Annotated in this window: 48 protein-coding genes and 1 pseudogene (2 of these 49 running past the window's edge); 30 read left to right on the top strand and 19 right to left on the bottom strand. The window is 70.6% G+C overall.

Annotated features, from left to right (window positions below; all coding sequences use genetic code 11):
* A protein-coding gene (locus tag ACIGXO_RS00740; RefSeq protein WP_399778614.1) for a patatin-like phospholipase family protein crosses the window boundary here: on the top strand, positions 1–507 show its 3' portion. The gene continues 393 nt to the left of window position 1, outside the view; only the last 507 of its 900 coding nucleotides appear in the window; its start codon lies beyond the left edge, outside the window; the stop codon is at positions 505–507.
* A 121-nt stretch (positions 508–628) separates the two neighbouring features.
* Positions 629–1492 (top strand): spermidine synthase, encoded by an 864-nt coding sequence (locus tag ACIGXO_RS00735; RefSeq protein WP_399779899.1) that lies wholly within the window; start codon positions 629–631, stop codon positions 1490–1492.
* On the opposite strand, the gene ACIGXO_RS00730 is transcribed toward ACIGXO_RS00735, so the two are convergent.
* Together ACIGXO_RS00730 and ACIGXO_RS00725 are read right to left on the bottom strand one after the other, a co-directional pair.
* Entirely contained in the window at positions 1479–2834 is a 1356-nt protein-coding gene (locus tag ACIGXO_RS00730) for an MFS transporter (protein ID WP_399778612.1), read from the bottom strand. The two genes, ACIGXO_RS00735 and ACIGXO_RS00730, sit on opposite strands and share 14 nt — an antisense overlap.
* A 65-nt stretch (positions 2835–2899) precedes the next feature.
* Positions 2900–3955: a hypothetical protein gene (locus tag ACIGXO_RS00725; RefSeq protein WP_399778610.1), complete on the bottom strand. Its 1056-nt coding sequence runs from the start codon at positions 3953–3955 to the stop codon at positions 2900–2902.
* Positions 3956–4218: 263 nt separating this feature from the next.
* On the opposite strand from ACIGXO_RS00725, the gene ACIGXO_RS00720 reads away from it, so the two are divergent.
* From ACIGXO_RS00720 to ACIGXO_RS00705, 4 genes are all read left to right on the top strand, one after another.
* Positions 4219–4671 carry a DUF4442 domain-containing protein gene (locus ACIGXO_RS00720; RefSeq protein ID WP_399778609.1) on the top strand — a complete coding sequence of 151 codons (453 nt, stop codon included), beginning with the start codon at positions 4219–4221 and terminating at the stop codon, positions 4669–4671.
* Between the two features lie 579 nt (positions 4672–5250).
* Positions 5251–6108 (top strand): hypothetical protein, encoded by an 858-nt coding sequence (locus tag ACIGXO_RS00715; RefSeq protein WP_399778607.1) that lies wholly within the window; start codon positions 5251–5253, stop codon positions 6106–6108.
* A gap of 343 nt (positions 6109–6451) precedes the next feature.
* Positions 6452–7108 (top strand): DedA family protein, encoded by a 657-nt coding sequence (locus tag ACIGXO_RS00710; protein ID WP_399779896.1) that lies wholly within the window; start codon positions 6452–6454, stop codon positions 7106–7108.
* A gap of 87 nt (positions 7109–7195) precedes the next feature.
* A complete protein-coding gene (locus ACIGXO_RS00705) occupies positions 7196–7765 on the top strand; it encodes a gamma carbonic anhydrase family protein (RefSeq protein WP_399778605.1) in 570 nt (189 codons plus the stop codon).
* A gap of 66 nt (positions 7766–7831) precedes the next feature.
* Here ACIGXO_RS00705 and ACIGXO_RS00700 read toward each other — a convergent pair whose 3' ends face one another.
* Positions 7832–8251, bottom strand: coding sequence for a PPOX class F420-dependent oxidoreductase (locus tag ACIGXO_RS00700; protein WP_399778603.1), 420 nt, complete (start codon positions 8249–8251; stop codon positions 7832–7834).
* A gap of 214 nt (positions 8252–8465) precedes the next feature.
* On the opposite strand from ACIGXO_RS00700, the gene ACIGXO_RS00695 reads away from it, so the two are divergent.
* Complete coding sequence (locus ACIGXO_RS00695; RefSeq protein ID WP_399778601.1) at positions 8466–9314, top strand: acyltransferase; 849 nt, start codon at positions 8466–8468, stop codon at positions 9312–9314.
* On the opposite strand, the gene ACIGXO_RS00690 is transcribed toward ACIGXO_RS00695, so the two are convergent.
* Positions 9270–10139, bottom strand: a complete 870-nt coding sequence (locus ACIGXO_RS00690; RefSeq protein WP_399778599.1) for an EamA family transporter — start codon at positions 10137–10139, stop codon at positions 9270–9272. The genes ACIGXO_RS00695 and ACIGXO_RS00690 overlap by 45 nt on opposite strands.
* Before the next feature lie 156 nt (positions 10140–10295).
* Between ACIGXO_RS00690 and ACIGXO_RS00685 the strand changes: the two genes are divergently transcribed.
* Positions 10296–10868, top strand: coding sequence for a helix-turn-helix domain-containing protein (locus ACIGXO_RS00685; RefSeq protein WP_399778598.1), 573 nt, complete (start codon positions 10296–10298; stop codon positions 10866–10868).
* A 178-nt stretch (positions 10869–11046) separates the two neighbouring features.
* On the top strand, positions 11047–11601 hold the full coding sequence (locus ACIGXO_RS00680) for a YbaK/EbsC family protein (protein ID WP_399779893.1): 555 nt from the start codon (positions 11047–11049) through the stop codon (positions 11599–11601).
* Between the two features lie 38 nt (positions 11602–11639).
* On the opposite strand, the gene ACIGXO_RS00675 is transcribed toward ACIGXO_RS00680, so the two are convergent.
* Positions 11640–12878 carry a 4-hydroxybenzoate 3-monooxygenase gene (locus ACIGXO_RS00675; protein WP_399778596.1) on the bottom strand — a complete coding sequence of 413 codons (1239 nt, stop codon included), beginning with the start codon at positions 12876–12878 and terminating at the stop codon, positions 11640–11642.
* Positions 12879–12968: 90 nt separating this feature from the next.
* The gene (locus tag ACIGXO_RS00670; protein ID WP_399778595.1) at positions 12969–13514 is read right to left on the bottom strand and encodes a GNAT family N-acetyltransferase; all 546 of its coding nucleotides are present in this window, start codon (positions 13512–13514) and stop codon (positions 12969–12971) included.
* A gap of 168 nt (positions 13515–13682) precedes the next feature.
* On the opposite strand from ACIGXO_RS00670, the gene ACIGXO_RS00665 reads away from it, so the two are divergent.
* The 3 genes from ACIGXO_RS00665 (at position 13683) to ACIGXO_RS00655 (ending at position 15563) form a co-directional block, all read left to right on the top strand.
* Complete coding sequence (locus tag ACIGXO_RS00665) at positions 13683–13907, top strand: hypothetical protein (protein ID WP_399778593.1); 225 nt, start codon at positions 13683–13685, stop codon at positions 13905–13907.
* A gap of 66 nt (positions 13908–13973) precedes the next feature.
* Positions 13974–14180, top strand: a complete 207-nt coding sequence (locus ACIGXO_RS00660; protein ID WP_030255866.1) for a hypothetical protein — start codon at positions 13974–13976, stop codon at positions 14178–14180.
* Positions 14181–14288: 108 nt separating this feature from the next.
* A complete protein-coding gene (locus tag ACIGXO_RS00655; protein WP_399778591.1) occupies positions 14289–15563 on the top strand; it encodes a lipase family protein in 1275 nt (424 codons plus the stop codon).
* Positions 15564–15594: 31 nt separating this feature from the next.
* Here ACIGXO_RS00655 and ACIGXO_RS00650 read toward each other — a convergent pair whose 3' ends face one another.
* Both ACIGXO_RS00650 and ACIGXO_RS00645 read right to left on the bottom strand, forming a co-directional pair.
* Positions 15595–17790 carry a glycoside hydrolase family 15 protein gene (locus tag ACIGXO_RS00650; protein ID WP_399778589.1) on the bottom strand — a complete coding sequence of 732 codons (2196 nt, stop codon included), beginning with the start codon at positions 17788–17790 and terminating at the stop codon, positions 15595–15597.
* 57 nt (positions 17791–17847) lie between these two features.
* Positions 17848–20469, bottom strand: coding sequence for an MGH1-like glycoside hydrolase domain-containing protein (locus ACIGXO_RS00645; RefSeq protein WP_399778587.1), 2622 nt, complete (start codon positions 20467–20469; stop codon positions 17848–17850).
* 564 nt (positions 20470–21033) lie between these two features.
* On the opposite strand from ACIGXO_RS00645, the gene ACIGXO_RS00640 reads away from it, so the two are divergent.
* The 6 genes from ACIGXO_RS00640 to ACIGXO_RS00615 all read left to right on the top strand — a co-directional run bounded on the left by ACIGXO_RS00640 (position 21034) and on the right by ACIGXO_RS00615 (position 26297).
* The gene (locus ACIGXO_RS00640) at positions 21034–22050 is read left to right on the top strand and encodes a LacI family DNA-binding transcriptional regulator (RefSeq protein ID WP_399778585.1); all 1017 of its coding nucleotides are present in this window, start codon (positions 21034–21036) and stop codon (positions 22048–22050) included.
* 201 nt (positions 22051–22251) lie between these two features.
* On the top strand, positions 22252–22386 hold the full coding sequence (locus tag ACIGXO_RS00635) for a hypothetical protein (RefSeq protein ID WP_399778583.1): 135 nt from the start codon (positions 22252–22254) through the stop codon (positions 22384–22386).
* Positions 22383–23507, top strand: a complete 1125-nt coding sequence (locus tag ACIGXO_RS00630) for a methyltransferase domain-containing protein (protein WP_399778580.1) — start codon at positions 22383–22385, stop codon at positions 23505–23507. Before ACIGXO_RS00635 ends, ACIGXO_RS00630 begins: the two co-directional genes overlap by 4 nt.
* A 520-nt stretch (positions 23508–24027) precedes the next feature.
* Positions 24028–24696, top strand: a complete 669-nt coding sequence (locus ACIGXO_RS00625; protein WP_399778578.1) for a potassium channel family protein — start codon at positions 24028–24030, stop codon at positions 24694–24696.
* A 415-nt stretch (positions 24697–25111) separates the two neighbouring features.
* Positions 25112–25516: a DUF6153 family protein gene (locus tag ACIGXO_RS00620; RefSeq protein ID WP_399778576.1), complete on the top strand. Its 405-nt coding sequence runs from the start codon at positions 25112–25114 to the stop codon at positions 25514–25516.
* 133 nt (positions 25517–25649) lie between these two features.
* Positions 25650–26297, top strand: a complete 648-nt coding sequence (locus ACIGXO_RS00615; RefSeq protein ID WP_399778574.1) for a DUF305 domain-containing protein — start codon at positions 25650–25652, stop codon at positions 26295–26297.
* A 287-nt stretch (positions 26298–26584) separates the two neighbouring features.
* Here the strand turns inward: ACIGXO_RS00615 and ACIGXO_RS00610 are convergent, their stop codons facing one another.
* Together ACIGXO_RS00610 and ACIGXO_RS00605 are read right to left on the bottom strand one after the other, a co-directional pair.
* Positions 26585–27241, bottom strand: a complete 657-nt coding sequence (locus ACIGXO_RS00610) for a CBS domain-containing protein (RefSeq protein WP_399778572.1) — start codon at positions 27239–27241, stop codon at positions 26585–26587.
* A gap of 47 nt (positions 27242–27288) precedes the next feature.
* A complete protein-coding gene (locus ACIGXO_RS00605; protein ID WP_399778570.1) occupies positions 27289–30018 on the bottom strand; it encodes a GNAT family N-acetyltransferase in 2730 nt (909 codons plus the stop codon).
* A gap of 304 nt (positions 30019–30322) precedes the next feature.
* On the opposite strand from ACIGXO_RS00605, the gene ACIGXO_RS00600 reads away from it, so the two are divergent.
* The 3 genes from ACIGXO_RS00600 to ACIGXO_RS00590 all read left to right on the top strand — a co-directional run bounded on the left by ACIGXO_RS00600 (position 30323) and on the right by ACIGXO_RS00590 (position 32266).
* Positions 30323–30841: a flavodoxin domain-containing protein gene (locus ACIGXO_RS00600; RefSeq protein WP_399778568.1), complete on the top strand. Its 519-nt coding sequence runs from the start codon at positions 30323–30325 to the stop codon at positions 30839–30841.
* Positions 30842–30977: 136 nt separating this feature from the next.
* A complete protein-coding gene (locus tag ACIGXO_RS00595; RefSeq protein WP_399778567.1) occupies positions 30978–31439 on the top strand; it encodes a Crp/Fnr family transcriptional regulator in 462 nt (153 codons plus the stop codon).
* Positions 31440–31564: 125 nt separating this feature from the next.
* Complete coding sequence (locus tag ACIGXO_RS00590; protein ID WP_399778565.1) at positions 31565–32266, top strand: response regulator; 702 nt, start codon at positions 31565–31567, stop codon at positions 32264–32266.
* Positions 32267–32359: 93 nt separating this feature from the next.
* On the opposite strand, the gene ACIGXO_RS00585 is transcribed toward ACIGXO_RS00590, so the two are convergent.
* The 3 genes from ACIGXO_RS00585 to ACIGXO_RS00575 form a co-directional block, all read right to left on the bottom strand.
* Entirely contained in the window at positions 32360–34099 is a 1740-nt protein-coding gene (locus ACIGXO_RS00585; protein ID WP_399778564.1) for a GAF domain-containing protein, read from the bottom strand.
* 167 nt (positions 34100–34266) lie between these two features.
* Positions 34267–35133, bottom strand: a complete 867-nt coding sequence (locus ACIGXO_RS00580) for a universal stress protein (protein WP_399778562.1) — start codon at positions 35131–35133, stop codon at positions 34267–34269.
* 32 nt (positions 35134–35165) lie between these two features.
* Entirely contained in the window at positions 35166–35840 is a 675-nt protein-coding gene (locus ACIGXO_RS00575) for a CBS domain-containing protein (RefSeq protein ID WP_399778560.1), read from the bottom strand.
* 331 nt (positions 35841–36171) lie between these two features.
* Between ACIGXO_RS00575 and ACIGXO_RS00570 the strand changes: the two genes are divergently transcribed.
* The 3 genes from ACIGXO_RS00570 (at position 36172) to ACIGXO_RS00560 (ending at position 38621) form a co-directional block, all read left to right on the top strand.
* Positions 36172–36912: a helix-turn-helix domain-containing protein gene (locus ACIGXO_RS00570; protein ID WP_399778558.1), complete on the top strand. Its 741-nt coding sequence runs from the start codon at positions 36172–36174 to the stop codon at positions 36910–36912.
* A gap of 62 nt (positions 36913–36974) precedes the next feature.
* A complete protein-coding gene (locus ACIGXO_RS00565) occupies positions 36975–37586 on the top strand; it encodes a hypothetical protein (protein ID WP_399778556.1) in 612 nt (203 codons plus the stop codon).
* Between the two features lie 159 nt (positions 37587–37745).
* On the top strand, positions 37746–38621 hold the full coding sequence (locus ACIGXO_RS00560) for a universal stress protein (protein ID WP_399779891.1): 876 nt from the start codon (positions 37746–37748) through the stop codon (positions 38619–38621).
* 123 nt (positions 38622–38744) lie between these two features.
* On the opposite strand, the gene fdhF is transcribed toward ACIGXO_RS00560, so the two are convergent.
* Both fdhF and ACIGXO_RS00550 read right to left on the bottom strand, forming a co-directional pair.
* Positions 38745–41444 (bottom strand): formate dehydrogenase subunit alpha, encoded by a 2700-nt coding sequence (fdhF, locus tag ACIGXO_RS00555; RefSeq protein WP_399778554.1) that lies wholly within the window; start codon positions 41442–41444, stop codon positions 38745–38747.
* Positions 41441–43126 (bottom strand): NAD(P)H-dependent oxidoreductase subunit E, encoded by a 1686-nt coding sequence (locus ACIGXO_RS00550; protein ID WP_399778552.1) that lies wholly within the window; start codon positions 43124–43126, stop codon positions 41441–41443. Before ACIGXO_RS00550 ends, fdhF begins: the two co-directional genes overlap by 4 nt.
* Positions 43127–43448: 322 nt before the next feature.
* Between ACIGXO_RS00550 and ACIGXO_RS00545 the strand changes: the two genes are divergently transcribed.
* A complete protein-coding gene (locus ACIGXO_RS00545; protein ID WP_399779888.1) occupies positions 43449–43676 on the top strand; it encodes a hypothetical protein in 228 nt (75 codons plus the stop codon).
* Between the two features lie 45 nt (positions 43677–43721).
* Here ACIGXO_RS00545 and ACIGXO_RS00540 read toward each other — a convergent pair whose 3' ends face one another.
* The 3 genes from ACIGXO_RS00540 to ACIGXO_RS00530 form a co-directional block, all read right to left on the bottom strand.
* Positions 43722–44954 (bottom strand): nitrate/nitrite transporter, encoded by a 1233-nt coding sequence (locus ACIGXO_RS00540; protein WP_399779886.1) that lies wholly within the window; start codon positions 44952–44954, stop codon positions 43722–43724.
* 166 nt (positions 44955–45120) lie between these two features.
* Positions 45121–45924 carry a polyphosphate kinase 2 gene (ppk2, locus tag ACIGXO_RS00535; protein ID WP_399778550.1) on the bottom strand — a complete coding sequence of 268 codons (804 nt, stop codon included), beginning with the start codon at positions 45922–45924 and terminating at the stop codon, positions 45121–45123.
* 154 nt (positions 45925–46078) lie between these two features.
* Positions 46079–48205, bottom strand: coding sequence for a hypothetical protein (locus tag ACIGXO_RS00530; RefSeq protein ID WP_399778548.1), 2127 nt, complete (start codon positions 48203–48205; stop codon positions 46079–46081).
* A 522-nt stretch (positions 48206–48727) separates the two neighbouring features.
* On the opposite strand from ACIGXO_RS00530, the gene pflB reads away from it, so the two are divergent.
* Together pflB and pflA are read left to right on the top strand one after the other, a co-directional pair.
* Positions 48728–50989, top strand: a complete 2262-nt coding sequence (gene pflB, locus ACIGXO_RS00525; protein WP_399778546.1) for a formate C-acetyltransferase — start codon at positions 48728–48730, stop codon at positions 50987–50989.
* On the top strand, positions 50986–51732 hold the full coding sequence (pflA, locus tag ACIGXO_RS00520) for a pyruvate formate-lyase-activating protein (RefSeq protein ID WP_399778544.1): 747 nt from the start codon (positions 50986–50988) through the stop codon (positions 51730–51732). Before pflB ends, pflA begins: the two co-directional genes overlap by 4 nt.
* 56 nt (positions 51733–51788) lie before the next feature.
* Here pflA and ppdK read toward each other — a convergent pair whose 3' ends face one another.
* The gene (gene ppdK, locus ACIGXO_RS00515) at positions 51789–54482 is read right to left on the bottom strand and encodes a pyruvate, phosphate dikinase (RefSeq protein ID WP_399778543.1); all 2694 of its coding nucleotides are present in this window, start codon (positions 54480–54482) and stop codon (positions 51789–51791) included.
* Positions 54483–54945: 463 nt separating this feature from the next.
* Between ppdK and ACIGXO_RS00510 the strand changes: the two are divergent.
* The 3 genes and pseudogenes from ACIGXO_RS00510 to ACIGXO_RS00500 form a co-directional block, all read left to right on the top strand.
* A pseudogene (locus ACIGXO_RS00510) lies at positions 54946–55092 on the top strand (type I glyceraldehyde-3-phosphate dehydrogenase); the annotation flags it as partial.
* Between the two features lie 110 nt (positions 55093–55202).
* Positions 55203–56192 (top strand): Acg family FMN-binding oxidoreductase, encoded by a 990-nt coding sequence (locus tag ACIGXO_RS00505; RefSeq protein WP_399778541.1) that lies wholly within the window; start codon positions 55203–55205, stop codon positions 56190–56192.
* A 454-nt stretch (positions 56193–56646) separates the two neighbouring features.
* On the top strand, positions 56647–57083 hold the 5' portion of the coding sequence (locus tag ACIGXO_RS00500; protein WP_399778539.1) for an HAD family hydrolase. 385 nt of this gene lie beyond the right edge of the window; only the first 437 of its 822 coding nucleotides appear in the window; its start codon is at positions 56647–56649; its stop codon lies off the right edge, out of view.

Here is a 57083-nt window from a genome sequence, read left to right as displayed (position 1 = left end):
GAGAACACCCAGCGGGCGGTGATCGCCGGACGGCTGCTCTCGCAGGAGTGGCCTGCCCGGCGGCTGATGATCACGGCGGTGGACGCGCTCTCGGGGGAGCGCAGCGCGTTCGACGGCGGGAGCGGGGTGAAGCTCGCCGACGCGGTCGCCGCGAGCTGTGCGGTGCCCGGCGTCTGGCCGCCGGTGACGATCGGCGACCGCCGGTGGATCGACGGCGGCGTCCACTCGTGCGCGAACGCGGACCTCGCCGCCGGGTACGGGCGCGTCGTCGTGATCGCGCCCATGGCGTCGGGCGGCGGCCCCGTTGCGACACCGCGCTCGCAGGCCGCGCGGCTCGCGGCGGAAGGAGCGGAGGTACTGGTCATCACGCCCGACCGTGCCGCGCGGGCGGCCTTCGGCCGCAACGTCCTGGACCCGTCCAAGCGCGCGGCCGCGGCCCGCGCCGGCCGCATCCAGGCGACGGCCCACGCGGCGGAGGCGGCCCGGGTGTGGACGGATGGCGGGTGAGGGATGCCCGCCGGTCCGCGTCCGCGTCGGAGGGCGGCGAGCGGTACGCAACACCGCCTGAGCACCGCACAATAGGACGGTGACAGACCGATCCGATGATGTCCCCACCCCGACCTCTCTCCTGTCGGAGACGCCCGCGCCCGAGGCCCTCGTGCCCGTCACCCAGGAAGTGGACTGCGGCACGGCCAAGTTGCTGCCCGATGTGGACCGGCCGCGCGCCGTGCTGCTCACCGTCGACGGCGCTCCCCAGTCGTACGTGGACCTCGACGAGCCCACGTACCTGGAGTTCGAGTACGCCCGCCGGATCGCCCACGTCCTGGACGCGGCGGGCGAGCCCGGCCGCCCGCTCGACGCGCTGCATCTAGGGGGCGGCGCGCTCGCTCTGCCGCGCTACCTCGCCGCGACCCGCCCCGGCTCCCGGCAACACGTGATCGAGGCCGACCGCGGCCTGCTCGACCTCGTACGCCGGTACCTCCCGCTGCCCGCGGACAACGGGATATCGGTGCACGCCGCCGACGCCCGTACCGCGCTGGAAGCGGCGCCGGCGGCCTCCGTGGACGTCGTGGTGGCGGACGTCTTCGGCGGATCGCGGGTGCCGGCGCACCTGACCTCGGCGGAGTACGCGCGGGCCGCCGGCCGCGTGCTGCGCCCGGGCGGCTGTTACGTGGCGAACCTCGCCGACAGCGCACCCTTCACCTTCCTGCGCGGCCAGCTCGCCAACTTCACCGCGGTCTTCGCGCAGCTCTGCCTGATCGCGGAGCCGTCGGTGCTGCGCGGGCGCCGGTTCGGCAACGCGGTCCTGGTCGCCTCGCAGGAGGAGCTGCCGCTGGCCGACATCGCGCGGCGGGTGACGGCCGACGCCTTCCCCGCCCGGGTCGAGCACGGCCACCGGCTGCGGCAGCTCATCGGCGACGCGCGGCCGGTACGGGACGCGGAGGCGGTCGCGTCACCGGAGCCGCCCGCGGGCGCGTTCAGCGTGGGGTGATCTCGTCGGCCGAAGCGGTGCCCGCGCCCTCGGGCGCCTCGGCCGAAGCGGTGGGTGCACCCTCGGGCGCCTCGGCCGAAGCCTCGTCAGCGGTTCCCGCCGGGGACTCAAGGACCGTCGTCGCCACCGGCTCCGTACGCCGCCGCAGCCACCGCACATCCCGTACGCACAGCACCGCGGCCGTCAGCAGCCCGATCAGGGCCGAGCAGCCCCAGAGCGCGGCGGTACGGCCCACCAGATCCTGCACCGGGCCCGCCAGTGCGGTCGCCAGCGGCACCATCGCGAGGGAACCGAGCCAGTCGTACGACGAGACCCGGGAGAACTTCTCCTCCGGTATCTCCTGGTGCAGCGCCATCATCCACGTCACCGCGAACACCTCGACGGCGATACCCGCACCGAACATCACCCCGGTCAGCGCACCGGCCGGCACCGGCACCGCCAGCGCGGCGGACGGCAGGGCGAGCGGGAAGACGCACAGCGCACCCACCCGCAGCAGGTAGCGCGGCTTGTACCGGGTCATCAGCAGCGCGCCGCAGACCGTACCGGCACCGAACGCCGCCAGCGCGAGCCCCCACGGGCCCGGACCGCCGAGATGGTCCTGCGCGACCAGCGGTCCGTACACCGCCTCGGCGGCCGCGACCACCGCGTTGACGACGGCGAACTGCAGGACGATCGCCCACAGCCAGGGCCGCGAGACCACCTCCCGCCAGCCGTCCCGGAGATCGGCGACCAGGCCGTGCCCCGGCTCGCGCGGCGGCACGCCCCGTACGTCGAGGAACGCCCGCAGCAGCCCGGCGAGCGCGAAGGCGGCGGCGTCGACGGCCAGTACCCAGCCGGGCCCGACCGCCGCGATCAGCGCGCCGCCCAGTGCGGCGCCGCCGATGTTCGCGCCGTTCATGCCCATACGGAAGAACGCGAAGGCGCGTCCCGAATGCTCGCCGGAGACGCTGGCGAGGACCATGCCCTCGGCGGCGGGCGCGAAGAACGCCTGGCCGGTGCCGCCCAGCGCGGACAGCAGCGCCATCTGCCACAGCCGTGGTTCGCCGGTGAGCACCAGCAGCGCGAAGGCGCCCTGGGAGACGCAGTTCAGGGCGTTGGCGGCGACCATGACGCGGTGCCGCGGCAGCCGGTCGGCGATCGCTCCTCCGACCAGGAGGAAGATCACCAGGGGGATCGTACGGGCGGCGGCGACCAGGCCGACGTCGGTCGCCGAACCGCCGGCTGCCAGCACGGCGAACGCCGCCGCGATCAGGGCCCCGGAACTTCCGAGACCCGTGACCACGGCGGCGGCCGTCAGCAGCGTGTAATTGCGCCCCGCCCAGGCGGGGCGCGCCATCTTCATCACAGCAGCATCGCGTTCTTGTCCCGCGTTCTTGCCCGCAGGCGTGGTGTCGTTGTCCGAGGGGGTTATTCGAGCGGCCGGAGGGAGCTCATGATCTTCTTGACCGTGGCCTCGTCGATCTCGCCCTTGACGTCCTTGGCGGCGTAGAGGATCCAGGTCGCGTACTCACCGGTGGTGTCGGTGTACGTGACCGCGTATGCCTTGCCGTCCGAGTCGCACTTGTTGTCCTTCTTCACGCCGGTCACGGTCGCCGTTGACAGCTTTCCGGTGATGCCGTGATCGCTCTTGAAGGACTTCGCCTTGGTGCCCTTGAACGTACCGGTCTTCTTCTGATCGTAACCGGCCCAGACCCAGTTCAGGGCCTCGTTCTGGGCGGCCTCGGCCTGGCTCTTCGCGCCCTGCGCGCCCTTGACGCCGGTGCCGGCCAGCGACGCGGTGGACTCGTTGCCGTCCTTGTCCTTGATGGTGCACCAGTCCTCCTTGAGGTAGGCCGGTGCGGTCATCGAGATCAGGGTCTTGGGGAAACCGGACTTGTCCTTCTCGTCCTGGAACCCCGTGTAGGTGTCCGCCGAGGTGGTCGTCCAGTCCTTGGTGGGGACGTCGAATGCCACGTGACGCTTGGAGTTGACCACCGTCTGCCAGCCCTTGATCACTGGCCGATCGGGAGCGTTCGGGTCGCCACCGGGGCCCGCGCCCCCGCTCTCCCCGCCCGCCGACTCCGTCGGCTCGGCCGTCGCGGACTGCGAGTGGGTGGGCTTCGGGTCCTCCTTGGCGACGACCTTTTTGTCACCCTTGTCGTCCTGGAGGACGAAGACGCCGGTGACCACGGCGGCCGCCACGACCGCGACCGCCGCGACGATGGCGATCGCCATGGTGGTCTTCTTCTCGTTGCCGCCACCGCCGCCCTTGGGTGACTGCGGCCCGAACGGCCCCTGGGGCCCGCCCGGCCCCTGCCACTGCGGCTGCGGAGGCTGCATGGGCTGCTGGCCCTGGTACGGATTGGGCTGCTGATAACCCGCCTGCTGATACGGATTCGGCTGCTGCTGGTAACCCGGCTGCTGATACGGGTTCTGATCCTGCGGGTTCTGCTCGCCCCCGGGCGGCTGCTGTCCTGGCCACATGGGCGCTAACGATAAAGGTCCGAGGTGGGAGGTGTCACAGCTGCCCCAGGGAGCGTGACAGAACCCTGACGTTGGCTGATGCCGCGCGCGGGTGTTTCGGGAGTGTTTGGCATGTACTCGGCGGGGTGTCGGCGTGGGCTTCGCGGGGCGTCGGCCTGCGCTTGGTAGATCGTCGGCCTGTACTTCGCGGGGCGCCGGCCGGTGCGTCGCGGAGCGTAAGCCGGGGGTGGTCAGCTGAGCTACTCGGCGGTAACATCCCGCTCATGACAGTTGAGAACCCCTCGATGGGCGAAATGCTGGCCGCCGCGGTTCCGATGGTGCGGACCCTGAATCTGGAGTTCGTCGAGGTCACCTCGGAGCGTGCGGTGCTGCGGCTCCCGGACCAGCCGGACTTCCACAACCACATCGGCGGCCCCCACGCGGGCGCCATGTTCACCCTGGCCGAGTCCGCCAGCGGCGCCATCGTCCTCAAGGCGTTCGGCGATCAGCTCTCTCGCGCGGTGCCGCTCGCGGTGCGGGCGGAGATCGGCTACAAGAAGGTGGCCAAGGGCCCGATAACGGCCACGGCGACCCTGGGCCGCCCGGCTGCCGAGGTCGTCGCCGAGCTCGATGAGGGCGGGCGCCCGGAGTTCCCGGTCAGTATCGCCATCCACCGCGAGGACGGGGCCGTCACGGGCGAGATGACGGTGGTGTGGACGTTGCGACTGAACGGCTGAGGGCACGTTCGAGGGGTCTCTGAGACCTGATGCCGGGCCGGGCCGCCGCTGCGGCCGCGGCCCTCTTCTTCGACGGCGACCGGCCACCGGACCGCTGCTAGTTTGGGGGAGAGGGTTGCGGACGGGGGTCCGTCATGAACGCGCGAGCAGTCAAAGCCGCCCACGCCGTCGCAGCGGCGGCGTTCATCGTGTGCGTCGGTGTCACCGCATGTGCCCACCCCTCGGAGGAGGACCCCGCCAACGTTCCGTCGGGGAAGAACCCGTCTTCGTCCCAGCAACGGGACGGCTTACCGCCTGCGTCGGAGGCGGAAAAGGACTCCGGCGGGCCGACGCAGAGCAGTGGGGGAGGGCCGGCGCGCCAGGGCGGTGATTCGATCCCTGGTGTGGCGTCTCCCGGCACGGATACGGGGAAGCCGGAAAAGACGGACGTGGGGGTCCACCCGCCCCCCGAGTCCCCATCGTGCCCTGTGCCCACGGCCACGGACAGCACATGTCCCACATCACCCACCCGGACCAGCCCGCCCACCGTCCGGCAACCAGGGGGCAGCCCGCCGGCTGCGAGCCACCCGTGAGCCGGCGATGGATCCCGCACCTGCGTCCGCTCCGGCAAGCCGGTCCAGCAGCCGGTTCGAAATCATCAACACGATTGTCGGAACCGGCTCCGTCATCGCCGGATTGATGTTCTACGCAGGCGTCATGTACAGCAGCGCCTACTACTCCTACTTCCATCTTCACGTGTTCGCGCTCGACTTCGGCTTTCCGCAGATGATGATCCGGAGCGTGCGGCTGGTCACGCTGCCGGTGCTCATCGCGCTCGCACTGCTCGCTCTGGCGCCGCATACGCCGGAGTTACTGATTTCCTTACGGGTGCCGCGCCGTATCACCGACTGGACCTGCCGTACCGGGCGAGCGGCCGCCCGCAGGTATGCACTGGTCACAGCCGCCGGCGTGGCACTCATGCTGATGTGGCAGCACATACAGCCCTACGGCTGGGCAGCCCCCGTCCTGGTAGCCGCTGGATTACTCCTGGGGCAAAGCGACGCGGCCCATCCCGCCGGCCCGGTGCGCGGTTTGTGGAGCAGGGCGCTGCCCACTGCCGCCGCCGGGCTCTTTCTGGTCTGGGCCGTTGCTCTGGTCGCCGGTGAACTGGGCAGACAGGATGCTCGCAAGGCCGCCGACCACTTGGTCCGTCGTACGGCCGTCGTAGTGCTGAGCACCGAGCGCCTCAGTATCACCGGTCCCGGTCTGGTGGCCGAAGAGCTGAAGGGCATGCGCTACCGCTACCGCTACACGGGCCTGCGCCTACTGCTCGAAAGAGACCGTCGTTACTACCTTCTGCCTGTCGGCTGGCAAAAACGTACCGACCCCCTCTACGTGATCGAGGACGACGGCAATACCTTGATCCAGCTCATGCCCGGCACCCAGCCTTCTGCGTGACGCACGCTGTTCCGCGTACGTGGCCGCGCTGGACGAGGGCAAGCACTTCGAGTTCCCGGCCGAGCAGCCAGCAGCTGGCTGCTTATCGATAAATCGATAAGTACGGGAGAATCGTGCCGGAGAATCCGTCGGCGGTCGTGGGCAACTGATGTGCTCCACGTTGCGTCCCACCCTCTGATGACGAACAGTGGCTCAGGCCGCTGATCAGCGATTGCCGGCTGCCGTGCGTCATGCGCGGCAGCCGCCTTCGTGAGCAGCAGATCGAGTACCCTTCCCTGACGTGCGGCGTCGCGCGTCAGGGGGCGGCCCGTGAGGGGCCCGATATGAGGTGGAGGAAGCCGCGTTGCACGTCCAGGAGTGGCTCGAGTCCGTACCGGCGGTGAGTGTCTACCTCTTGGTGGGGGTGGTCATCGGGCTGGAGAGCCTGGGCATTCCGCTGCCGGGCGAGATCGTTCTCGTCAGCGCGTCGCTGCTGGCGGCGACGCAGGACCACATCAACCCGGTCGTGCTGGGGGTGTGCGCGTCGGTCGGCGCGATCGTCGGCGACTCCATCGGGTACGTCATCGGCCGCAAGGGCGGCCAGCCACTGCTGGACTGGGCCGGGCGGAAGTTCCCGCGCCACTTCGGGCCCGAGCACGTCGCGATGGCCGAGGCGAAGTTCGACAAGTGGGGCATGTGGGCGGTCTTCTTCGGACGGTTCATCGCCCTGCTGCGGATCTTCGCCGGGCCGCTGTCGGGCGTACTGCGGATGCCGTACTGGAAGTTCCTCATCGCCAACATCCTGGGCGGCATCGTCTGGGCAGGCGGCACCACCGCGCTGATCTACAGCGTCGGCATCGTTGCGGAGCCCTGGCTGAAGCGCTTCTCCTGGCTGGGCCTGGTCGCCGCGGTCCTCTTCGGTCTCGGCTCGCTGGTCGTCATGAAGCGGCGGGCGGCCAAGGCCACCGCCACCGCTGACCAGCAGGACCACCAGCCGGCCGCTGCCGCGGCAACGGACTGACCGCCGTCGCGGCGAGGCCCCGGCGTACGTCGCCTACGGTGCTCTCGGCGCAACACGCACCTGATGAGACGCGACGAGGAGACAGCGATGGCGGAGCAGGCATTGATTTCCGGGGTCGGCGGGCCGGAGCCGAGGATCGATCCCGAGGCGTTCACCGCTCCCACCTCCGTCGTGCTCGGCGAGGTCACCATGGCTGCCGGTTCGAGCGTCTGGTACCAGAGCGTCCTGCGGGCCGACGGCGGTTCCATCGCCATCGGCGCCGAGAGCAACATCCAGGACAACTGCACCGTTCACGTCGACCCGGGCTTCCCGGTCTCGGTCGGCGAGCGCGTGTCGGTCGGCCACAACGCGGTACTGCACGGCTGCACCATCGAGGACGACGTGCTGGTCGGCATGGGCGCCACGGTACTGAACGGCGCCCGCATCGGTGCCGGTTCCCTCGTCGCCGCGCAGGCCCTGGTCCCGCAGGGGATGCAGGTGCCGCCCGGTTCACTGGTCGCCGGAGTACCGGCCAAGGTCAAGCGCGAGCTGACCGACGAAGAGCGCGAGTCCATCAAGCTGAACGCCGCCGTCTACGTCGACCTGGCCGCCCGCCACCGCCGGACCGTGCGGCCCGGCAACGGTCCGGCCGAGCCGGCACGGCCCGACGAGGCGTAGCGATAGCGGTGCCCGACGAGGCGTAGCGGAAGCGGCCGCGGCAACGGTCGTCGTAGCCGCCGCGGATCAGCCCGGCTGGCTGCTGTCCTTCAGGGTGCCCCAGCCGTGCCAGCGGTCGATCTCGATCCAGGCGCTGACCCGCTTGCGGTCCCGCTGCGGGTACTCCTTGCCCAGGTACTGCTGGGCCAGCCGGTCGATGTCGGCCAGGCCCTCGTCGTCACGGAGTTCCACGACGCGCCCGATGATGCTGACGTGCGTGTACCAGTTCTCCTCGTCGAGCACGGTGAGCGTCACCCGCGGGTCCTTGCGCACATGGCTCAGCCGCTTACGGCCTTCGTCCATGTTGACCAGCACCCGTCCGTCGTCCCAGAGGTACCAGGTGGCCGTGGACACCGGCTGGCCGTCGGACCGGAGCGTGGTGATGACGGCCGGATTCGCCTTCCTCAGCATGGCGACGGCGGCCTCGGGAAGCGGCGGATTCGACATGGGCTCTCCTCCTCGTTGCGCTTGCGTTCACGTCCACGGTCCAGGCACGCACGGGCGGTCCCTGCCATGAGACGCACCTGCACCGTGCCACATTCCGCTCGCCGCATCCCGTACCCACGGCCGGTGCGGGGAACGAATCAAGCCGCGGCCCGTGGGGTGAAGATCACAGGGCGGGGCGGGGTGCGTTCGCCTTACTCGTGAGTACGGTGAGCGGGTGCGTGCGAAGAAGAACGTGTTCTCATCTGTCGGGGCCTGGCGGCGCCGGGCCGCGTCGTGGGTCGTGCACCGGGGCACGCGTTGGGTCCAGGAGGCCGGCGCGGTGACGGCGGAGCGGCCCGGGCCGTACCGTTTCCGCCGTATCGGGGGCGGCACTCGGCTCGCCTATCCCCAGGGCACGGTGTTCGGTGAGCAGTGGATCGAGCTGGGCGAGTACTGCATCATCGGCGAGCAGGTCACGCTGACCGCCGGGATGATGCCGGGGCTCGATCTCGGCCCCGAGTCCGTGCTGCGGCTCGGCAACGGCGTCGTACTGGGCCGGGGCAGCCACGTCGTCGCCTCGCAGACCGTCACCCTCGGCGACGAGGTCTACTGCGGCCCGTACGTCTACATCACCAGTGACAACCACTCGTACGACGATCCGGCGCAGCCCGTGGGCAAGCAGTGGCCGCGGACCGCGCCCGTCGAGATCGGCAGCGGGTCCTGGCTGGGCGCGGGCGCCGTGATCCTGCCGGGCGCGCGGCTGGGCCGGAACGTCGTGGTCGCGGCGGGCGCGGTCGTGCGCGGCGAGGTGCCCGACCATGCCGTGGTCGCCGGGGCGCCCGCCAAGGTCGTCCGTACCTGGGACCCGGCGGCGGGCTGGCAGCCCCCGTTGCGTACGCCGCCGCCGGTGCCGATCCCCGAAGGCGTCACCCCGGATCAGCTGTTGGCGCTGGCGGAGTCGGAGGCGGCGACCCCCACGACTCCCACGACCCTCACGACGCCCACGACCCCCGCGGCCGTCTCCGCCGCCTCGGTCGGCTCAGCCGGTGGAAGCCAGCAGCGCCGTCCCCGCGAGGGCCAGTGAGGCGCCCGCCGTCTGGATGGCGCGCAGCCGCTCCTTGAGTACGCCCATCGCGGCGACCGCGGTGACGACGGGGTAGAGCGAGGCGAGTACGGCGGCGACGGTGACCGGGCCGCTCTGCGTGGCGATCGCGTACGTACCGTTGGCCGCGACGTCGGCGATACCGACGAACGCCAGTGCCGGGAGCGCTGCCCGGATGACGGGCATGCCGCCTTCGGGCAGCGCGGGGGTGCCGCGCCGGGTCGCCACGTACAGGGCGGCGCCGCCGACCGCGACGTTGCAGACACGCTGTACGAACAGGGCGAGGAAGAGCCCGGTCACGGTCGTGGACGCCTCGGAGATGAACGCCATCACCGCGCCAAAACCGAACGCCGCTATCAGCGTGAGGACGATGGCCTCGCGCGTGACCGCGCCACCGCCGCGCTGCGGTCCGCCGGCCAGCACCACGCCGACGACGGCCACCGCCATGCCCGCGATCTGCACCAGGCCCGGGCGCTCGCCGCCTATGAAGCCCACGCCGAGCGGTACGAGGACGGTGCCGAGCGAGGCGAGCGGCGAGACCACGCCCATCGGGCCGAGCGCGAGCGCGCGGTAGAAGCACAGCATCGCCGCCGGGCCGATGACACCGGCCGCGACGGCGCACCACAGCTGCGGCGTCGCCGCGTGCCAGGCGCCGGTGGCGACGACGATCGCGCCGAGCACCGCCGCGGCGATCACCTGCGAGACGACCACCACGGTCAGCGCCTGCATGCGTCGGGTGAGCAGGCCGCCGCCGAAGTCGGCGGCTCCCCACAGAAAACTGCTGGCCAGGGCGAATACCGCGGTCATGGTGTCAGTCCTCGCAAGTACAGTGTGTTGAACGATGTAGTGCAGGACAGCGTAGTTCAGAATGATGCACCGCGTCATCCAATATATTTGACCTTTCTCTGCCTCCCTATATTTGACCTCTCGACGCTTCTCTAGCGGACTGGACGGAACGGAACGGTGACGGACCTCGATCAGCTCACGCAGTCGCTGGCGCGCAATCTCAAGCACTGGCGCACTGACAGGGGCTACACGCTCGATGCCCTGGCCGCCCGGGCGGGCGTGAGCCGCGGCATGATCATCCAGATCGAGCAGGCGCGGACGAACCCGAGCGTGGGGACGACCGTGAAGATCGCCGACGCCCTCGGCATCAGCATCACCACGCTCCTGGAGTACGACCAGGGGCCGCAGGTGCGGATCGTCGCGCCCGGCGACGCGGTACGGATGTGGTCGACCGAGTCCGGCAGTTACACCTCGCTGCTCGTCGGTACGGAGGCGCCCGGCCCGTTCGAGATGTGGGACTGGCGGCTGATGCCGGGCGAGCACAGCGAGTCGGATCCGCATCCGGCCGGGACGACGGAGCTGCTCCATGTGCGTCGCGGGGAGCTGATCCTCGTCGTGGACGGGGACGAACATGCGATACCGGCGGGCGCTTCGGCCACCTTCGAGGCGTCGGCCGCGCACGAGTACCGCAATGACGGCGAGGAGGTCGTGGAGATGACGATGGCGGTGGTGGTGCCCTCCGGCCGCTGAGTCCGACTGCGGAGGTCGGCCGTTGAGGTCAGCCGTCGCGTCCGGAAAGTGAGCCCGGCCGCTGCGTCCGGAAGGTGAGACAGGAGCCGCGACAGGAGTCATTTGCACCCATGATCCTGTTAGCTTGACGGGCATGCCGACATCAATGCCTTCGTCTTCTTCTTCATCGGCCACGCCCATGGACGCGTTCGAGGAGGTCCGGCCCGCCGTCGAGTGCCTGGACCTGCTGCCCGAGCCCGTCGCCGCCGCGATCCGCGACTGGCAGGGGCCGGTGGACGTCAAGCAGCTGCTGCACGTCGACACCGACCCGGCCATCGCCGACACCGCGCTGCTCGTCGAGCACTACGGCTCCTGGCTGCTCGACCAGTCCGCGAACTGCGTCGTGGTGGCGGGCAAGCGCGGCGACACCGTCACCCTCGCCGGCTGTCTCGTGCTCTCCACCACCCGCGTGGACGTCAATGGCGTCGTACGCCGCGAACTGGGCGCCCGCAAGGCGTCGTTCGCCCCGATGGACACCGCGGTCGGCCGCAGCGGCATGGAGTACGGCGGCATCACGCCCATCGGGCTGCCCGCCGACTGGCCGCTCCTGGTGGACGCGGCCGTCGCCGAAGCGCCGTACCTCCTGATCGGCAGCGGCGCCCGGCGCGGCAAGCTCATCGTCCCGGGCGAGGCGCTCGCGAGCCTGCCGGGGGCCCGGGTGCTGGAGGGACTGGGGCGCCCGGCAGGCTCTTAGCGCCTGGATTCATGCCCGGCCGCGGGAGGGCGGTCGTGTCAGAGCGCCGCGATGTCCGTCGCCGAGCCGAGGTACGTCTCGCCGAAGGCCGCCGCCGCGGCGTCCGACGCGAGGAGCCGGCGCAGCCGGGCCGCCGCCGTGCCCGCGCGGAAGCGGTCGCCGGACGAAGGCCCGTGCATCACCTCGGACAGCCACTGCGAGAACTCCTGGTACTGCCAGACCTTCGCCAGGCAGGCGTCCGAGTAGCAGCCGAGCGCGCTCTCGTCCCCCTTCGCGCAGGCCGCGACGAGCGCGCCGGCGAGCAGCAGCGCGTCGTGGATCGCCAGGTTCATGCCCTTCGCCGCGATCGGCGCGACCAGGTGGGCCGACTCGCCGGCGAGGTACACGCGGCCGTAACCCATCGGCTCGACCACGTAGTTGTGCATGTCCAGGACCGTCTTCTCGATGATCCGGCCCTCGGCGAGCGGCTGCGCGCCGGTCGCGGCGAGGCGGGTGCGCAGCTCGCTCCAGATCCGTTCGTGCGGCCAGTTCGCGGAGTCGTCGCCCGGCGGGCACTCCAGGTAGTACCGGGTGACCTCGGGCGTGCGCGCCATGTGGGCGCTGAAGCCGCGCTCGTGGAGGCCGAAGACGACGCCCTCGGCGGACGGCGGGGCCTCGGCGAGCAGCGCGAGCCAGCCGATGCCGTAGTCCAGGCGGGAGATGCGGAGTTCGTCGGCGGGTATCGCGGCGCGCGCCACGCTCCGCGCGCCGTCGCAGCCGGCTATGTACGCGCAGTCGATGCGGTGCCGTTCGCCCGTCTCCGGATCGGTGTACGAGACGGAGGGCCGGTCGGTGTCGATGCCGGCCGGCCGGACGTCCCGTACGCCGAAGCGGATGTCGCCGCGCGCCGCGTCCGCGTAGGCGGCGACCAGGTCCGTCACCAACAGTGGCTGCGGATAGACGAAATGGCTCTGCCCGGAGAACTTGCCCGGTTCCACCACGTGCCGCTCGCCGTCCCACCGGAACTCGAACGTCCGCTGCCGTTCGGCCCGTTCCAGCAGTCGGCCGGCCAGCCCGTGCCGGTCCAGCGCGTGTACCACCCACTCCTCGATGAAGCCGGCCCGCGGCCGCTGCTCGATGAACTCCCGGCTCTCCGCCTCCAGTACGACGCAGCCGACGCCGGCGGCGTGCAGGACGTTCGCGAGCGTCAGCCCGGCGGGGCCGGCACCGATGATGACGACGGACGTACGGTGCGCCGTCTCGGTGCGGGAGGGCGCGGTGGCGGGGGAGTCGGCCACGGTGGTGATTTCCTTCAGGTGGGACCGGATGGGACCGGACGGGAGCGGAACGAGAACTGGGTGGTGGCAGTGTATGGCCGAACTGGCTGGTCAGAGGCGGCGCGTGGCTGCGTGGGCGCGGACGTCGAGGGACAGGGGCGTCGAGTGCTCCGCGAAGCCGAGGGACCGGTAGAGGGCCTCGGCCTCGTCGGTGGCGTGCAAGTCGACGCGGGACACGCCCTGTTCGGCCAGCCAGGCCAGCAGTGCTTCGGTCGTCGCGCGGGCGTAACCGCGGCCGCGGTACTCCGGGTCCGTGCACACGTTGAAGATGAAGGCGAAGCGTCCCGTGGGGTGCTGCGGCGCGGGGAGCCGCTGCTCGACCGTTCCCACGGCGCAGGCGGCCAGCCGGGGAGCGGCGCCGTCGGCCGCCGTGCCGTCCGCGTCCACGGTGCCCCCCGCGTCCGCCGCGCCGTCCGCGTCCACGACGAAGGCGCCCAGTACCGGGTCAGGGCCCGAAAGCTGCCGGCGTGCGATCTCCGTGGCGGTCTTTTCCCAGCTGCCGGGCTCGTCGGAGCCGTTCATCGACGCGAACATCAGCCGACGCAGCCGTACCAGTTCCTCGGCGTCCTCGGGGCCTGCCTGTCGTATCTCGATCATGGCGGGACGCTAGCGCACGCGCGCGTGCGTGTGAGCGCGCGCGTGCGGCGTGCCTGCGTCATGCCTGCGTCGCGAGGGCAGCGCATTGGCCACGAGCGCCATTAGCGGCTTTTTGGTTGTTTTGGGACGCTGAGAGAGGAGAACCGGTCCAGTGGAGGTGTGGAAGCCATGCCCGAACCAGGGAGCAAGAAGTTCGACAGGCGACGGGCGAAGCTCCGTCGGGAAGCCGAGGACCAGGGAATCCCGGACAAACACGCGAACGAGGACGCGAAGGGGCGGCTCGAGGACGATCCGCAGTGGCAGACCCACGGCCCCCGGACGGAGCGCGGGCTCGGCCCGAAGGGCCGGCGCAACGAGCGCGAAGACCAGCGGAACGACCAGGGAAACTCCTGACGACCAGCGGAATCCCTGACGACGAGCGAAACCCTGATGACCAGCGGAACTCCTGAGGAGGACGCGGTGAGCAAGAGCAAGAACCCGCAGTCGAACGAACTGCGCCGCAGTGGCAAGAGCGCCGCCGTACAGGACGCGGCAGAGGCCAAGGCGGGCTCCGACCGGAAGGTGGGCCCCGGCGGCGCCGAGCACGCGCACGGTACCGACAAGGGCCGCAAGGGCGGCGGCCCGGGCGGCGGCGTACCTGCCGACCAGCGTCCCGACCACCCGTAAGCCCGCCGGTCGACCGCAACCCCTACGGGCCCCGAGGGGGTTTCCCCCTTTGCGGCCCGGGGGGTCGCTCCATGTCCCGGCGGAGCGGCCGACGGGCATGATCCACCCATGACTTCACGGGGAACAAAAATCCGGATACTGGCTGGTGCGGTGGCCCTCGGCAGTATGTCCGTCCTGGTGGCTCCGTTCTCGGCGGCGGCCGGCTCCCGCAGTGACCGCGCACACAGCGGGGCCGTCGTCTCCATAGAGCAAGCGGCCGACCTCACAGCGGAGGAAGTGGCCGGGGAGCTCCGGGGGAAGATCGACTCGTCTCAGGTCCGCTACGGCGTGACCGCCTATCGGGTCGCCTACCGCACCACCGACAGCGCGGGCGCCCCCACGACTGCGAGCCAGCTCGTCGTCCTGCCCAAGAACCTGCCCAAGAACCTGCCCAAGAACCGGGCGCGCCACCTGTCCACCGTCTCCTGGCTGCACGGCACCACCGTCTACCGCAAGGACGTCGCCTCGGAGAATCCGAAGTCGAACGACCGGCTCGCCGCCCTGCTGTTCGCCTCGACCGGGCGGGCCGTTTCGGCACCCGACTACGTGGGCCTCGGCTCGGGCGAGGGTTTCCACCCCTACGGTGACCCTCGGGCCACCGTCGCGGCCTCGGTGGACGGCCTGCGCGCGGCCCGGACCGTCGCCCACCGCAGCGGCCGGGAGCTGAAGCGGAAGGTCCAGGTCAGCGGGTTCTCGCAGGGTGGCCCCGCGACCATGCTGGTAGGCCGGGCGCTGCAAGAGAAGCGCGCCGGCGGCTACTTCCGGCTGGGGGCACTCGCCCCGGTCAGCGGCCCCTTCCACATTTCGGCCTTCGAGGCCGCCGCGGCCGACGACAAGATCGCCAAATCCGGCATCTACCTCGCGTACTTCGCCACCGCCTGGAACAAGATGTACGGCCTTTACACCTCACCCGGCGACGCCTTCCGCTCTCCTTACGACAGCAAGGTGGAGGGTCTCTTCGACGGTTATCACACCGCCGGACAGATCGTCAGCGAACTCCCGGCGGCCTCCAAGGACCTGTTCACCGAGGACTTCCTGAACAAGATCCGCAACCCCGACGGTGTCCTGAGGGACAAGCTGCGCCCGATGGACAACACATGCGACTGGCGCCCGAACGTACCGGTGGAGATCTTCCACAGCCGCGGCGACAAGGACGTCGACTTCAGCCACGCGGCGTACTGCGCCGACCAGTTGACGAGCAACGGCGCCGCACACCGCCTGACCGACGTCGGCGACTACGACCACAACGAATCGGTGCGGCAGGCCCTGCCCCGTATCGTCAGGTCCTTCGACGAGCGGGAAAACCTGCACCGCGCTGGAGCGGGACCACGCGCTGTCCCGTAACTCCCCAGCGAACGCGTGGGTCTCCGGTGAGTCAGTCGCAGCGGTCGGTGTAGCGGCAGGCGACGAGGGGCGGCTGCTCGGTGAGGTGGCCGTCGGCGAGGTTGACGGCGAGCCGGAGGTACTGGGCGTGCGTCCAGGCCAGGGGCGTCGCGGAGGTGGTGCCGGTCCCGGGGGTGAAGCCGGCGGGGGCCTTGTCGTCCCAGACCTGTTCGGCCATCAGATAGCCGGATCCCGCGGTACGTGCCATCGCGGCGAGCTGTTCGCGCGCCCCGGCCGGATCGTCGGCGACCAGGTCGTACTCGCCGCGTTCACCGTTGAGGAGTGGCCAGCCGCGGCCGTGGGTGCGGCCGTCACCCGGCTGGGAGATGAACCAGGGGCTGCCGTCGGCGGTCTCGCCGTAGCCGTCGAAGGAACCGCGGTACCAGAAGCGGCCGTTCGGGGTGTCGAAGCCGAGCTGCTCGTCGACGACCTTCAGGCTGTGGACGACGTCCGGGTCGTCGGCCGGCAGCACGCCCAGCCGTACGAGTTCCAGGAAGCTGGGGTCGACGATGGTGCGCTGGTCGGCGTCGGCGGGGCCGCCGTTGCTCACGTCGTACGTGGTGCCGGCGTTGGGATTGCCGTCCTTGGTCAGCTGCAGGAAGTACGGCTTGTTGGAGTACGGCCCGTTGTGCGTGACCGTCCAGTCCTTGACCTTGCGCTGCCAGGCGTCGGCGGTGTCCAGGTACCGCTGCGCGGAGTCGGTGTCACCGTTGGCCTTGGCGATCTTCGCGGCGGTGACCAGGCCGGCGATCTCACTGGCGATGGTGGCCGGCGAGTAGCCGCTCTGGTTCTCCCAGCGCTCCTGCTCCGACCAGGGAGCGGTGTGCCCGTCCTTGGAATAGCCCACGATGAAGTCCGCGGCCCGCTTCACATGCGACCAGGTCTTCGCGTCGGTACGGCCGAGCTGGTCGGCGAGGAGGATCGGGAAGGCGACCTGGTCGAGCTGGATGCCCGTCCAGATCGGCGTTCCGTCGGTCGCGGACTTCTGCGGGAAGGAGCCGTCCTGCCGCTGCTGCTTCTCGAAGAGGAAGTCCAGCGCCCGCTCGGCCCCCGCCCGGTCCCCGACGGCGATCAGGGCCGTACCCACCTGGTACAGGTCGCGCGCCCAGACCGCGTTGTAGCCGCTGGTGTCCGGTTCTTCCTTGCCCGACCACGGCATGGAGGGTGAGGCGACGAACGCGCCGCGGTGGGTCTTGTCCTCGGTCGCCGCCAGCACCATCGCCGACATCCGGTACGCCTGGCGTTCCCGCTCGGTGCGCAGCACCGTCGGCGGGCGGCGCAGCCCGGACAAATAGCGGTGCCAGCCGGCCGCATAAGCTGCCGAAACGCGCTCGAACCCGGTGCCGGCCGAGGTGTTCGCCGTCTTCAACGCCCGGGTGGCGTCCGGGCCGAAGCCGAGGGCGAGGGTGGTGCGGCGGCGGTCGCCGAGTCCGGTGAGCGTGGTCCGGCCGGTCTGGACGACATTGCCCTTCGAGGCGGACGGGTACGTCCAGTCCATCCGCCGGTCCCGCAGCAGGTCCGTCCAGCCGTCGCTGGCCCCCAGGTAGCCGCTGGAGGTGGCGGTGAAGCCCGTGGAGGCCACCAGCGCGCTGGCGGTCCGGTCGTCGGAGGCGACCAGAGCGCCGTCCTTCGTACGACCGGAGTCGTCGGCACCGTAGTTGCTCAGGGCCGGATCGTAGAGCGCGTACACCTGGTACGGGCGGCCGGTCAGCGACTCGAACTCGACGTCGGCCTGGACGGCGGAGCGGTCGGGGTCGGTGACGTAGGTGGTCGTCAGCCGCCAGCGGCCGTCCTTGTCCGTGGCCACGGTCCGGTAGGTCGGGCTCTGCGGATCGGAGAGCCGGGTGACCTGGCGGGACGCCTCGTCGGCGCGGACGGCGTAGTCCTTCCCGTCCGTGATCACGAAGCCGAGCTCGCGCACATTGGGTGTGTCCAGGGTCGGGTAGTACACCTCGCCCAGGCGTCCGCCCTGAAGGGTGAACCACGTCTTGCCGGACGTTCCGTAACTCGTACCGAATCCGGTCTTGTCCGCGGGCGGGCGGGCCGTCGACGGGGCGGCCCCGGGCGCTCCTGGGGCCTCATCGGATTCGGCCGCCGTCGCCGGTGTCCACTGCGGCGTCAGGGACGATCCCACCGTCAGGGCGAGGACGGCCCCAATGGCTGCTGTCAGCTTCCGGGTGCGGGTCACTCGTTCTCCTTCGAGAAGAGAGGGGTGGAGGCTCGTGGATGGCCGGTGCGGGCTCGCTTACTGCTTCGGGCCCGCTGTGGTCGTGCGCTTCAGCAGTGCCTTGATGGCGTATACGTCGCTGTAGTTGGAGGGACCGTTGCGGGTGTCCTTGTAGAGCGCGTTGTGCTGGAAGTAGCTCATGTTGACCGCGAGCGGGTCCTGGGCGAGTTCGATGCGGTAGGTCTTGCCTTCGGTGAGCTCGGCCTTGGCGAAGGTGGAGCCCCGCACCGTCGTCCAACTGCCCGTGTTGGGCATGGCGATGACGTGTTCGGTGACGAGTTCGCCGGTGGCGTCGTCGTAGACACGCAGCATCTTCATGCCGCTGGAGACACCGGTGTTGATCGGCCCGCCGACCGCGGCATCGGCCTGCAGCAGGTACTCGCCAGTGGCCTTCGGGGTGATGCGGGCGGCGAGCTTGTCGCTCGGGCCGGTGCCCCAGTCGGCGTAGTACACGCCGTTGTCGCCGGTGGTCTTCTTGCCGCCGGTCGCTTCGAAGTCCTCGCCGGTGACCTTGTGCACGCGGTCATCACCCGGACCCCAGTAGCACTCGGGCTCGGCGTGCTGGGAGGTGTTCCCGCTGGAGGTGTAGGTCAGGCGGACGCTGTAGCAGTGCGAGACCTCTTCCGGCCGCGCGGTCCTGTCGGTCCACGTTTGCTCACCGGCGCCGACCGCGACGTTCTCGGCGATCACCTTGCCGTCGCGGAGGACGTCCATGGTGACCTTGGCGGGGTTCTCGTCGCCGATGTCGAGGGACAGCCGCGTCCGGCCGTCCTTGGCGGTGACGTTCTTGACGTCCGGAGTGGTGGGCCCGTAGAGGGCTTCCTTGGAGGAGAGGTCCGCCGGCTTCGGCGCCTTCTGCCCCGATCCGGCCGCGGGCCTGGCGAGCTTGACGACCACGGTGGACTCGCCGTCGCCGAGCATCTTCTCGGTGATCGGTGTACCGGCCGGCACCTCCTTGCCGTCGAGGGTCAGCGACTCCACCTGGTATGCGCCCTCACCGGCCTTGCCCGCCGGGATGTCGAGCGCGACGTTCAGCTTGTGGCCCCGGTAATCGAGGCCGTTCAGCACCGACCGCTCGCTGCCGGGGAAGTAGGTTCCGCGCAGCTGGGCGGGCAGGAACGGATCGATGTGCAGGCCGTCCTCGCGGGCGTCGATACCAAAGATGCTCTGCTGGACCATCGACATCATGCCGGCGACGCTCCACAGCTGACGGTCGGAGTTGAGGACCGTCTTGGTGCTGCCGTCCAGGATGTTGATGTTCTCCTTGTTGGTGGCGAACAGCGCCCCGCCGCGGACCAGGGAGCGGGCCTGCTGCGTGGCGACGGCATCGTTGCCGGTCCGGGCGGCGGCCCGCATCATGTAGGCGGTCACGAAGGGCCACACCGCGTTGTTGTGGTACGAGGGCACGCCCTGCTGTTGCGGCCAGAGCACCGACGGGCCGTAGGCGGTCTGCGGGTAGTTCGCAACGGCCTGCTTGGCCTGCTCCGGTGTGGCGACGCCGGTGAGCACGGCCAGCGAGGTGCCCAGGGCGTCGTAACGGTTGACCGGAGAGTTGTCCTTCTCGGTGCTGAGCATTTGGGAGAACTGGCCCTTCTCGGGCAGCCAGAACTTCTCCCGGACGGCCTGCATCAAGTCATCGGCCCAGCCTCGGTACTTGGCAGCTGCGGTCTTGTCGCCCGCGTCGGCGGCGAGACGGGAGGCCGCGTCGATCGCGGCCCAGTGGGTGACGTTCGTGGACAGTGAGCGCGAGGTGGCGATGGTGGCCACATCGTCCTTGGTCCAGTCCGCGTAGCTCTGTTCGCGCCAGTCGAGGAAGGAGTGCTCACCGAGGTAGAGGCCGTCGCCCTGGTCGAAGACGACCTTGCGGTCGTGCTCGATGGTGTTGCGTATCGCCTCGTACGCCTTGTCCGCGAACGCCTGCCGCTCGCCGTCGGGCAACCAGTTGATGATCTCGCTCGCGCCGAGCGCCCATACGACCCGGTCGGTGGAGCTGGGGTAGCTGCCGCCGGTGCCGGTGTCCTGGATGATCTGGGTGTCCCCGGACCCGTCGCGCCGCTCGCTCAGCTTGAACGCGAGCGTGTTGCGCATCCGTTCGGGGTCGGCCGTGGTCAGTCCGAGGTCGGCGGAGTACGCCACGTCCCGCGTCCAGACGTACGTCCAGAGCTTGCCGGTCTGGTAGCAGCCGCCCGGACAGTCGATCGGCTTGCCGTCGTTGTACGAGCCGTCGGTCAGCCGGTCGGTCTTGTTCAGCTCCGCGTCGTCATGCGCCATCGCGTACAGGCCGTCCAGCAGCACGGAGCCGGATCGCAGGGTCGGCTTGCCCGGCGCCTCCTTGAAGACCCGCTCGCCGGCGACGGAGCTGACCAGCTTGTACGTGCGCAGGCAGTCCGCGTCGACGTCGGTGACCGTCATGGTGGCCGAACCGGTGCCGTCCTTGAAGCGTCCCGGCTCCTCGGGGACGGCGCACCGTGCGGCGCCGGCAGCTGCGGTGCCGGTGACTGCCGACGACGACACGGCCGGCGCGGAGGGCATGGTGGCCGCCAGGACTGTGGCGATGGACGCCGTCAGAACGGCCTTGACCACTGGTCTGCCACGGAGAAGAGAGGAATGCCTGGTGCGGCTCTGCGGATGTCTGCTCACATCGTGCTCCTTGTAGTGAGGCGGGGGCCGCTCGCGCTCGTCAACGTCTCTCCTTGGCAAGAGCCGCCAAGAGACACCACTTAAAAGCAGGGGGGCGTCCCACAGAGTTCATGTATTCAAGATCGAAACTCAACTGCGCAGGCAAGGTGTCCCGTACCGGCCGTGCGCGTGCCCCGGAAGGGCAGGGTCACGCTGTGTACAGCTAGCCCGTGTATGGGCTCTGACCAGCGAGTAGAAGGCGTTGGCTGGATCTTCAACCTCACGCCCCAGGTCGCTGTCGCAGCTTTTTGCAGCGCTTGCAAACTAGGTGTTGCCCGTGACCACGTCAACAGAAAGTGAACTCATAATTTCGAGAGAATCTCGCGAACAATGAGGGCATATCGGCACCAAGTGGCGCTCCGCCTCCTGGAGACCGCGCTTGCAGCGCTCTCATCTCGGTCGGGCGAGGCACGCTGGGCGGATATGAGCGCAGACCGGCACGGCCGCCGCACACGCCGGCGCCTCGTTACTGTGTGCTACCTTCCCGCCATGGCGGGAGGAGAGGGAGAGCGGCGAGAGCCGACGATGGCCGACGTGGCCGAGCGGGCCGGGGTTTCCGTCTCGACCGTCTCCCGTACGCTCCGCGGACTCCCCGTCTCGGCGAAGACGCGCCTTCGCGTGGAGCGCGCGGCCGATGAGCTGTCCTTCGCCATCTCGCGCAGCGCTTCCAGCCTGGTAACCGGCAAGACGGGGCGAATCGCTGTCCTGATGCCCTCCATACACCACTGGTTTCAGAGCACCGCGCTCTCAGGCATCGCCACGGTGCTGCGCGAGAGGGGCCTGGACCTTCTGGTCTACAGCGTGACGAGCATGCGCGAGCGCTCCGAATTCCTTGAGCAACTTCCGGTGCGACGCAACGCCGACGCCTTGCTGGTGCTCTCGTTCGCCCTGACCCCCTCGGAACGGCAACGGCTCAAAGAGCTGAGCATGCCGGTGGTGCTCGTCAGCCAGCACGCTCCGGGGTGTGCGAGCGTCTATGTCGACGATGTGGACGGAGCCCGCCGTGGCACCCAACACCTCATCAATGTCGGGCACCAGCGCATCGGCTTCGTCGGATGGAGCGACGACACCGGCTTCCTGTGGAGCGCACAGGACCGGCTGACGGGCTATCGGCATGCCTTGGAGAACGCGCAACTGCCCTGGGACGACGCTCTCGTGACCCGTGTCGTCGGCTCACCCCAGCCGAAAGTGCGCGAGGCGGTCGGCCACCTGCTGAGCCTGCCCCAACCTCCGACAGCTCTCGTCGCCGAAGACGACAACATGGCCATCCACATACTCGGCGTGTTGCGATCCAACCACATCGACGTCCCTGGCCGGATGTCCGTCCTCGGCTTCGACGACCGCGACGTCGCCGAAGCCCTCGGTCTCACCACGGTCGCCCAGCCGGCCGCCGAGATGGGGCGCACCGCGGCGGAGCTGGCCCTCTCCATCATCGACGACCCCAGCACCCACGCCGCCCGGCACATCACCACCCCCACACACCTCGTACTCCGCGGCAGCACCGCTCCACCGTCGGCCGAGCCCCCGCTCTTCAGCGGGTGAATCGAGCTCGGCCGACGCAGGGCTGAGCGCCACCGCCGACAGACCTCCGAATCCATGCACCGCAGCACCCGGAGCTGTGCCCCGGATGCCGGGAGCGTGACCGCGCTTTCGGGTGGCCTGTCTCCGTGCGCCCTTCCTGCCTCTGACTGTCTGCCCTAGCGTCGCGGGGAGTGACGTAGCCGATCCGCAAAGGAGGACGTCATGCCTGATCTCCGTAGGGCCGTGACCGCAGCCGACGGCGGCAAGCACGGTGGCCCGCCGGATGACCAGCCCTGGCCGGTGCCCGACGAAGAGCCCAGCCCCGACGGCAGCCGCCCCCAGGAACTGACCACGTGACCACTCACCCTTCACCGGTCCACCCGGGTCAGGCCGCGCTCGTCAGGGAACTGGCCAAGGGCGGCCTGCTCTCCCCGGAGTGGCGCGAGATCTGGGAGCGGACACCGCGGCACCGCTTCATCCCGGACCCGGCCTGGCGGCAGTTGCGGCGCTCGTGCGAGCTGGTCACCGGGCAGGAGCGGATGGACCTGATCTACTCCGATGAGCCGGTGGTCACGCAGCTGGACAACGGGGAGGAGGGCGGACCCGGCATCGCCACGTCCTCCAACTCCATGCCCTCGATGGTCGCCCGGCAGCTCGGCGCCCTGGACGTACGGCCCGGGCACCGCGTCCTGGAGATCGGCACGGCCACGGGGTACGTGTCCGCCCTGCTGTGCCGGCGGGTGGGGGAGGAGAACGTCTTCACGGTCGAGATCGACGGGGTGCTCGCCGGGCAGGCGCGGGCCAACCTCGAAGGCGAGGGGTTGCGCCCTACGACAGTGGTTACCGACGGGGAGACGGGCCTGCCCGCCCACGCTCCGTACGACCGGATCCTGTCCACCTGCGCACTGCGCGAGGTACCGCCGTCGCTGGCCGAACAGCTCGCGCCGGGCGGCGTCCTGGTCACCCCGATGACCGATGTCTTCTACGGGGGTGCCACGGTCCGCCTGGCCCGCCAGGAGAACGGGGACCTCTCCGGCCGGTTCTTCCACGGCGCGTCGTACATGCCCATGCGCTCCCACCGACTGGAGAAGCTGGGGCCGCCGGACGCCACCACGGCGCGGCGCCGGGACACCGGCCTCGCCCCGGAGCGGCTGTACCCGCTGGGCTTCGCCCTGTACGGCAGCGCCCGCCTGCCGGGCGTACGGATGACCCACGGCTTCCACCAGGACGTCCGGACCGTATGGCTACAGGCCGAGGACGGCTCGGCGGCCGTGGCCGGCGGCGGGACGGTTACGGTGTACGGGCCCCGGGACCTGTGGGCGGAGATCGCGGAGGTCGAGACGGAGTACACCACCCGCGGCCGACCGGACACCCAACACTTCGGCCTGACGGTCACCGCGCACGGCCAGCACCTGTGGTGGGACACCCCGGCAAAGGCGATCCCCGCCAAGGAGCCCCACAGCGCCACCGGGCGATGACAGCGGCGAGATTCCGCCGCACCGGATACGCCCTGCCGCTCACGGCTGATGCCCTCTCCCGGCCGGCGCCGCCGCGCTGTTCGGCTGCTGCAACATCCTCCGCGAGGTTCGCGCGATGGGCCGCCTGCGCGCCCTGACGGGGAACTGCGCACCGTCTCGCCTTCGGAGTTCGGCGACCCCGCTCTTCTGCTCGTCCAGGTGTCGGGTCGCCGATGAGCACCGGGAGGTGGCGAAGAATGAGGAGGTGGTCCGGCCTCTCCTCTCCTCTGGGGGCAGAGTGGCCTGGACGCCGGGTCCGGTGCGGTCAGTGAGGAGGAGGCCCACGATGTGGCTGCTCACGGTGGTTGGTGCGGTCTTCGTGTTCGCCATTTTGCGAGACGTCTTCCATACCCTCTGGCATCCGACTCGTCATGGAGGTCTGAGCAGAATCATCATGACGGGACTGTGGAGGCTGTCCTCACGTCTGAACCCACGCTGGCGGACAGCTGGTCTGGCCGGTCCGCTGGGCATGGTGGCCGTGGTGGCCACATGGGCAGGCTTCGTGGCCCTGGGGTGGGCACTGGTCTACTGGCCGCACATGCCGCAGGGCTTCGCCTTCTCCAGCGCTTTGGAGCCTACGGACCATGTCGGCTTCGTGGACGCCCTGTACATCTCGCTGGTCATACTCGCCACGCTCGGACTGGGCGACATCGCGCCGGCCGAGGCATGGCTCCGAGTCGTCGCGCCCATCGAGGCGCTTGTCGGCTTCGCCCTCCTGACCGCCACCGTCTCCTGGATTCTGGGCATCTACCCGGCGCTTGCGCGACGGCGAACTCTTGCCCTGCGGATCGCCCACATCCGTCGCATCGACACCGCTCCGTACCAGCACGACTGCGCCGTCAGGGGGTCCGTACTCGACGATCTGGCCGCGGACATCGCGCGTATCTGCGTGGACTTCCTTCAATACGCCGAGTCCTACTATTTCCACGACGGTCGCGACGACTCCTCGCTCGCGCTCCAGGCCCGCTACGCCTGGGAGCTGGCCGAGCGGGCCCAGGCCGACCCACACTCCGACATCAGGGTGCCGGCAGCCGTGCTCACCGCCGCTCTCGAGGACCTCGCCGGCATCCTCGACCAGCGCTTCCTCCACACGAACAGCACCGCACAGCAGATCTTCCGTGCCTACGCACGCGATCACGGACGCGCCTGACGCAGCCTGATCGGTTGCGGGCCGGATCGCCGATGGCCCGCAGCCACCAACCGATGTGAGGGCGGACTGGCCCATCCCGTCCTGGCGGCCGCCTTGTTCCTCGGCCACGCACACACCCTCGACGAAGAGATCGAAAAGGCGGTCGCCGTCCTTGAGCACCTGCGCGCCGATTGCGAGCGGCACGGCGAGGTATGGATGCGGGCCTACGCCGACTACCTGCTCGCCCGGGCCGAACTGGCCCGCCGCTGCGGCCGCCGGCACGCCCACTGGCGCAAGAGTGGCGGTGTGCGCCGGGCCGGCACAGTACGACACATCGTTCGCGGGAGCGGTATCCGAGGAACACGACCGGTCAGAAACGCGAGAGGTCGCCCAAAACCTGTCATCACGGGACCGGGTGCCCGCTGTTCTTCCTAACATGAGAGGCATGACGGGCCGCGAGCAGTACAATCCGCGACCACCCCGGCGGCGGTGGCGTACGCTGCTCGTCCTCGGGCTGCTGGCCGGGCTGTTGGGCATGCATGCCCTCGCCCCAGCCATGCCTGTGCTCTCCCACGACGGGCACGACCTGCGTGCGAGGGTTGTGGCAGCTGCCCACTGCTGCCACGACGGCTGTTGTGACGGCAGCAGTGGGCACATCAGGCACGCCGACCCCACCTGCGCTTCCGACGCCCTCCAGCGAACTCCCGTGCTGCCCGGCCTGACTCCCTGCCGGGCTTCCGCGGCCGACCGTGAGCGGCTGGCATGTACGGACACCTCTACCGCTCATGAGGGCGGATGCGCACCTCTTTCACTGGCCGAGCTCCAACTCCTGAGGATCTAGACGGCCGCTGCGCCGCGGAACCGCATCGCGCCGACGCGCCGTGCTGCCGATTCGGCACGGTGCAGCACACGCATACATCCAGAACGTCCAGATCCTCACTCGGTGTACCACTCGGTGTACTAGGAGTTCGACCATGCTCATGTACCGTTCCCTGTCGCGCCGCGCCGCGGCTGCCACGGTGGCCGCCACCGCTGCACTCGTCCTCGCCGCTTGCGGGGGCGGCGGCAGCGATGATGAGGCCCAGAGTCTGTCGCCCAAGCCGCCCGCCTCCGCGAGTGCCGAGGCGGGGACTCACAACGCCCAGGACATCGCCTTCGCCCAGGGCATGATTCCCCACCACCGTCAGGCCATTGAGATGTCCGAGATGGCCTCCGGCCACGCCTCCTCGCCGAAGGTCAGGCACCTCGCCGAACGGATCAAGAAGGCGCAGGGACCCGAGATCAATACCATGTCCGGCTGGCTGACAGCTTGGGGCGAGGACGTGCCACGGGGGATGCCCGGCATGAACGGCACGGGCCGGGACTGGGATCACTCCGTGCCTCCCGGCATGCCCGGAATGATGGGCAGGAAAGACGTGGAGAAGCTGAAGAAGTTCTCCGGGCAGGACTTCGACGCCATGTTCCTGACCATGATGATCGAGCACCACAAGGGTGCGGTGAAGATGGCCACGACCGAGAAGGCCAAGGGCAAGTACGGTCCGGCCAAGAAGCTGGCCGATGACATCGGCACCTCCCAGAGCGCCGAGATCACCGAGATGAACAAGCTCCTCGGCAACGGATGACGGACCGGCCGGGCGGAGGGCCGGGCAGTCGCATCGGTCCTCGCCCCTGCCCGTGGCCGGAGTGGTCATCCGTGGGGCGACCGAGCCAGCAGATCGGCCTTGTGGCCGGCGCAGCAAGGCGGTTCGGGCTCGGCGCAGGGCCGGAGTTCACCGCGGACCGCCTCCTGATGGGAGCCGTTCGCCGGTGGTGGCTGCCGGAGACGAGGGGGATGTCGGCCTCGGCCGGCACTCCGACCGGTGTGTACCGTCGACGGCTGCGAACACGGGGGGCTTGCCCTTGACCTCCGTCAGGTCTCCGCCGCTGGACCGGTGAGGGCGCTGTCCACGTCCACGACGCCCTCGACGGCGCGGACCAGGCGGGCGGCGATGGGGATGAGGGAGGTGTCGCGGACCTGTCCGGTGAGGGTGACCACGCCCTCGTTCACGCTCACCCGAACGGGCTGTACCGCATGCGGGAAGAGGTACTCCACGATGTCGTGGCGCACTTCCTTCTCGATGTCCTCGTCCTTGCGCAGGAAGACCTTCAGCAGGTCGGCGCGGCTGACGACGCCGACCAGCAGGCCCGCGTCGTCGACCACAGGCAGCCGCTTGACCTTGCGTACGGCCATGGCACGGGCTGCCTGGGCGAGAGTCGCGTTCGCGTGGATGCTGACAGCGGGGCTCGTCATCAGCTCACCGGCGGTGAGCCCACCCGCCTTGGCGAGGTCGGCGAGCCGCCGGATCTGCTCGGACCGGCTTGGATCGCTGTCGCGGAACTCCTCCTTGGGCAGCAGGTCCGCCTCGGAGACCACGCCGATCACCCGTCCTTCACCCGCGAGGACGGGCAGCGCGCTGACCTTCCACTGGTCCATCGTCTTGACGATTTCCTTGAACGTGGCGTCGCTGCCGACGGCGACCACCGTCTGCGTCATCACATCGCTCACGGTGTGCATGCTGTTGGGCATCGGAACTCCTCGGTGGATTCGGTTACGTGCGCCGCCGCGTCGCCTTCTCAGCGGAGGCGGCGCAGATAGGGGTCGTGGGGGCGGCGCGGTACCAGACGTACGCGGACGTCGAGCGCCGTGACGCCGTCGGGGCGGGCCACCACGGGGTTGAGGTCGGCCTCGGCGAGCTGTGGCAGGTCGCAGGCCATGCGGGACAGGCGCAGCAGCAGCTGTTCGAGGCCCTCCAGGTCGACCGGGCCGCCGCCGCGCAGGCCGAACAGCAGCGGCGCGCAGCGTGGTGAGGTGATCAGGTCGTGCACGTCGTGGTCGGTGAGCGGGGCGAGCCGGGCGGCGTGGTCCGCCAGGACATCCGTCGCCGTGCCGCCGAGGCCGAAGAGGACGAGCGGTCCGAAGATGTCGTCCTGCACGATGCCGGCGAAGAGTTCGATGCCCCGCTCGGCCATGGGCTGGACGACCGCACCGGTCATGATCTGGGAGAAGCGCCGGGAGAGCCCTCGGTAGGCGGCACGGACCTGGTCGGCGCCTTCGAGGTCCAGGCGGACCGCGCCCACCTCGCTCTTGTGCAGCAGGCCCGGCCAGTGCGCCTTCAGTGCCACCCTGCCCCGCGGGCCGGCCAGCTTCTCGGCGGCGGCCACCGCCAGCTCCTCGTTCTCGGCCCAGGCCCAGGGCACCTGGGGGATGCCGTAGCGGCCGAACAGCTCGGCGCACGGGGCCGGGTCGAGCCAGCCGCCGTCGGGGTGCTCGGTCAGGAACGCGTCGACCACGGCACGGGCGCCTTCGGTGTCGGCGTCCGCCACCTCCGGTACGGTCCCCATCGGTTGAGCCCTCCAGCGGGCGTGGCGGGCCGCGTGGGCGAGGGCCCCGGCGGCCTGCCGCGCGTCGCCGTAGGCCGGTACCGCCGCACCGTCGCCGGTCCGGAGCAGCCGGACGGGGGAGTGCTGGTCGATGAGGACCGCGGCGACGGGCCGGGAGTGGAGGCCGGGTGCCCAGGTGAGCGGGCGGGCCAGGTCGTCGCCGGTCGCCGCGGCCAGTGCTGTGGGGACGAGCACCACCAGCACGGCGTCCACCGTTCCGCACCCGGCCAGCCGGTCCACGCAGGCCCGCAACTGGCTCTCGGACACGGCCGGGGTGACATCGACGGGGTTGGTCGCGCCGGCCCCTGCGGGCAGATCGCCGAGGAGGTCGCGGACCAGCTCGGGGCCGAAGAAGGGGAGGGTGAGCCCGGCTTCCGTGCAGGCGTCGGCGGCGAGGACGCCCATGCCACCGGCGTTGGTCACCACGGCGACCGACGTGCCGGTGGGCAGCGGCTGGGAGTGGACGAGGGCCGCGGTGTCGATCAGTTCGCCCACGCTGCGGGTGGCGATGATGCCGGCCTGCGTGAAGAGCGCCTGCCGGGTCATGGTGGGGGTCGCGGCGGCGGCCGTGTGCGAGGCCGCGGCCCGGCGGCCGGCGTCGGAGCGGCCCGCGTCGACGGTCAGTACGGGGATCTTGCGGGCCACCCGCCGGGCCGTACGGGAGAACGCGCGCGGATTGCCGAACGACTCCAGGTGCAGCAGCGCCAGGTCGGTGACGCCGTCGCTCTCCCACCACTGCAGCAGGTCGTTGCCGCTGACGTCGTACTTGTCGCCCAGGGAGGCGAAGCTGGACGCACCGATCCCCAGGGCGGCGAGCCGGTCGAGCAGGGCGATGCCGACACCGCCGGACTGCACGGCCACCCCCGCGGTCCCCGGGGCCGGGCGGCGTGCCGCGAAGGTCGCGTCCAGGCGTACGTCCTCGGCGGTGTTGGCGATCCCCAGGCAGTTGGGTCCGACCAGCCGCATGCCGTACCGGCGGCAGGCCGCCAGCAGCGCGGCCCCCTGCCCGGCGTCGAGCCCGGCCGTCACCACGACGAGGGCACGGGCTCCCGCCCTGCCGCACTCGTCCGCCACCCGTGGCACCTCCGGCGCGGGCACGGCCAGTACGGCGAGGTCGGGTACGGACGGCAGGGCGGCCACCGAGCGGTAGCAGGAGACCCCCGCGATGCAGTCGGCGTGCGGATTGACCGCGTGCAGGGTGTGCGGGAAGCCACCGTTCTTGAGGTGCTTGAGCACGGCCCGTCCGACCGACCCGGGGCTGCGGCCGGCGCCCACGACGGCGACCGACCGGGGCTTGAGCAGCGGCAGGAGGCTGGCGACGGCGGCGGTGCGGCCGCGCTCGTCCACGGCTGTCAGATACGGCTCGGCCTCTTCGAGGTGGACCGTGCAGTGGACCTCCGGGCCGTCGAACCGCCGCGAGGTGCGGAGGCCCAGATCGGCGAAGACCTTGAGCACTTCGTGGTTTTCGGACAGGGCGTCGGCGGTGAACGTGCGGATGCCTGCCGTCCGGGCCGCGTTCACCAGGTGCTCCAGCAGCAGGGTCGCCACGCCCTTGTGGTGCCAGTCGTCGGCCACCGCCAGGGCGACCTCGGCGGAATCCGGCGCCTTGGTGGCGGGGGTGCTTCCGGTGCCCGCCTCGTACTCGGCGATCCCCACGATGCGGTCGGCGACGACCGCCACCAGCGCCTGCTGCCTGCCCGCGCCGCCCCCGCCGTCCGTGGCGCACACCCGGTCCGCGGCCTGCTCGGCGGACCGGCGGCTCACGCCGAAAAACCGCAGCCGCAGGTTCTCGTCCGACATTCCCGCGTACAGGCGCAGCACCTGGTCACGGTCCGCGTGGGTAACGGGCCGGATGCGTGCCGTCGTGCCGTCCGACAGCAGTGCGTGGACCTCACGCGTGTCCTGCCATGTCCGTCCGCTCATGACTGTCACCTCTCGATCGGCCGGCACGGCCAGCCTGCCCTCGTACAGCCGTGGCCCCTATGGGCCGATCGGGGTCGTCCGGGGGCCGGACGGCTCGCCGGCCGGTTCGGGCCGTGCGGGGAGGTGATGCGCCCGGACGCCGGCGGAGGGCCGGTCGGCCCTGCGTATGGCCCTGGTCGGCTCCTGGGGCCGGTCTCGCTCCTCACCGAGGCTGGAAGGGCCCGCCACGACAGGGGGTGCCCCGGACGTCCGTGTCCGGCCGCTGTCGCGGTATGGCTGCGCAGGCCGTGAGGAGGTAAGAGCAATGACCAGGATCCCGAACGTACTCGTGGCGTACGGCACGAAGAACGGTTCGACCGCGGAGATCGCGGATGTCATCGCCGACGCCCTGCGGGGCGCGGGGCTGCGCTGCGAGGCGCGGCCCGCGGGGGACGTGGACGAGGTCGCGGCGTACGACGCGGTGGTGCTCGGTGGCGCTGTCTACGCGGGACGCTGGCACCGTGACGCCGCCCGCTTCGCCCGGCGTCACCGGAAGGCCCTGGCCGACCGGCCCGTGTGGCTGTTCAGCAGCGGACCGCTGGATCCCTCGGCGGGCGAGCGTGACATCCCGCCGGTGCGCGGCGCCGCTCGCGCGGCGACCCGGATCGATGCGCGGGAGCACATCACTTTCGGCGGTTGTCTCACGGAAGGCGCCAAGGGGTTCGTCGCCCGGATGATCCTCAAGCAGGGGAGGGGCGGAGACTTCCGTGACATGGACCGGATACGTGCCTGGGCGGGCGGCATCGCCAAGGAAATCGATGCGGAGCGGACGTCGCGACCGTGACGCGGGTCGTGAGGGCCGATTGCCCGGGTCGAGGGCCATGCGGCCCATGGTGCGGGCGTGGTGGTCGCTGCACGCTGAGGCTGTCAGCGCGTTACGGCATTCCAGGAAGCAGCCAGGAACAGGAAGAGGCCCGGTCATGACTACGACCACGACCACCGTGCTGCGGGCGCTGCCCGCCGAGCACCAGGACCGGCTGATGCACATCGCGCATGAGGTGGCCTTCCCGCAAGGTACCCAGATCTTCGAAGAGGGCCGGCGGGCGGACCGGTTCTGGGTCATCCGCACCGGAACGGTCACCCTCAGCATGCATGTCCCGGGCCGCCAGGCGGCCGTCATCGAATCCCTGGGCCCCGGCGAACTCGTCGGCTGGTCCTGGCTGTTTCCGCCGCACGTGTGGCACCTGAGCGCCGAGGCGTTGTCCTCGGTGCGCGCCTACGAGTTCGATGCCACAGTGGTACGGCTGATGTGCCAGGCCGAGCCCGAGTTCGGTGCGGCCGTCGCACGGTGGGCCGGGCAGGTGGTCGCCCGCAGGCTGCAGTCGGCCAGGACCCGGCTGCTCGACCTGTACGCGCCCTACGGCAGCGGCAAACCGCTGTAACGGAGCCGGGACGCCCGAGGCGGTGAACGAGGGCCGGTCGGCCCTGGCACTTCCGTCCGGGGCGGGTGAGGATCATCTCAGGCAGTCCGGTCCCGGCGCGGGACGGAGCAGACCGAGGGGCCGTCATGACCGAGACAAGGACATTCACGGAGGAGGAGCCCGTACGGGTGTTCCTGGTCGACGACCATGAGGTCGTACGGCGCGGGCTGACCGACCTTCTCGGTGCCGAGCCGGACATCACGGTGGTGGGCGAGGCGGGCACGGCAGAGCAGGCGCTGGCGCGCGGCCCCGCCCTGCGCCCGCACGTCGCCGTCCTCGACGTACGCCTGCCCGACGGCGACGGCATCACGGTCTGCAGGGAACTGCGCGACGCCATGCCTGACCTGGCATGCCTGATGCTCACCTCGTTCGACGACGAGGACGCCCTGCTCGACGCCATCATGGCCGGCGCCGCGGGCTATGTGCTCAAGCAGATCAAGGGCTCGGATCTGGTGGCGGCGGTGCGTACGGTCGCGTCGGGGGAGTCCATGCTCGACCCGGCGACGACGGCCCGGCTGATGCGCAGCCTGCGCACCGAGCCCGATGAGTCCGAGGGCGTGCCGGCGGCGCTGGCGGGTCTCTCCCCGCGCGAGCGGGACATCCTCGAGCTGATCGGCGAGGGGCTCACCAACCGGCAGATCGGCAAGCGGCTGTATCTGTCCGAGAAGACGGTGAAGAACCACATCTCCCGCCTGCTGGCCAAGCTGGGCGTCCACCGCCGGGTCCAGGCGGCGGTCCTGGCGAGCCAGCTGGAACAGCACGGGCCCACGGATCACCCGACCGAGTGAACGGCGGCGGCCGTCCGGGCAAGGGACTCAAGGCCGTACGCCGGGTTGCGACGAAGCCGGCCCCGGAGCCGGAGCCGGAGCCGGAGTCAGGGCTCAGGACGGCGGCGAGCCGTCCTGGTGCACCGGCACCCGCCAGCGCAGCTCCGTGCCGCCGCCCTCCGGCCGTTCGCCGAGCGTCAGCGTGCCGCCGAGCGCGACGGCACGTTCCTCCAGGTTCTTCAGGCCGCTGCGGGCGGCCGCCTTCGGCATGCCGCGGCCGTCGTCGGTCACCGTGAGCGTCAGGTGGCCGTCGGCGTACTGCAGGTGGACATCGACGGTCCGCGCTCCGGAGTGCCGGGCGGCGTTGCTCAGCGCTTCGCCGAGTACCGCGACCGCGTGGTCCGCGACCGTGCCGGGGACGTCGGTGTCCACGAGCCCATCGATCCGCAGACCGGGGGAGAAGCCGAGCTGGGCGGCCGACGCCTGCACCGCGGCGGAGCAGCGCTCGCGCAGGCCACCACCCCCCTTCGGCCCTCCGGTGTGGCTCCGCAGCCCGAAGATGGTGGACCGGATGATCTTGATGGTGTGGTCCAGGTCGTCGACGGCCCGGGCCAGCCGCTCGGTCCCCTCCGGATGCTTGACAAAGCGCTGTGTGCCCTGCAGCGTCATGCCGGTCGCGAAGAGCCGCTGGATGGCGAGATCGTGCAGATCGCGCGCGATCCGGTCGCGGTCCTGGAGCAGTGCGATCTCTTCCGCGTCGTTGCGGCGCTCGGCGAGCTCCATCGCGAGTGCCGCCTGGCCGGTGAAGCCCAGCAGCGGTCCGGCCTCCACCTCGGCGAAGCAGGGACGGCCTGCCGTACGGCCCAGCACCAGCACACCGCGGACCGGCGCGGCACCGCCGAGCGGCACCGCGACCACGGGCCCCAGTCCCTCCCACTGCGGCCCGTGGGCGTCGGTGCGGGGGTCCCGTCCGATGTCGGCGCTGAGGACCGGCTCCGACGCGGTGAGCGCCGCGCCGACGAAACCGTCGTCCCAGGACAGCACCAGCCCGCTCCGCCTCCCGGCGGCCGGCCCGTCGGCCAGCAGGGGCCGCAGCTCCTTCTCACCCGGGACGCGCTCCGCGATCATCCCGACATCCGCGGACGCGATCCGGCGGGCCTCTTCGACGATCAGCCGCAGTACTTCGCCACGCGGCGCCCCCGACAACAGCGTGCTGGTGACCTCGGCGCCCGCCCGCTGCCAGCGCTCACGGAGCCTGGCCTCCTCGTACAATCGCGCGTTCTCGATGGCGACCCCGGCCGCCACGGCGAGCGTCGACAGCACCGCTTCGTCCTCGGCGTCGAACTCCTTGGCACCGCGCTTCTCGGTGAGATAGAGATTCCCGAACACCGTGTCGCGCACCCTGATGGGCACGCCGAGGAACGAATGCATCGGCGGATGATGTGCCGGGAACCCGTACGAGGCCGGATGGTCCGACAGCTCCGGCAGCCGCAGGGGCTCCGGATGGCGGATCAGCTCCCCGAGGAGCCCGTGCCCGCTGGGCAGGTCCCCGATCTCCGCCCGAAGCCCCTCATCGATGCCGACAGTGATGAACTGCGTGATCCGGTCTCGCTGGCCGATCACGCCCAGCGCGCCGTACTCGGCGTCCACCAGTGACACGGCGGCCTCGACGATGCCGCGCAGCACATGCGGCAGATCCAGATCCCGGCCGACCGCGAGCACGGCTTCGAGCAGGCTGTGCACGCGGTCGCGTGTGCCGCGCACCTCGTCGATGCGTGCCTGCAGCTCGTCCAGCAGCTCGTCCAGCCGCGTCTGGGGAAGTGGTCCGGACCGCGGGTGCCCTTCCCTGCCCATCGTTGCCTCCGGTCCGGCTCGCGCCGTCAGGGCGTTGGTCTCCCTGTACGCCACGGTACTGGCACGGCAGGCCGGGCCGCATGCGCGGAAAACCGGCCGCAGGAGAGCAATTCCCAGCCGGACAGGCATTGCGTACGTCCGTGTCGGTACTCCTGCGGCGGGACGGTTCAGTCGTGGGGGACGACGGCGAGGGGGCAGGCCGCGTGGTGCATGGCGGAATGGGCAACGGGCCCGAGGCGCGGCGCCAGGGCACCGCGGTGCTTCCGCCGGCCGACCACCAGCAGGTCGGCGTCTTCCGCGCGCCGTACGGCGGCATGGGCGGGGCTTTCGAGCCGGATCTCGTCGATCACCCGCACACCGGGGAACTTCTCGCGCCACGGGCGGAGCGTCCGGTCCAGCTCCTCCGCCGCGCCTTGCCTGATCGCTTCGGCGGCATCGGGGTCCACGCCCCAGGGTGCGTACGCCTGTACCGGCAGGCTGTACCCGTGGACGGCCCGCAGGGGAACCCCGCGCGCGGCGGCGGCAGCGAAGGCGAAATCGAGAACGTCGTCGCAGGAACCACCGAGGCTCAGCGCCACCACCACGCCGCCCTCGTGCGCAGCGGATGCGTCGTCGTCCATGCCCTTACGTACGAGCACCACGGGCCGTTCGGCCCGCGAGACGACGTCCATGCTGGTGTCACCGAGGAAGAACCGCTGTGCCGGCCCGAGCCCCCGCGAGCCCAGTACGGCCATCTGGGACTGCGCAGCCGCACTCAGCAGTGCGGGAGCGGCCTCCTCGGCGACCAGGTCCTCGATGATGGGCAGATCGGGGTGGTGCTTGTGCAGCTCGGTCCGCGCATCGTGCACGATGCGGTTCGCCCAGTAGTTCTGGTCCTTCTTCGAGGGAACACCGGTTGCGTCCGGTGACAGCAGCGTCCAGGCGTGCAGCAGGCGAAGGGTGTACCCACGCCGGTCCGCTTCGCCGGCACCCCACCGGGCCGCGGCCAGGCTCTCGGGGGAACCGTCGAGCCCTACGGTGATCACGGGATCCATGGCGACTACCTCCGTATCGGATGGAGGACCTCTCATGTGGGTGCGGTGACGCGGCGGGTGTCGTCGGCCCGGAAGGTGAGGTGTTCCGCTACCGACACCACGCCGTCGACGCTCCGGCACAGCTGCTCGATGATCGGGATCAGGCTCCTGACCTCGACCGATCCGCCGAGCGTGACCTGCCCCTCGCGCACCTCCACGGTCACGTCCCGGGGAGCGAGGCCCATCGTCCCCTGCAGCACATCGCGCTCGATCTCCTCGCGGATGGCGTCGTCGCGGCGCAGGAAGATCCGCAGCAGGTCGCCGCGGCTGACGATGCCCTGCAACCGGTCCGCCTCGTCCACCACGGGCAGCCGCTTGACGTTCTGCACGGCCATCAGGCGCGCGGCCTCCACCACGTTCCAGTCCGCGCGTGCGCACACCGCGGGAGCCGACATCAGCTCCTCGGCCCTGGCCCCCTCGGCCTTGGCCCGCTCCCATGCCTCCAGATGAGGAATCGGCTCCAGGCCGGACGGGTCGGACTGCCCGGAGCACTTGCGCAGCAGGTCCGCCTCGGACACCACACCCATCGGACGGTCCAGGTCGTCCACCACGGGTACGGCGGTGACGTCGTTCTCCGCGAGCAGCCTGACGATCTCCTTGAACGGCAGATCCCGTCGCGCCCGGACGACCCTTCGGGTCATGAGCTCGCCGACAGTTCGGTTCTGCATGTCCCTGCTCCCTTCCGGGTCGCGACAGCCGATTGCGGCCATGCACCCAGCGTGGCAGCCCCGGGCCGCCCACGAGTGAGCCGTCCGGTCCTGTTCAGGGGCCGGACGGCCCCTCGGTCGCGCCGAGCGACCCACCCGCCGCTCCTGGCCCCGGACGGCGCGGTGAGGTCTCGGCAAACCGGGGCCGCTTCACCCCCGCCGTGGGGACCGATCGGCCCATGTCCTGAGCCGGTCCGCTGCTGCAGGCTGACGATCGGGGACAGCACTCGGCCAACTCGGCCCGTCGTGGCAGAGGGACCGCCGCTGACCGCGTAGGACGAAGGGGATGTGCATGATGTCGCAGCACGAGACCGGCTCCAGGCCCGAGCCGACGCCGGGCGGAAGCGACCTGGGGCGCCGCGTCGCACTGCGCCGGCAACAGCTGGGACTGACCCGCGAACAGGTGGCGGCGCGGGCGGGCGCCGCGCCCGGCTACCTCCAGTACGTGGAGGAAGGCTGCGCCGTGTCGGACATCGGATTCCTGCTCAGCCTGGCCGATGCGCTGGAGACCTCCGTGGCCGAACTGGTCGGCGGGACGGGGGAGCTCCCCGCAGGGCTCGGAAAGGCCGGCAGGCATCCAGAGCTGCGGGAACTCAGCGAGGACGACTGCCGGGAGAAGCTCTCCACGCATGGCGTGGGGCGGGTGGCGGTCACCGTGGCCGGTACGCTCGCGATCTTCCCCGTCAATTACACCGTTGCCGGCGATCTGGTTGCCTACCGGACCGCCCCGGAGGCCGGTCCGGCCGCAGCGGCGGGCCACGAGGCCGCGCTCGAAGTCGATCACATCGACGAGGCGTTCAGCCAGGGCTGGAGCGTCCTGGTGGTCGGCCCCGCCCACCTGGTCACCGACGCCGCCGAATCTCGCGCGCTCGAGGAAAGCGCCTACACGGCACCGTGGGCCGGTGGCGGGCGCGAGCAGTGGATCGCCATTCGCCCGGCTCGGATCACGGGGCGCCGGATTCGCGTCCAGGGGGCGCACGGCTCGTTCCCCGGCGGCTCGGCAAGCCGGCCGGACGGAGATCGTCTCCGCTGATCAGGCGCATGGAGTTGGGCGAACGACCAGCAGCGTGCTGGAGGCCGGACGGAGGGCAGATCATGAGTGCACAAGGTTCGCCATACGCATCCGGTCCGCATCCGCCGCACCAGGAGCACCGGTCCAAGGGAGCGAACCCGCTGAGGCGTACATCCGACCGGATCGAATGCTGGGTCGCCCGTTTCCTGATGCTCGCGTTCGCCCTCGGGCTGCCGATGGCCTCGCTCGGCGTGGGGCTGACGGCCTACGAGTCCGCGATGCGCAGCGCGCATGCTCAGGCAGCGGAACGGCATGCGGTCGCCGCCCGGCTGACGTCGAATGCCGACGAAGCCCAAGACGCGGAGTACGTACAGCAACGGGCGCGGGTCCGCTGGACCGACAAGAACGGCAAGGAACGGACCGGAGCCACCCTCGTGAAGGCGGGTACGCGCGAGGGCGCCACTGTCCGGATCTGGGTGGACCGGGACGGAGCCATCACCAGCCCGCCGATGACAGTGCACAACGCGACGGCTATGGGCTGGACGGTGGGCGGAGGGACGGCGGTCGCCGTGGCCGCGGGACTCTTCGCGGCACGGGCGGGCACGCGCCTGGCACTGGACCGCCGGAGGTACGCGCGGTGGGAGGCCGAGTGGGACCTGGTGGAGCCGCATTGGTCCGCGCGCTTCCGTCAGTGACCGGCAGCAGGTCGGCGCCGGGGCCGAGGAGGGGGCCGGTACGACCCGGCGGAAAGCCGCGGGCCGGCGGGCCGGTCCGCATGTAGCGGCGGACCGCGGGCGGTGCGACGGTATTTCCAGGAGCTCTGTTGGAAGCTGCAGCGGAAGGCGATGGGGACGATGGTATTCCCGCTGGTCGTGGGCGTCGACGGATCGGATTCCAGCCTGCAGGCAGTGGACTGGTCGGTGGCTGAAGCGGCACGCCAGGGGCTGCCGCTGCGCCTCGTCCATGCCTCCCTCTGGGAACGCTATGAGGGAGCCCGCCCGTCCTTCAGCACCGATCGTCCCGCTGAGGAGGTCACGGCGGAGCACATCATCGCCTCCTGCACGGAACGCGTCCGGCTTCGCAACCCGGAGGTGAAGGTGTCGGGCGAGGTGCTGCCCGACGATGCGGTGTCCGCTCTGCTGGAGGCGGGACGTGAGGCAGCCGCCCTGGTCACGGGCGTCCGCGGCCGTGGCCAGTTCGCCGGGCTCCTGCTGGGGTCGGTCAGCCTCACCGTGGCAGCCCGAGCCGCGTGCCCGGTTATCGTGGTCCGTGGCTCGGAGCGGAACCGGCAGGGAGCATGGGGACGGGTGGTCGTTGGCGTGGGCGACTCGACCGAGGGCTCGGAGGCCCTACGGTTCGCCTTCCGCCAGGCCGAGGCACGCGGCTGTGCCCTGGACGCCGTGCGGGCCTGGCGCTGCCCGGCCCATGAGCACGTGGACCACCCCCTCATCGCGGACGACGCCGCGCGGGTTCATGAGGAACGGGCCTCGACCCTCCTCACGGAAGCGCTGCGCGAGGCCGTACAAGATCATCCCCGTGTCGACGTACACCACCGGCCGGCCGAAGGCCCCGCTCACAAGGTCCTCCTGCACGCATCGACCGATGCCGACCTGATAGTCGTCGGCGCTCTGCGGCGACACGGCCACTTCGGTCTGCAGCTCGGTCATGTCGCCCACACCCTGCTGCACCACTCCGCGTGCCCGGTCGCCGTCATCCCTCACCGCACCTGAACACCGGCGCGTGGGCCGCCCGCCGCCTCCTCCCGCCGTTGGCCGCAACACCGGCCTGCTCCCTCCCTCACCTGACCCGCCCAGGGGCCGGCCGGGACCGGCGGGGTGCCCTGGCAGGACGTGTCACGGCGCGGCCAGACGTACCGCCGTGACCTTGTACTCGGGGCAGGACGTGACGGTGTCGGTGTGGTCGGAGGTGAGGCGGTTCACCCCGCTCGCGGGGAAGTGGAAGGAGCAGAAGACCTGGCCGGGGGCTGTCTGTTCGGTGACCTGGGCGATGAGCCGCGCCCGGCCGTGCCGGCTCTCCACGGTGAGGCGCGCGCCGTCCCGTACGCCGTACCGGAGGGCGTCGTCGGGGTGCAGGTCGAGGAAGTCGACCGGGTCGAGTGCGAGGTTGCCGCCGCGTCGGGTCATGCTGCCCGAGTTGTAGTGGGCCCAGCGCCGCCCGGTGACCAGGATCAGCGGATAGTCGTCGTCGGGCTGTTCACCGGGCGGGAGATACGGGGCCGCGGCGAGATGGGCCCGCCCGTCCGGCGTGGCGAACCGTTCCCCGTACAGCTTGGCTTCCCCCGGCCGTCCGGGGTCCGGGCAGGGCCACGGTACGGCCCCCTCCCGGTCCAGACGCTCGTGGGAGAGACCGGCGAAGACGGGGGCGACGCGCCCGCACTCGGCCAGCGCATCGGCCGGAGTGGGACAGCCCAGGTCGGTTCCCATCGCCGCGGCGAGGGCGCGTACGACGTCGAAGTCGCTCCGTGCCGATCCCGGCGGCGGCACGGTGGGGCGCACGCGCTGGAACCGGCGGTCGAAGTTGACGAAGGTGCCGTCCTTCTCCAGCCAGGACGCGACCGGCAGCACGACGTCGGCGTGGCGGGCGGTCTCGGACAGGAACAGCTCGTTGCACACCACGAGCGGGCACGCAGCCAGGGCCTCGGCCACCCGGTTGCTGTCGGGATCGGTGGCGCAGACGTCCTCGCCGATGACCCACAGCGCCCGCAGATCCCCCGCCCGCGCGGCGGCGAACATGTCCGGGATGCGCAGGCCGGGCCGGTGCGGAGCCGGTACGCCCCACACCGCCTCGGCCCGGGACCGGGCATCCGGGTCGGTCACCTTTCCGTAGCCGGGCAGCAGGTCGGGCAGCGCGCCCATGTCGGAGGCGCCCTGGACGTTGTTCTGACCGCGCAGCGGGTTGACCCCGTGCCCGCGGTCGGTGCCCACGGCGCCGCGCAGGATCGCCAGGTTGGCCAGCGACCGTACCCCGTCGGTGCCGTGCAGATGCTCGGTGACGCCCAGGCCGTAGATGATCGCGGGTCGTCGGGCACGGCCGTACAGCCGGGCCGCGGCGACCAGGTCCGCGGCGGGCACGCCGGTGATCGCCGCGACCCGATGGGGCGGGTAGTCGTCCAGCAGCTCGGCGAGCTCCGGCAGGCCGGTGGCCCGCTCGCGGAGGAACTCCTCGTCGGCGAGTCCTTCGGTGAGCAGGACATGGGCCAGCCCGTGAAAGAGCGCCACGTTGGTACCGGGGCGGGGCCGCAGGTGTACGTCGGCGTGCAGGGCGAGGCCCACGGCGCGGGGGTCGGCCACGACCAGTTGGGCCCCGTGCAGTACCCGCCGGAGGAGGCGCGCTCCGACCACCGGGTGGGCCTCGACGGGGTTGGCCCCGACCACCAGCAGGCAGTCCGAGCGCTCCACGTCGTCGAAGCTGTCGGTGCCGCCGGAGAGCCCGAAGGAGGCGGTCAGGCCGGCGGCGGAGGGGGAGTGGCAGAGACGGGAGCAGTTGTCGACGTTGTTCGTGCCGATGACGACCCGCATGAACTTCTGTACGAGGTAGTTCTCCTCGTTGGTGGCGCGGGCCGAGGAGATCGCCGCCACGGCGTCCGGGCCGCCGGCGTCAACGGCCGCGCGCAGCCCCCGTGCGGCATGGCCGAGCGCCTCGTCCCAGCTCACGGGCTCCAGGCGGCCGTCGCGTCGCAGCAGGGGCCGGGTGAGCCGTTCGGGAGAGATGAGATATCCGTGGGCGAAACGGCCCTTGACGCACGCGTGCCCCTGGTTGACCGGGCCGTCCCGGGCGGGCAGTACGGCAGTGACCGCATTGTCAGCGGTGACGACGTCAAGGGAGCAGCCGACGCCGCAATACCCGCACGTCGTACGGGTGGTGGTGGCCGGCCGGTGGGCGGAGGTGAGCCCGCGCCCCGGTCCCGGCTCGGTGATCGCACCGGTGGGGCAGGTGTCGACACAGCCGCCGCAGGACACGCAGTCCGACTCGGCCCAGGGCCCGCCGGTGCCGGGAGCGACCACCGTGTCGGCGCCCCGGCCGGTCAGGGTCAGCGCGAAGGTGCCCTGCACCTCGGCGCACATGCGGACGCACCGGCCGCAGGCGATGCACAGGTCCCGGTCCAGGTGGACGTACGGGTGGGAGTCGTCCCGGCCCCGGCTTCCGGAGCCCTGTGCCGTCTCGGGGCCGATGCCCAACGAGCGGCAGGCGTCGGCCAGTTCGCTGGGGCTGTCGGGGGCCAGGGCGCGGGGCGGCAGGGCGGACACGATGACCTCCACCGCCTCCCGGCGCAGCCGCCGGAGCTCTTCGGCGGTGGTCTCGACGCGGACCCCGGACGCGGCCGGGGTCACGCAGGCCGCCGCGATCCTCCCGTCGGCTCGTACCAGACACGTACGGCAGGAGCCCGCCGGGCTGAGCCGGTCGTCGGAGCACAGCGAGGGCAGCTCGACGCCGGCCGCCCGCACCGCCGCGAGCAGCGAAGCCCCCTCGGGCACGGCGACGCCTGTGCCGTCGACCTCTACCTCGATCCCGGTTCCGGTGGTTCCGGTCATGGCCCCCATCCCGCCAGTCGGTCCCCGTAGGCGCGGACGAGGCTGTGTACGGCGGGCGGGATGCCCCGCCCGAAGGCACACAGGCTCGCTTCGGCCAGAACATGCGAGAGCCGTGCCCATTCCGGCCCGGGCGGAGCGTCCGCGGACGCCAGCTCCAGACCGCGGCGCGAGCCCACACGGCACGGCGAGCAGGCACCGCAGCTCTCCGCCGCGGCGAACTGCCAGATGTGCCGCAGTACTTCCTCCGGTGCCACCCGCCGGTCGAAGGCCACGAGTCCGGCGTGGCCGAGGGCGGCGCCGCGGGCCGAGAGGTCGGCGCTGGTCAACGGAACATCCAGCGCGTCGGCCGAGAGGAAACCACCCAGCGGCCCGCCGACCTGGAGAGCAGCCAGTTCCTGTCCGTCCCGCAGACCGCCGCCCAGCTCGGTGACGATCCGCCGGAGCGGGGTGCCCAGCTCGACCTCGTACGCCCCCGGCCGGGCGAACCGCTCCGACAGACAGACCAGCTTCGTCCCGCTCTCGTCCCGGGCCCCGCGCCCGGCGTACGCCGCACCGCCCCGGGAGACGATCCACGGCACGGCGGCCAGGGTCTCGACGTTGTTCACCACCGTCGGCGCACCCCACAGCCCGCGCTGGGTCGGGTAGGGCGGGCGCGGCCGGGCACAGCCCCGGCCCCCCTCCAGGCTCGCGATCAAGGCGGTCTCCTCACCCGCGACATACGACCCGGCGCCCTCCACCACCCCCACGTCCAACGCGATGCCGGTGCCGTGAACGGACGGACCGAAGTGCCCGTCGGCGTAGGCATGCCCCACCGCCTCCCGCATACGGGCCAGTGCCCGCGGATACTCCGAGCGCACCAGCACCACACCCCGCCGTGCCCCGCACGCGAAGCACGCCAGGGCGATCCCCTCCAGCACCCGCTCCGGGTCCGCCTCCATCAACAGCCGGTCGGCGTAGGAGCCGGGGTCACCCTCGTCGCCGTTGGCCACCACTACGGTGCCGGGCGCCCGGCCCGCTGCCTCCCACTTCGAGGCCACCCGGAACCCCGCGCCGCCACGCCCCCGCAGCCCGGATGCGGCCACTTCCCGCTGGACCTCGTCAGGAGTACCGGCCGTCACGATCCGCGGCCACACCTGCCACGCGGACTCGCCGGCCACCACGCCGCCGAGCAGAACGGGGTCGCCGGTGTCGTCGGCCGCCGGGATGTCCGGCGCCCGGGAGGGCTCGCGCCCCGCGAGCTGACCGGCCAGCCCCGGGCCGGTGCGGGGCATGTCACCGTCGAGCGCCGCGGGGCCCGCGTAGCAGTACCCCAGGCAGCGGACGGCCTGCAGCGACGTTCCGCCGTCCGGCGCGGCCGTACCAGCGGTGACACCCAGTTCGTCCTCCACCTCGCCGACATGCCGCCCGCCCTGCGCGGCGAAGCACGCCGTCGCGGTACACACCCGGACGTGGCGGCGGCCGTGCGGGGCGGCGAGGTCGGCGTAATAACCGGCCGGTCCGAGGGCGGCGGCAGCGGGCAGGCCGACACCGGCGGCGACGGCCGGAGCCCACGCCTCGGGGCCGTCCGCCGTGCCGGCCCTGGCCTCGGCCAAAGACTGGATCAGCCGGTCTCCTGGTCGCCCCTTCCGGGCGTCCAGGGCCCGGAAGGCATCGAAACGGTCCGCAGGATCCACGGGAACCATGACCTCATCGTGGAGCCGGGCGCACGAGGCCGCATCCGGACATCGGTACTAATACGCCATCGTGTCTACCTGGGCGTGGACGGAATTCCTCGCTGAACCGTCGGCGCTCCCGGATGCCGGTCACACGGTGTGCCACAGCAGCGTGCCCTTGCGCAGCGCCGAGAGCTCCACCCACCACGCCCCGTCACGCTAGGACGGCTGCGCCTCCTATGCCGCCCGCAGCGCCAGCCGCGTCTTGCCCACCCCGCCGACCCCCGTCAGCGTCACCAGCCGCGACCTCTCCAACAGCCTTCGGGCCTGCGCCAGTTCCGGTCGCTGCCCGATCAGCCGACTCAACGCCCTGGACGCCGCGCTGCAGTCGGCGACCGGCGCCGGCGACGAGGCTGCCTTCGGTACAGCACTGCGCGCTCTCCTGGACGCCGTACGCCGCCTGGGCACCCCGCTCCCGGACGAGCGGATCATCCCGTCCGACCTGGCCCTGCCGGACGAGGACACGAGCCTGCTCCAGGTGCGGGAGCTGCTGTCGGGCGAGGGCCTGATCCCGGGATGACGATCAAGGGACGACGACGGTGCCGGTATCCGCGGCGACGTGGTGTCACGGTGTCACCCGCGAGGACACCGAGGGACGGGCACGGCGGCGCACGGCCGTGGCCGTGCAGACAGCGGCGACGGCCCCCGTGATCGCAAGGAGCACGTATCCCCACGTGTAGTCGTCGGTGACGCCGTAGACCGTGCCCATGACCAGCGGGGGAAAGAAGCCTCCCAGTCCTCCGGCGGCGCCGACGACGCCGGTGACCGAGCCGACCCGATCGATCGGCACCAAGCGGGCGACCAGCGCGAAGACGGCGCCCGACGCCGCGCCCAGCGCGGCGGCGATGCCGAGGAAGACGATCGTCCCGACGGGGAGGAGCGTCGGTTCGAGCGACGCGATGAGCGCGAGTGCGGAGACGACGACGTACGCGGCGAGCAGGACGGCCACGGGATTCAGCCGGTCGGAGAGCCATCCGCCGATCGGCCGCATGACCACGGCGAGCACCACGAAGCCCGCAGTGCGCATCGATGCGTCGGAGCGGCCGAGATCATAGGCCGTGGTGAGGTAGGTGGGCAGATAGACGCTGAAGGCGACGAAGCCGCCGAAGGCCACCGCGTAGAGGAAGGCCAGGAGCCAGGCCGCGGGCATCCGGAGGGCCACCGTGGTGCGGGCGAGCAGCGAACCGGTGGTGACGGGGCGGTCGGGCTGATCGCGCAGCAGAAGCCGGCCGGTGACGGCGTAGACAGCCAGGGCGACCGCGACGAGGTCGAACGGGAAGCTCCGCCCGACGGCGTCGGCCAGTTGTACGGTCGTGAAGGCGGCGACGGCGGTGCCGCCCGTGCCGAGGCCGAAGATGCCCAGGGCCAGCCCGCGCCGCTCGGGCGGGTACCAGGCGTTGACGAAGGGCACACCGATGGCGAATGTCGTCCCGCCCAGGCCCAGGAAGAATCCGCCGGCCAGCACCTCGGCGAGCGAGTCGGCCAGGTGGCCGACATAGAGCACCGGCAGGATGGTCAGGGCGGCGACGAGGGGCAGCATCCGGCGCGCGCCCAGGCGGTCGGTGAGGGCACCGGCCGGAATCCGGCCGAGCGAACCGACGATCACGGGAACGGCCACGACGAGGGACTGCTGGAACGGGCTCAGGCCCAGGTCCTGGCGGAGCGTGGGAGCGAGTGGGGCCAGCAGGGCCCATGCCCAGAAGGCGAGAGCGAACCCGATGGTGGCGAGCGCGAGCATCCGGGCTGCCTGCCCGGGTGCCGCCGCCCGGCCTGGCTGCGACGCATGGCGCGGCTTCATGGCGTCCATCTTCTCCGTCCTCTCCGGCCCGCCCGGGAAGGACGTCCCTTCTCCCCGGGCAGGGAACGACGCTCTGCGGATGCCCGGAGCGGCTTGCGGGCCCGCGCCGAGTGGCCTGGGGGCAACATGACGCCCGACGGGCACCTCAGGACGCCCGACAGGCACCTCAGAGGTTCGACGCGTGATCGGGTACGTAGGTCTGCACGTCACGCGGCGGGCGTGCGTAGCCCGTCGACGGGGGTCTGGGCGGCAGCTCGAGCACCGGCGGCGGCACCTCGTGGTACGGAACGGAGCCCAGCAGGTGAGCGATCATGTTCAGTCGGGCCCGGCGCTTGTCGTCACTCTCGACGACGTACCAAGGCGCCTCCGCGATGTCGGTGTGCGCCATCATGTCGTCCTTGGCCCGCGAGTACGCCTCCCAGCGAGTGAGCGACTCCAGGTCCATCGGGGACAGCTTCCAGCGCCGCAGAGGATCCTCCAGCCGACGCCGGAAGCGCTCCTGTTGCTCGACGTCGCTCACTGAGAACCAGTACTTGCGCAGCATGATCCCGTCCTCCACCAGCATCCGCTCGAAGACGGGGCACTGCCGCAGGAAGAGCCGGTACTCCTCCTCGGTACAGAAACCCATCACATGCTCGACCCCGGCCCGGTTGTACCAGGAACGGTCGAACAGCACGATCTCCCCGGCGGCCGGCAGATGCGCTGCGTACCGCTGGAAGTACCACTGGGTGCGTTCGCGCTCGGTCGGCTTCGTCAGTGCCGCAATCCGTGCGACGCGGGGGTTGAGGTGCGCGGCGACCCGCTTGATGGTGCCGCCCTTGCCGGCCGCGTCACGGCCCTCGAAGATCACAACGAGCCGGGCGCCTTCGGCGCGCACCCACTCCTGCAGTTTCACCAGCTCCGTCTGCAGACGCAGCAGTTCCCGTTCGTATACCGCGCGCGGCACCTTCGCCGCCTTCTTGCCGGCCACGCCGCCTCCATCGCCCGATGGCTTACGTCGATGACTTCGACGTCATCACTGGTGCCCGGCCGAAGACCGGAACAGCACCGTACTGACCACCAAGGGGCGGCGCACCTGGACGCGCACGGTCCGGCCGCGCTATCGGCGGCCGGACCGGAGAAGCTCACCGAGCAGTCTCCTGGTACTTGCTCAGGGCCTCCTCGAAACGCTCGGCCTCGATTCCGCCCTCCACCAGCGGAAGCATGGACTGCTCCATGGAAACGCCGGGCCGGCCCATGATGTTGATGTGGTCTTCCAGGTAGTACCTGATGCGCGTTGCATGGGAGACCGCTTCCTGCGCCGCGTCAACGCGCCGCCCGAAGGACTGCCACGACGCCAGCCCTTCTGCCGGGGCCGTACCATTGGTTGCGATATCCCTGTCATTCCTGCACCGCGCGACCGCGCGATCGAAGTCAGCTTTCCCGGAATCGTAGGTACCGAACTGTCCCTTTCCCGCCTTGGCCGACGACATGCCTCGGCGCGTGGCTTCCCGCGAGTCGATCCGCCCGTTCTGCAGCTCGTCCATGATCGCCTTGTGTTCGAGTAGGGCAGCCTCGATCTTTTTGCCGGATTTCAGGATCGAGTCGGCTTTTTCCATGGCCGGTCCGCATGACGCCTTCGCGGAGGTCGGGAAGTCCCACAAAGAGTACGCTGCGGGGTCGGTCGCGCCCGCCGGGATCGGGCGTTTACCCGACGACGGCCGCAGGGAAATCACGTCTTGCGCCCACTGGATCGACATCCCGTAATAGGAAACCTTCTCCACCTCGGCATTCACCGCCTCGCGGGTGGGGCTTCCGGCAAGAGGGCAGACCCGCGTAGGATCCCGGTACACGGTAGTCCAATTCTCGGCTGGATTCGGCAGGTCATCCGCAGATCCTATGCAGGATATTATAGAGGGGTTGTCCCAGTACTTATTGGAACAATTGCGATCCGATTCAGCCTGGGTCGATCCGTCGCCCTGCCCCTTCAAGCACGCCCTGTCCTGAAGGATGCGGAGGGTGTTCACGGTCTGAGTGGGTCCGGCCAGCATTTGCTGAACCGTGCTCAACGGCTGAATTCCCCACGCCGATACGACATACCGGTACGGATAGAAATGAGGCAGCGCTCCTTCCTTTTTATGCAGCTGCTCGATATCTGCTTTCTCGTCTGCACTCACCGCGGCCGGCACTATTTGCGTGGGCTGGAGGCGTGGAGAGGCTTCCAGGGCGAGGCGTGCCCCTTTCGCGACTTCTATGTACACCAGCAACTTGAGATTGTCTTCGTCGAAGTAAGGGGTGTTCGGCACCCGGAGGAGGAAGTTGGTCACGAGCTTTTGTCCCGGCTCGAACCAAGCGCCGTCCGGGGCGACCGAGCCGTATGCGAACACCGGTCCGTCGCTGGACGCCGAGAAACGCGCGATGTTCGGCACGTTGGCCACCGTCTGCGGGTCATCCAGTCGCATACGGTATGCGGATCCTCCGCAGCTCGATGTCTGCAGTGGGTTGTTCTGCCACCAGAAGCAGTCCTGACTGAAAACTTCACCACTTCCCGACTCGGTTGATGTGGAGGCCGCCGGGGGCTTGCCCACGGCTTCACGAGTGACGGAGTACGACGATGCGATGACCTTTACCTGCGTCTCGCTGACGTTCTTCGAGGTCACCTCTCCTCGAAAGATCCGCATGTTCGACGGCTGGTCCTTCTGGGGTGACACCTCCCGCATTTTCGCCTGTACCGATAATGCGGGGGCTACTGAATCAGGCAAGTACTGATTCTGGTACCACCAGTTGACGGCGCCCCACAATGTGACGCCGGTGAACCCCGCTGCCGCGAGCCCTTTCGCCAGCCTGCCGAAGGGGACCCGCTCCGCGGTGGCCGTGGGCAGTCGAGCGAGCAGAAGAGCGACTACCGACGCGAGCGCGATCAACAGCCAGAGGGAGAACTGCCACCAGCGGCGCGTTTCCGAGGCCATCGGCAGCGTGAGTTGGAGGAAGCAGAGGGACGTTCCGACGAAAACCCCCGCACCGCATGCCAGAATCGCGCATACACGGCCGAGGCTTGCGCGCCACTGCGGGCGGGCGAGGACTGCCGAGGTGAGCAGCAGAAGTCCCCCCGAGAGCGCGAACATCACTCCCAGCAGACGGTACGGAGTGGTGCGCGCCGTCGAGGCGTCCCAAACACCCAGAACACCCGCCAGTGCACCAATGAGTCCGAAGATCACCGCGGCGGCGATCGCGCTTCTTGAGTCGGAGAAACGACGCAACATCTGCGCCACCTCATCGAAATTGTCGTGCGCCCGCTAAATCGCAGCACATGTCACCCTGCACAGGGTCCGCGTGAACGGATAATCGCCACACGGAGAGTGAAGCTATGGCCACGGCTGCGCGGTATCGGATTCGATCCACCCGATATCCTTTTCCACCCTCCACGGGTGGCGACCCCAGTAAAGGGAAGGCTGCGCTTGCCCTCATGGGAAGTCAATAGGTGAGTGAATACCCTCTTGACGGATAGCGTTCCGGAAGGCGATATTCGCGCATTTTTGCAAGCGCGCCGTCGCGCGGGCGGCAACGGGCGAGCTCATCCTGAGCGCGCTGAGCCGCAGTCACCGAAGGCTCTGCCGCCGCGCACCGCACCATGGCCGCGTCGCCGCCGACGAGCCCGACCGGGCCCAGTGGCCCGGCACGCAAGGGACGGATGGCGCGCCCAGGTGCACCGACAGGCCCTCCCTGCCGACATCTGGAGTGACGAGCATTGAAGGTGCAGGCAGCTCGTGCGCAGATCGAGGGAGAGATCGGCGATGACGGCAACGGTGACAGCCGGACCTTGGGCGAGGACCGAGGCGTGGCGGGGCTTCACCGGCACGCGCTGGCGGGACCACGTCGACGTGCGCGACTTCATTCAGGCCAACTACACACCGTACGAGGGCGATGGCGCGTTCCTGGCCGGGCCGACCGAGCGCACCCTGGCCGTCTGGGGCAAGGTCGCTCGTCTGTTTCCCGAGGAACGGCGCCGGGGCATCCTCGACGTCGACCGGAGCATCCCGTCCACCATCACCTCGCACCGCCCGGGCTTCATCGACCGCGACCGCGAACTGATCGTCGGCCTGCAGACCGACGCGCCGCTGCGGCGGGCGATCATGCCCAATGGCGGGCTACGGACGGTGGAGAACGGACTGAAGGCGTACGGCTACGCGGCGGACCCCTTCGTCACGCGCGTCTTCGGCACCTACCGCAAGACCCACAACGACGGCGTCTTCGACGCCTACACCCCCGAGATGCTGGCCGCCCGCAAGGCAGGGATCATCACGGGGCTGCCGGACGCGTACGGCCGCGGCCGGATCATCGGCGACTACCGGCGTGTCGCGCTGTACGGCACGACCCGGCTGGCCGAGGCGAAGCGGGCCGAGCGGACCTGGCTGGACGCGCAGCCCTCCAGCCCGGACATCATCCGCGACCGCGAGGAAATCGCCGAGCAGATACGGGCGTTGGGCGAACTGACCGAGATGGCTTCCTCGTACGGCTGTGATGTTTCGCGCCCCGCCGCTACCGCGCACGAGGCCGTGCAGTGGCTCTACCTCGGCTTCCTGGCGGCGGTGAAGGAGCAGAACGGCGCCGCGATGTCCCTGGGCCGTACCTCGACCTTCCTGGACGTCTACCTCCAGCGCGACCTCAGGGAGGGGACGATCCGCGAGACGCGGGCGCAGGAACTGATCGACGACTTCGTCATCAAGCTGCGGATCGTACGGTTTCTGCGGACCCCGGAGTACGACGCCCTGTTCTCCGGCGACCCCACCTGGGTGACGGAGTCCATCGGCGGCATCGGCACCGACGGCCGCCCGCTGGTCACCCGCACCTCCTTCCGCTTCCTGCAGACCCTCTACAACCTCGGTCCGGCCCCCGAGCCCAACCTGACCGTCCTGTGGTCACCGCGGCTGCCGGACGGCTTCAAGCGGTTCTGCGCGCAGATCTCCATCGACACGAGCGCGATCCAGTACGAGTCCGACGACCTGATGCGCCCGCGCACCGGCGACGACACCGCGATCGCCTGCTGCGTCTCGGCGATGGCGGTGGGCCGGCAGATGCAGTTCTTCGGCGCCCGCGTCAACCTGGCCAAGGCACTGCTGTACGCGATCAACGGTGGCCGGGACGAGATGACCGGCGAACAGATCGCGCCCGGGGCACCCCCGCTGACCGGTGAGTACCTGGACTACGAGGAGCTGTCGAAGGCGTACGACCGGATGCTGGACTGGCTGGCGGCCACGTACGTCAACGCGCTGAACGTCATCCACTACATGCACGACAAGTACGCCTACGAACGCATTGAGATGGCTCTGCACGACTACCCCGTGCACCGTTTCATGGCGTGTGGGATCGCCGGTCTCTCGGTGGCGGTGGACAGCCTCTCCGCCGTCAAGCACGCTCGCGTGAAAGTCATCCGGGACGAGACCGGGCTGGCCGTCGACTACGAGGTCCAGGGCGAGTTCCCGGCTTACGGGAACAATGACGACCGCGTCGACACGCTCGCTGCCGGTCTGGTCCAGTCGTTCATGGCGAAAGTGCGCAGGCACCCCACGTACCGCGACGCAGAGCACACGCAGTCGGTGCTGACCATCACCTCGAACGTGGTGTACGGCAAGCACACCGGCAACACGCCCGACGGCCGCCGCGCGGGCGCCCCGTTCGCGCCCGGTGCCAACCCGATGAACGGCCGGGACCGGCACGGGGTGGCCGCATCGGCCCTCTCGGTGGCCAAGCTCCCGTACGAGCAGGCCCGGGACGGCATTTCGCTGACCACGACGATCACACCCGAGGGACTGGGGCACGACCCCGCCGAGCGTGCGGGGCATCTGGCCGGCATCCTGGACGCGTACATGGCCTCCGGCGGCTTCCACATGAACGTCAACGTCATGAACCGGGCGACACTCGAGGACGCCATGGCACACCCGGAGAAGTACCCGGAGCTGACGGTCCGGGTCTCGGGGTACGCGGTCAACTTCGGCCGCCTGACCCGCGAGCAGCAGCTCGACGTGATCAGCCGTACCTTCCACGGATCGCTGTGAGCACCACGGTCGCCCCGACGACGGGCCGGATCCACTCCTGGGACCTGTCCACGGGAGTGGACGGCCCCGGGACCCGGTTCGTGCTGTTCCTCAGCGGCTGCCCGCTGCGCTGCCTGTACTGTGCCAACCCGGATACCTGGCACCTGCGCGATGGCAGACAGACCACTGTCGACGAGGTGATGGCCGAGATCGTGAAGTACCGGCCGTTCCTCGGCATCGCGGGCGGGGGAGTGACACTCACCGGCGGTGAGCCCCTGTTGCAGCCGGCGTTCACGGCCGGGATCTTCCGCCGCTGCAAGGAGCTGGGTCTGCACACGGCCCTCGACACCTCCGGCTTCCTCGGTGCCCGCGCGACCGACGGACTGCTCGCCGACACGGACCTGGTCCTGCTGGACATCAAGTCCTTCGACAGCCGTACTTACCGGAAGCTGACCGGCGGAGACCTCTCCCCGACCCTCGACTTCGCCACCCGCCTGGACCGGCTCGGCGTCCCGGTGTGGATCCGCTACGTCCTTGTGCCCGGCTGGACCGACGACCCGGCGGCCGTCGACGGGCTCGGCGCGTTCCTCGCCGGGCTGGGCAACGTCGACCGGGTGGACATCCTGCCGTTCCACAAGCTCGGCGCCCACAAGTACGACGCGCTGGGAATCCCCTTCCCACTGCGCGACACGCCCGTGCCAGTACCGGACCTGACGGAACGGGTGCGCGAGCAGTTCCGGGAGCACGGCCTGCGGGCGCTGTGAAAGCGCGCTCGTTCGGGGTGACAGGTGCGCGGCGTGACAGATGCGCGGCGCGCCCGTCACCTGCTGTCGCTGGTCTCCGTCTCGGAGAGGGCGGCACGTCCGGCTTCGAGACGCGCGACCGGGACGCGGAAGGGTGAGCAGGAGACGTAGTCGAGCCCGGCAGCGTGGAAGAAGTGCACCGACTCCGGATCTCCTCCGTGTTCGCCGCAGACACCGATCTTCAGGCCGGGGCGTGCGGCGCGGCCCTCGGCGACCGCGATGTCGACGAGGCGCCCCACACCGTCGCGGTCGATCGTCTCGAACGGGGACACCTTGAAGATGCCCTTGTCGAGGTAGGCGGAGAAAAACGCCGCCTCGACGTCGTCGCGGGAGAAGCCCCAGGTGGTCTGGGTCAGGTCGTTGGTGCCGAAGGAGAAGAACTGAGCCTCCTCGGCGATACGGCCCGCTGTGAGCGCGGCCCGGGGCAGCTCGATCATCGTGCCGACCGGGCATTCAACGAGCACGCCCGTGGCCTTGGCCACCTCGGCCAGCACCTGCCCCACCTCCTCGCGCACGAGCCGGAGCTCTTCGACCGTGTCGACCAGGGGCACCATGATCTCCGCCCGCGGATCGCCACCCGCCTGCTTGCGTTCGACGACCGCCTCCGCGATCGCGCGTACCTGCATGGCGACCAGTCCCGGCGCCACCAGACCCAGGCGTACGCCGCGCAGGCCGAGCATCGGGTTCTCCTCGTGCATGCGGTTCACGGCGTCCAGCAGCTCGGCGTCGTGGGCGTCGCACGGGGTGCCGTGTGCTTCGGCTGCGGCCAGACGTACGGAGAGTTCGGTGCGGTCGGGCAGGAATTCGTGCAGCGGCGGGTCGAGGAGCCGGATGGTGACGGGCAGGCCGTCCATCGCCTCCAGGATGCCGATGAAGTCCTGCCGTTGCAGCGGCAGCAGCGCGGCCAGCGCGCGCTCGCGATCGGCGTCGGTACGGGCCAGGATCATCGCCTCGATCAGCTGCCGGCGGTCGCCGAGGAACATGTGCTCGGTGCGGCACAGGCCGATGCCCTGGGCGCCGAACCGGCGGGCGCGGGCGGCGTCCTCGGGTGTGTCGGCGTTGGCCCGCACTTCCAGCCGCCGCACGCCATCGGCCTGTTGGATGGCACGGGCCACCGCGTCGACCAGTCCGGTCGGCCGCTCACCCTGGCTGCCGGCCTCGAAGTACCGCATCACCGCCGAGTCCACCAGCGGCACAGCGCCTGCGTGGACAGTCCCTTCGGAGCCGTCCACGGAGATGACCGTGCCCTCCTCGAAGGTGGTGCCGCCCACGGTGAACCGGCGCGCCTGCGGGTCCACGGTGATCTCTTCGGCCCCGCACACGCATACCTTGCCCATGCCGCGGGCGACCACAGCCGCGTGGCTGGTCTTGCCACCCCGGCTGGTCAGCACGGCCTGTGCGGCGACCATGCCGGGCAGGTCGTCGGGGGTGGTCTCCTGCCGTACGAGGACGACCTTCTCCCCGGCGGCGGCACGCCGGACCGCCTCGGTGGAGTCGAACACCGCGGCACCTACAGCAGCGCCCGGAGAGGCCGGAATGCCGTGCGCGAGCGCGGCTCCCATGGCGGAGGTGTCGAAGCGGGGGAACATCAGCCGGGCCAGCTCGCCCCCGCTGACTCGCGCCAGACTCTCATCGGAGGTGATGAGCCCCTCGTCGGCCAGCTCGGCGGCGATGGCGAACGCGGCCTCGGCGGTGCGCTTGCCGACCCGGGTCTGCAGCATCCACAGGCGGCCGCGCTCGACGGTGAACTCGATGTCGCACAGATCCCGGTAGTGAGCTTCCAACTTCCGCAGGTGGTCGCATAGTTGAGCGAACGCGTCGGGGTGCAGGCGGCCGAGTTCGGCCAGCGGGACGGTGTTGCGGATGCCTGCGACGACGTCCTCGCCCTGTGCGTTGGGCAGGTAGTCACCGTACAGGCCGGGCTGTCCGGTGGCCGGGTCGCGGGTGAAGGCGACGCCGCTGCCGGAGTCGGGGCCGACGTTGCCGAAGACCATGGTCTGTACGTTGACCGCAGTGCCCAGGTGGTCGGGTATGTGCTCGCGGCGGCGGTAGAGGCGGGCCCGCTCGCCATTCCAGGACTCGAAGACCGCCAGGACCGCCCGGCGCAGCTGCTCGGCGGGGGACTGGGGGAAGTGATCGCCGGTCTCCTGGCGAATCAGCTTCTTGTACGCCTCGACGAGTCCGGACAGGTCGCTTGCGTCCAGTCCCAGGTCGTCCACCGCGCCGCGGGCCTCCTTGAGGCGGGCCATCGCGTTCTCGAACAGCGCACTGTCGACACCCATGACGGTGCTGCCGAACATCTGCACAAGACGACGGTAGGAGTCCCAGGCGAAGCGGTCGTTCCCGGAGGACTTCGCCAGGCCGATGACGGAGGCGTCGTTGAGGCCGATGTCCAGGACCGTCTCCATCATGCCGGGCATCGAGAAGCGGGCCCCGGAGCGGACGGACAACAGCAGCGGGTCGTCCGGTTGCCCCAGCCGCCGTCCGGCAGCCTCCTCCAGGGCGGTCAGGTGGTCGGAGATCTCGTGGGCCAGGCCGTCGGGTTCGGCACCGGTGGCGAGGAAGGCGCGGCAGGCTTCGGTGGTGACGGTGAAGCCGGGTGGCACCGGCAGGCCCATGCGGGTCATCTCGGCCAGGTTGGCGCCCTTGCCGCCGAGCAAACCGGCCATGTCGCGGCCGCCCTCGGTGAACGCATACACACAACGGACCATGAGTGCTCTTCCTTCCATGTGCCAGGGGAGACGTGGATCCTCACCACTCGCGGAGCTGCACCTTCATCGGCGCACGTGGCGCGGCAGCGAGGCGCGCCCGGATCACCTTTTGAGGACGATGTGTGTCTTCATCCGCCCGGTGCCGTCGATCGCGGCGACCGTGGCTCCGGTGATCTTTGTATCCGGCACGGAACAGGTGACCGGGCCGGCGCCGGCCGCTCGTCGATCATCAGCGGCTTGCCGAAGGACCGGACGATTGATACCGCCATGAAATGCTCCTCAGCCTCGGTCGGTGCGGTGCGGTGCGGTGCGGTGACGGTGCGGGGGCGGTTTCCAGGGTCGCGCGCGTCCGAGCACGGTGGCAGGTGCTGGACGTCCTCATGGGGAGGGCCGGTCGGCCCCGAGCTGCGCGAATCTGCCCCTCGTCCGGGGCGGAACGCACTGCCGCGGAATGGGACGTCGTGGGCGACCCCGCTCCTGCGTGCTGGACACCCCGCTGGCCCAAGGACGACTGGTCAAGGGCTTCCGTTGGTACGACAATGAGTGGGGCTGCACCAATCGGCTCCTCGACCTCACCGGGTACGTCACCGCCCGGTTCCCGCGGACCTGATGAACCCGGGTCCTCGGAGGAGAAGCGGCAGGGGCCGTCAGCTCGGGCACTTCGCCTCGGGGCACCCGCCCGGACGGGATCGCCGTTCCGGAGCCTGTGAGGAGGATGCCATGACCTCGCGACTTGATGAGAAGACGGTGGCGAAGTTGGTGGCGGAGGCCGGCGCAGCCCCGTCCATGCACAACGCGCAGCCGTGGCGCTTCCGCTTCCTGACCGGCGAGCGTCTTGTGCTGCTGTACGCCGACCAGGAGCGGGCCATGCCCCGCTCGGACCCCGACAACCGGGCGTTGCACATCGGCTGCGGCGCGGCACTGTTCAACCTGCGCGTCGCCGCCGAGCACGCGGCCCTTGCCCCGGAGACGCGACTGCTGCCCGAGCCGCAAGATCCGCTGTTGCTCGCCGCCGTGCGTCTGGGAAACCCGGCCGGACGCCCGCAGGACGAGGGCCTGGCGCGGCTCTCCCCGGCGATCAGGCAGCGGCACACCAGCCGTCACCCCTTCGCCGACAAGGACGTGCCCGAGGACGTGCGGGCCACGTTGCAGGATGCCGCCGGGCGGGAGGGAGCCGAGCTCCTGTTCCCCGGCGTCTGGCACACCGAGACCGTGCTCGACCTGGTGCGCGACGCGGAAAGCCGCGACGTCGTGGATCCCGGTGCCAACGAGGACCTGGTTTGCTGGACCCGGATCGGGCCGGAAGCGGACACCGCCGTCGACGGCGTCCCTGAGTACGCCTTCGGGCCGCGCAAACGGGACGGCAAGGCTCCTGTACGGGACTTCGCCGGGCGTCGGCCGGTGGCCGACCGCGGCGCCACCACCTTTGAGCACGCCCCGCACCTGGCCCTGCTGAGCACACCCGGCGACGGCCCCGCCGACTGGCTGCGCGCCGGCCAGGCTCTGGAGCGCGTCCTGCTGGAGGCCACGCTGGCCGACCTGGCCACCTCCCTGACCTCCCATGCCCTGGAGGACCGCGAGCTGCGCCTGCTGGCCCGCGATCCGGGCTTGGGCACCGGCCAGGTGCAGATGGTGCTTCGGCTCGGCTACGGACCACGAGGCCCGGCTACGCCCCGCCGCCCGGTAGCAGACGTGCTCGACGTTGTGTGACCGAGGCCGCCGGATCTTGGGCCGCACGGCACCGAGTGCCGCGCGTTCCCCTGAGCTCGCGTCCGGCCCCCATGGTGCGAGGACGGCCGATCACGAATCGGTGGCCGTGAGAACTCGGACATGGCTGCAGCGGGTCAAGGCTTGCGCTTTCCTGCGAGCTCGCCCGCGACGGTCTGCGCGCCGCCGTAGTCAAGGGCAGCAAGGGCGGACGCCGCCTCGCCGTGGCGGCAGCGAAGACCGACACCGTCCGCACCGCCTTTGGAGGGCCGCCGCCCTGCTGGTGGTGAGCGCTCGCCGCAGGAGGGCACCCTCGGTCCCGGGCTCAGCCCGTGGCCGGCGGGGCGCGCCATCGTCGGTATGGGAGCGGCACACCGCGCGGCCGGAGACCGCCGGTATCAGGACGGGAGACGTATACGTTGGTGCCCGCCGGCCGGGAAGCAGGGAGACAGGCGACGTGAGCGGTCCGGAGGAATTCACGGCCGCGCGTGCGCGAGCCCGCGCGGGGCTCGTGCCGCGCCTGCGTGACGTACGAGCCGTGGTGTTCGACACCGACGGTGTGCTCGTCGATTCGGCGCGGCTGCACGCGGCCGCCTGGAAGGAGGCGTTCGACGCGTGCCTGCGTGCTCACCCACCTGATGACCCGGCGCAGCGCCGCCCCTTCGACGAGCGCGAGGACTACCGGCGGTACGTGGACGGGAAGTCACGGCTGGACGGGGCCTCGGCCTTCCTCGCCTCCCGGGGGCTGCGGCTGCCCGAAGGAGAGGTGGGGGAGCAGCCGGGCACGGACTCCGTACGGGCCGTGGCGGCGGACAAGGAGCGGCGTTTCGTCGCACGGCTGCACGCGTCGGGCGCGCCGACGTGGCCGGGCACCGTTCGCCTGCTGCGCCGTCT

The organism is Streptomyces sp. NPDC053542 (assembly GCF_044544685.1).
In the GTDB taxonomy this organism is placed as follows: Bacteria; Actinomycetota; Actinomycetes; order Streptomycetales; family Streptomycetaceae; genus Streptomyces.
This window is presented reverse-complemented; position numbering and strand designations above follow the sequence as displayed.

Excerpts from the sequence above, each read along its gene's own strand:
- ACIGXO_RS00605 (WP_399778570.1), bottom strand. The coding sequence starts at position 30,018 with ATGAGCGGACGGACATGGCAGGACACGCGTGAGGTCCACGCACTGCTG.
- ACIGXO_RS00670 (WP_399778595.1), bottom strand. The coding sequence starts at position 13,514 with ATGATCGAGATACGACAGGCAGGCCCCGAGGACGCCGAGGAACTGGTA.
- ACIGXO_RS00565 (WP_399778556.1), top strand. The coding sequence starts at position 36,975 with ATGAGTGCACAAGGTTCGCCATACGCATCCGGTCCGCATCCGCCGCAC.
- pflB (WP_399778546.1), top strand. The coding sequence starts at position 48,728 with ATGACGGCAACGGTGACAGCCGGACCTTGGGCGAGGACCGAGGCGTGG.
- ACIGXO_RS00610 (WP_399778572.1), bottom strand. The coding sequence starts at position 27,241 with ATGCCCAACAGCATGCACACCGTGAGCGATGTGATGACGCAGACGGTG.
- ACIGXO_RS00700 (WP_399778603.1), bottom strand. The coding sequence starts at position 8,251 with ATGTCGAATCCGCCGCTTCCCGAGGCCGCCGTCGCCATGCTGAGGAAG.
- ACIGXO_RS00505 (WP_399778541.1), top strand. The coding sequence starts at position 55,203 with ATGACCTCGCGACTTGATGAGAAGACGGTGGCGAAGTTGGTGGCGGAG.
- ACIGXO_RS00590 (WP_399778565.1), top strand. The coding sequence starts at position 31,565 with ATGACCGAGACAAGGACATTCACGGAGGAGGAGCCCGTACGGGTGTTC.
- ACIGXO_RS00705 (WP_399778605.1), top strand. The coding sequence starts at position 7,196 with ATGGCGGAGCAGGCATTGATTTCCGGGGTCGGCGGGCCGGAGCCGAGG.
- ACIGXO_RS00540 (WP_399779886.1), bottom strand. The coding sequence starts at position 44,954 with ATGAAGCCGCGCCATGCGTCGCAGCCAGGCCGGGCGGCGGCACCCGGG.
- ACIGXO_RS00635 (WP_399778583.1), top strand. The coding sequence starts at position 22,252 with ATGCCTGATCTCCGTAGGGCCGTGACCGCAGCCGACGGCGGCAAGCAC.
- ACIGXO_RS00720 (WP_399778609.1), top strand. The coding sequence starts at position 4,219 with ATGACAGTTGAGAACCCCTCGATGGGCGAAATGCTGGCCGCCGCGGTT.
- ppdK (WP_399778543.1), bottom strand. The coding sequence starts at position 54,482 with ATGGTCCGTTGTGTGTATGCGTTCACCGAGGGCGGCCGCGACATGGCC.
- fdhF (WP_399778554.1), bottom strand. The coding sequence starts at position 41,444 with ATGACCGGAACCACCGGAACCGGGATCGAGGTAGAGGTCGACGGCACA.
- ACIGXO_RS00595 (WP_399778567.1), top strand. The coding sequence starts at position 30,978 with ATGACTACGACCACGACCACCGTGCTGCGGGCGCTGCCCGCCGAGCAC.
- ACIGXO_RS00550 (WP_399778552.1), bottom strand. The coding sequence starts at position 43,126 with ATGGTTCCCGTGGATCCTGCGGACCGTTTCGATGCCTTCCGGGCCCTG.
- ACIGXO_RS00585 (WP_399778564.1), bottom strand. The coding sequence starts at position 34,099 with ATGGGCAGGGAAGGGCACCCGCGGTCCGGACCACTTCCCCAGACGCGG.
- ACIGXO_RS00725 (WP_399778610.1), bottom strand. The coding sequence starts at position 3,955 with ATGTGGCCAGGACAGCAGCCGCCCGGGGGCGAGCAGAACCCGCAGGAT.
- ACIGXO_RS00575 (WP_399778560.1), bottom strand. The coding sequence starts at position 35,840 with ATGCAGAACCGAACTGTCGGCGAGCTCATGACCCGAAGGGTCGTCCGG.
- ACIGXO_RS00665 (WP_399778593.1), top strand. The coding sequence starts at position 13,683 with ATGCCCGAACCAGGGAGCAAGAAGTTCGACAGGCGACGGGCGAAGCTC.
- ACIGXO_RS00570 (WP_399778558.1), top strand. The coding sequence starts at position 36,172 with ATGATGTCGCAGCACGAGACCGGCTCCAGGCCCGAGCCGACGCCGGGC.
- ACIGXO_RS00560 (WP_399779891.1), top strand. The coding sequence starts at position 37,746 with ATGGTATTCCCGCTGGTCGTGGGCGTCGACGGATCGGATTCCAGCCTG.
- ACIGXO_RS00600 (WP_399778568.1), top strand. The coding sequence starts at position 30,323 with ATGACCAGGATCCCGAACGTACTCGTGGCGTACGGCACGAAGAACGGT.
- ACIGXO_RS00580 (WP_399778562.1), bottom strand. The coding sequence starts at position 35,133 with ATGGATCCCGTGATCACCGTAGGGCTCGACGGTTCCCCCGAGAGCCTG.
- ACIGXO_RS00640 (WP_399778585.1), top strand. The coding sequence starts at position 21,034 with ATGGCCGACGTGGCCGAGCGGGCCGGGGTTTCCGTCTCGACCGTCTCC.
- ACIGXO_RS00715 (WP_399778607.1), top strand. The coding sequence starts at position 5,251 with ATGGATCCCGCACCTGCGTCCGCTCCGGCAAGCCGGTCCAGCAGCCGG.
- ACIGXO_RS00655 (WP_399778591.1), top strand. The coding sequence starts at position 14,289 with ATGACTTCACGGGGAACAAAAATCCGGATACTGGCTGGTGCGGTGGCC.
- ACIGXO_RS00680 (WP_399779893.1), top strand. The coding sequence starts at position 11,047 with ATGGACGCGTTCGAGGAGGTCCGGCCCGCCGTCGAGTGCCTGGACCTG.
- ACIGXO_RS00690 (WP_399778599.1), bottom strand. The coding sequence starts at position 10,139 with ATGACCGCGGTATTCGCCCTGGCCAGCAGTTTTCTGTGGGGAGCCGCC.
- ACIGXO_RS00730 (WP_399778612.1), bottom strand. The coding sequence starts at position 2,834 with ATGAAGATGGCGCGCCCCGCCTGGGCGGGGCGCAATTACACGCTGCTG.
- ACIGXO_RS00620 (WP_399778576.1), top strand. The coding sequence starts at position 25,112 with ATGAGAGGCATGACGGGCCGCGAGCAGTACAATCCGCGACCACCCCGG.
- ACIGXO_RS00615 (WP_399778574.1), top strand. The coding sequence starts at position 25,650 with ATGCTCATGTACCGTTCCCTGTCGCGCCGCGCCGCGGCTGCCACGGTG.